At 73.5% G+C, this 55719-nt stretch carries 55 protein-coding genes (1 of these 55 only partly in view); 17 read left to right on the top strand and 38 right to left on the bottom strand.

All coding sequences use genetic code 11. The features are described from left to right. Window positions 1-234: 234 nt before the first annotated feature. Complete coding sequence (gene tyrS / locus SM793_RS22550; protein ID WP_320440134.1) at window positions 235-1497, bottom strand: tyrosine--tRNA ligase; 1263 nt, start codon at window positions 1495-1497, stop codon at window positions 235-237. A gap of 342 nt (window positions 1498-1839) precedes the next feature. Here tyrS and SM793_RS22555 point away from each other — a divergent pair, with 342 nt between their 5' ends. After that, window positions 1840-2376, top strand: coding sequence for an HNH endonuclease (locus tag SM793_RS22555; protein WP_320440074.1), 537 nt, complete (start codon window positions 1840-1842; stop codon window positions 2374-2376). Between the two features lie 90 nt (window positions 2377-2466). On the opposite strand, the gene SM793_RS22560 is transcribed toward SM793_RS22555, so the two are convergent. From SM793_RS22560 to SM793_RS22585, 6 genes are all read right to left on the bottom strand, one after another. After that, the gene (locus SM793_RS22560) at window positions 2467-4434 is read right to left on the bottom strand and encodes a PQQ-binding-like beta-propeller repeat protein (protein ID WP_320440075.1); all 1968 of its coding nucleotides are present in this window, start codon (window positions 4432-4434) and stop codon (window positions 2467-2469) included. 134 nt (window positions 4435-4568) lie between these two features. After that, window positions 4569-4871, bottom strand: a complete 303-nt coding sequence (locus SM793_RS22565; protein WP_320440076.1) for a 4a-hydroxytetrahydrobiopterin dehydratase — start codon at window positions 4869-4871, stop codon at window positions 4569-4571. Between the two features lie 264 nt (window positions 4872-5135). Beyond that, entirely contained in the window at window positions 5136-5894 is a 759-nt protein-coding gene (locus tag SM793_RS22570) for a sulfite exporter TauE/SafE family protein (RefSeq protein ID WP_320440077.1), read from the bottom strand. 168 nt (window positions 5895-6062) lie between these two features. Beyond that, entirely contained in the window at window positions 6063-7118 is a 1056-nt protein-coding gene (locus SM793_RS22575; RefSeq protein WP_320440078.1) for an SPFH domain-containing protein, read from the bottom strand. Between the two features lie 10 nt (window positions 7119-7128). Beyond that, window positions 7129-7551, bottom strand: a complete 423-nt coding sequence (locus tag SM793_RS22580; RefSeq protein WP_030398242.1) for an NfeD family protein — start codon at window positions 7549-7551, stop codon at window positions 7129-7131. A gap of 181 nt (window positions 7552-7732) precedes the next feature. Next, a complete protein-coding gene (locus SM793_RS22585) occupies window positions 7733-8524 on the bottom strand; it encodes an ABC transporter ATP-binding protein (protein ID WP_320440079.1) in 792 nt (263 codons plus the stop codon). Window positions 8525-8672: 148 nt separating this feature from the next. Between SM793_RS22585 and SM793_RS22590 the strand changes: the two genes are divergently transcribed. Next, complete coding sequence (locus SM793_RS22590) at window positions 8673-9473, top strand: hypothetical protein (RefSeq protein WP_320440080.1); 801 nt, start codon at window positions 8673-8675, stop codon at window positions 9471-9473. Window positions 9474-9478: 5 nt separating this feature from the next. On the opposite strand, the gene SM793_RS22595 is transcribed toward SM793_RS22590, so the two are convergent. The 3 genes from SM793_RS22595 to SM793_RS22605 form a co-directional block, all read right to left on the bottom strand. After that, window positions 9479-10129: a response regulator transcription factor gene (locus tag SM793_RS22595; protein WP_320440081.1), complete on the bottom strand. Its 651-nt coding sequence runs from the start codon at window positions 10127-10129 to the stop codon at window positions 9479-9481. Then, complete coding sequence (locus SM793_RS22600; protein WP_320440135.1) at window positions 10122-11219, bottom strand: GAF domain-containing sensor histidine kinase; 1098 nt, start codon at window positions 11217-11219, stop codon at window positions 10122-10124. Before SM793_RS22600 ends, SM793_RS22595 begins: the two co-directional genes overlap by 8 nt. Before the next feature lie 369 nt (window positions 11220-11588). Next, entirely contained in the window at window positions 11589-14153 is a 2565-nt protein-coding gene (locus SM793_RS22605) for an FHA domain-containing protein (RefSeq protein ID WP_320440082.1), read from the bottom strand. 303 nt (window positions 14154-14456) lie between these two features. On the opposite strand from SM793_RS22605, the gene serB reads away from it, so the two are divergent. Then, window positions 14457-15731 (top strand): phosphoserine phosphatase SerB, encoded by a 1275-nt coding sequence (gene serB / locus SM793_RS22610; RefSeq protein WP_320440083.1) that lies wholly within the window; start codon window positions 14457-14459, stop codon window positions 15729-15731. Between the two features lie 131 nt (window positions 15732-15862). Here the strand turns inward: serB and SM793_RS22615 are convergent, their stop codons facing one another. The 3 genes from SM793_RS22615 to SM793_RS22625 all read right to left on the bottom strand — a co-directional run bounded on the left by SM793_RS22615 (window position 15863) and on the right by SM793_RS22625 (window position 17986). Then, window positions 15863-16390: a histidine phosphatase family protein gene (locus SM793_RS22615; protein ID WP_320440084.1), complete on the bottom strand. Its 528-nt coding sequence runs from the start codon at window positions 16388-16390 to the stop codon at window positions 15863-15865. Window positions 16391-16502: 112 nt separating this feature from the next. After that, complete coding sequence (locus SM793_RS22620; RefSeq protein WP_266274030.1) at window positions 16503-16625, bottom strand: SGM_5486 family transporter-associated protein; 123 nt, start codon at window positions 16623-16625, stop codon at window positions 16503-16505. 47 nt (window positions 16626-16672) lie between these two features. Next, entirely contained in the window at window positions 16673-17986 is a 1314-nt protein-coding gene (locus tag SM793_RS22625; RefSeq protein WP_413816017.1) for a CynX/NimT family MFS transporter, read from the bottom strand. 76 nt (window positions 17987-18062) lie between these two features. Between SM793_RS22625 and SM793_RS22630 the strand changes: the two genes are divergently transcribed. From SM793_RS22630 to SM793_RS22645, 4 genes are all read left to right on the top strand, one after another. Further along, entirely contained in the window at window positions 18063-18734 is a 672-nt protein-coding gene (locus tag SM793_RS22630; RefSeq protein WP_320440086.1) for a FadR/GntR family transcriptional regulator, read from the top strand. Window positions 18735-18893: 159 nt separating this feature from the next. Continuing rightward, window positions 18894-19235, top strand: a complete 342-nt coding sequence (locus tag SM793_RS22635) for a hypothetical protein (RefSeq protein WP_320440087.1) — start codon at window positions 18894-18896, stop codon at window positions 19233-19235. 2 nt (window positions 19236-19237) lie between these two features. After that, window positions 19238-21409, top strand: coding sequence for a DUF6571 family protein (locus SM793_RS22640; protein ID WP_320440088.1), 2172 nt, complete (start codon window positions 19238-19240; stop codon window positions 21407-21409). Between the two features lie 20 nt (window positions 21410-21429). Further along, window positions 21430-22464 carry a hypothetical protein gene (locus SM793_RS22645; protein ID WP_320440089.1) on the top strand — a complete coding sequence of 345 codons (1035 nt, stop codon included), beginning with the start codon at window positions 21430-21432 and terminating at the stop codon, window positions 22462-22464. Window positions 22465-22547: 83 nt separating this feature from the next. On the opposite strand, the gene fabI is transcribed toward SM793_RS22645, so the two are convergent. Beyond that, on the bottom strand, window positions 22548-23315 hold the full coding sequence (fabI, locus tag SM793_RS22650; protein WP_320440090.1) for an enoyl-ACP reductase FabI: 768 nt from the start codon (window positions 23313-23315) through the stop codon (window positions 22548-22550). Window positions 23316-23318: 3 nt separating this feature from the next. Beyond that, the gene (gene fabG, locus SM793_RS22655) at window positions 23319-24041 is read right to left on the bottom strand and encodes a 3-oxoacyl-[acyl-carrier-protein] reductase (protein ID WP_320440091.1); all 723 of its coding nucleotides are present in this window, start codon (window positions 24039-24041) and stop codon (window positions 23319-23321) included. 372 nt (window positions 24042-24413) lie between these two features. On the opposite strand from fabG, the gene SM793_RS22660 reads away from it, so the two are divergent. The 6 genes from SM793_RS22660 to SM793_RS22685 all read left to right on the top strand — a co-directional run bounded on the left by SM793_RS22660 (window position 24414) and on the right by SM793_RS22685 (window position 30470). Beyond that, a complete protein-coding gene (locus SM793_RS22660; RefSeq protein WP_320440092.1) occupies window positions 24414-25559 on the top strand; it encodes an MBL fold metallo-hydrolase in 1146 nt (381 codons plus the stop codon). Window positions 25560-25757: 198 nt separating this feature from the next. After that, window positions 25758-27368, top strand: a complete 1611-nt coding sequence (locus tag SM793_RS22665; protein WP_413816018.1) for a TldD/PmbA family protein — start codon at window positions 25758-25760, stop codon at window positions 27366-27368. After that, window positions 27368-28771, top strand: coding sequence for a metallopeptidase TldD-related protein (locus SM793_RS22670; RefSeq protein ID WP_320440093.1), 1404 nt, complete (start codon window positions 27368-27370; stop codon window positions 28769-28771). The genes SM793_RS22665 and SM793_RS22670 overlap by 1 nt, the downstream gene beginning before the upstream one ends. A 38-nt stretch (window positions 28772-28809) precedes the next feature. Then, the gene (locus SM793_RS22675; protein WP_320440094.1) at window positions 28810-29391 is read left to right on the top strand and encodes an RNA 2'-phosphotransferase; all 582 of its coding nucleotides are present in this window, start codon (window positions 28810-28812) and stop codon (window positions 29389-29391) included. A 102-nt stretch (window positions 29392-29493) separates the two neighbouring features. Next, window positions 29494-29883, top strand: coding sequence for a DUF3099 domain-containing protein (locus SM793_RS22680; RefSeq protein WP_320440095.1), 390 nt, complete (start codon window positions 29494-29496; stop codon window positions 29881-29883). A 353-nt stretch (window positions 29884-30236) separates the two neighbouring features. Continuing rightward, complete coding sequence (locus SM793_RS22685; RefSeq protein ID WP_320440096.1) at window positions 30237-30470, top strand: hypothetical protein; 234 nt, start codon at window positions 30237-30239, stop codon at window positions 30468-30470. Between the two features lie 35 nt (window positions 30471-30505). On the opposite strand, the gene moaA is transcribed toward SM793_RS22685, so the two are convergent. The 4 genes from moaA to SM793_RS22705 all read right to left on the bottom strand — a co-directional run bounded on the left by moaA (window position 30506) and on the right by SM793_RS22705 (window position 34874). After that, window positions 30506-31495 (bottom strand): GTP 3',8-cyclase MoaA, encoded by a 990-nt coding sequence (gene moaA, locus SM793_RS22690; RefSeq protein WP_320440097.1) that lies wholly within the window; start codon window positions 31493-31495, stop codon window positions 30506-30508. Window positions 31496-31589: 94 nt separating this feature from the next. Next, a complete protein-coding gene (locus SM793_RS22695; protein WP_320440098.1) occupies window positions 31590-33200 on the bottom strand; it encodes a cation acetate symporter in 1611 nt (536 codons plus the stop codon). Further along, window positions 33197-33553 carry a DUF485 domain-containing protein gene (locus SM793_RS22700; protein WP_320440099.1) on the bottom strand — a complete coding sequence of 119 codons (357 nt, stop codon included), beginning with the start codon at window positions 33551-33553 and terminating at the stop codon, window positions 33197-33199. The genes SM793_RS22695 and SM793_RS22700 overlap by 4 nt, the downstream gene beginning before the upstream one ends. 277 nt (window positions 33554-33830) lie before the next feature. Then, window positions 33831-34874 carry a zinc-dependent alcohol dehydrogenase family protein gene (locus tag SM793_RS22705; protein WP_320440100.1) on the bottom strand — a complete coding sequence of 348 codons (1044 nt, stop codon included), beginning with the start codon at window positions 34872-34874 and terminating at the stop codon, window positions 33831-33833. A 214-nt stretch (window positions 34875-35088) separates the two neighbouring features. On the opposite strand from SM793_RS22705, the gene SM793_RS22710 reads away from it, so the two are divergent. Together SM793_RS22710 and SM793_RS22715 are read left to right on the top strand one after the other, a co-directional pair. Next, the gene (locus tag SM793_RS22710) at window positions 35089-36087 is read left to right on the top strand and encodes a DEDDh family exonuclease (protein WP_320440101.1); all 999 of its coding nucleotides are present in this window, start codon (window positions 35089-35091) and stop codon (window positions 36085-36087) included. Between the two features lie 31 nt (window positions 36088-36118). Beyond that, complete coding sequence (locus SM793_RS22715) at window positions 36119-36916, top strand: SURF1 family protein (RefSeq protein ID WP_320440102.1); 798 nt, start codon at window positions 36119-36121, stop codon at window positions 36914-36916. Between the two features lie 72 nt (window positions 36917-36988). On the opposite strand, the gene trxA is transcribed toward SM793_RS22715, so the two are convergent. Both trxA and SM793_RS22725 read right to left on the bottom strand, forming a co-directional pair. Continuing rightward, on the bottom strand, window positions 36989-37321 hold the full coding sequence (gene trxA / locus SM793_RS22720) for a thioredoxin (RefSeq protein WP_320440103.1): 333 nt from the start codon (window positions 37319-37321) through the stop codon (window positions 36989-36991). Window positions 37322-37324: 3 nt separating this feature from the next. Beyond that, window positions 37325-37768: a MerR family transcriptional regulator gene (locus SM793_RS22725; protein WP_320440104.1), complete on the bottom strand. Its 444-nt coding sequence runs from the start codon at window positions 37766-37768 to the stop codon at window positions 37325-37327. 164 nt (window positions 37769-37932) lie between these two features. Between SM793_RS22725 and SM793_RS22730 the strand changes: the two genes are divergently transcribed. Next, complete coding sequence (locus SM793_RS22730; RefSeq protein WP_320440105.1) at window positions 37933-38706, top strand: SDR family oxidoreductase; 774 nt, start codon at window positions 37933-37935, stop codon at window positions 38704-38706. 60 nt (window positions 38707-38766) lie between these two features. Here SM793_RS22730 and SM793_RS22735 read toward each other — a convergent pair whose 3' ends face one another. From SM793_RS22735 to SM793_RS22780, 10 genes are all read right to left on the bottom strand, one after another. Then, window positions 38767-39408 (bottom strand): alkaline shock response membrane anchor protein AmaP, encoded by a 642-nt coding sequence (locus tag SM793_RS22735; RefSeq protein ID WP_320440106.1) that lies wholly within the window; start codon window positions 39406-39408, stop codon window positions 38767-38769. Further along, the gene (locus SM793_RS22740; protein WP_320440107.1) at window positions 39405-40184 is read right to left on the bottom strand and encodes a DUF6286 domain-containing protein; all 780 of its coding nucleotides are present in this window, start codon (window positions 40182-40184) and stop codon (window positions 39405-39407) included. The genes SM793_RS22735 and SM793_RS22740 overlap by 4 nt, the downstream gene beginning before the upstream one ends. Continuing rightward, window positions 40181-40399, bottom strand: coding sequence for a hypothetical protein (locus tag SM793_RS22745; protein ID WP_320440108.1), 219 nt, complete (start codon window positions 40397-40399; stop codon window positions 40181-40183). Before SM793_RS22745 ends, SM793_RS22740 begins: the two co-directional genes overlap by 4 nt. Further along, on the bottom strand, window positions 40396-40755 hold the full coding sequence (locus tag SM793_RS22750; protein WP_320440109.1) for a hypothetical protein: 360 nt from the start codon (window positions 40753-40755) through the stop codon (window positions 40396-40398). Before SM793_RS22750 ends, SM793_RS22745 begins: the two co-directional genes overlap by 4 nt. Further along, the gene (locus SM793_RS22755) at window positions 40755-40946 is read right to left on the bottom strand and encodes a hypothetical protein (protein ID WP_030398276.1); all 192 of its coding nucleotides are present in this window, start codon (window positions 40944-40946) and stop codon (window positions 40755-40757) included. The genes SM793_RS22750 and SM793_RS22755 overlap by 1 nt, the downstream gene beginning before the upstream one ends. A 27-nt stretch (window positions 40947-40973) precedes the next feature. Then, window positions 40974-41480 carry an Asp23/Gls24 family envelope stress response protein gene (locus SM793_RS22760; protein ID WP_320440110.1) on the bottom strand — a complete coding sequence of 169 codons (507 nt, stop codon included), beginning with the start codon at window positions 41478-41480 and terminating at the stop codon, window positions 40974-40976. A gap of 516 nt (window positions 41481-41996) precedes the next feature. Further along, complete coding sequence (locus SM793_RS22765; protein WP_320440111.1) at window positions 41997-42803, bottom strand: enoyl-CoA hydratase/isomerase family protein; 807 nt, start codon at window positions 42801-42803, stop codon at window positions 41997-41999. A gap of 231 nt (window positions 42804-43034) precedes the next feature. Then, window positions 43035-43268 carry a helix-turn-helix domain-containing protein gene (locus SM793_RS22770; protein WP_320440137.1) on the bottom strand — a complete coding sequence of 78 codons (234 nt, stop codon included), beginning with the start codon at window positions 43266-43268 and terminating at the stop codon, window positions 43035-43037. A gap of 386 nt (window positions 43269-43654) precedes the next feature. After that, complete coding sequence (locus SM793_RS22775) at window positions 43655-45253, bottom strand: ABC-F family ATP-binding cassette domain-containing protein (RefSeq protein WP_320440112.1); 1599 nt, start codon at window positions 45251-45253, stop codon at window positions 43655-43657. Window positions 45254-45497: 244 nt separating this feature from the next. After that, complete coding sequence (locus SM793_RS22780) at window positions 45498-46430, bottom strand: hypothetical protein (RefSeq protein WP_320440113.1); 933 nt, start codon at window positions 46428-46430, stop codon at window positions 45498-45500. Between the two features lie 382 nt (window positions 46431-46812). On the opposite strand from SM793_RS22780, the gene SM793_RS22785 reads away from it, so the two are divergent. Next, the gene (locus SM793_RS22785; protein WP_320440114.1) at window positions 46813-48135 is read left to right on the top strand and encodes a glycoside hydrolase family 26 protein; all 1323 of its coding nucleotides are present in this window, start codon (window positions 46813-46815) and stop codon (window positions 48133-48135) included. A gap of 12 nt (window positions 48136-48147) precedes the next feature. Here the strand turns inward: SM793_RS22785 and SM793_RS22790 are convergent, their stop codons facing one another. From SM793_RS22790 to SM793_RS22820, 7 genes are all read right to left on the bottom strand, one after another. Next, window positions 48148-49314: a GNAT family N-acetyltransferase gene (locus tag SM793_RS22790; protein ID WP_320440115.1), complete on the bottom strand. Its 1167-nt coding sequence runs from the start codon at window positions 49312-49314 to the stop codon at window positions 48148-48150. Continuing rightward, window positions 49311-50228, bottom strand: a complete 918-nt coding sequence (locus SM793_RS22795; protein WP_320440116.1) for a hypothetical protein — start codon at window positions 50226-50228, stop codon at window positions 49311-49313. Before SM793_RS22795 ends, SM793_RS22790 begins: the two co-directional genes overlap by 4 nt. Window positions 50229-50292: 64 nt before the next feature. Next, window positions 50293-51426 carry a glycosyltransferase gene (locus SM793_RS22800; protein WP_320440117.1) on the bottom strand — a complete coding sequence of 378 codons (1134 nt, stop codon included), beginning with the start codon at window positions 51424-51426 and terminating at the stop codon, window positions 50293-50295. Next, complete coding sequence (locus tag SM793_RS22805; RefSeq protein WP_320440118.1) at window positions 51423-52391, bottom strand: polysaccharide deacetylase family protein; 969 nt, start codon at window positions 52389-52391, stop codon at window positions 51423-51425. The genes SM793_RS22800 and SM793_RS22805 overlap by 4 nt, the downstream gene beginning before the upstream one ends. Next, window positions 52381-54111 carry a lipid II flippase MurJ gene (locus SM793_RS22810; RefSeq protein WP_320440119.1) on the bottom strand — a complete coding sequence of 577 codons (1731 nt, stop codon included), beginning with the start codon at window positions 54109-54111 and terminating at the stop codon, window positions 52381-52383. The genes SM793_RS22805 and SM793_RS22810 overlap by 11 nt, the downstream gene beginning before the upstream one ends. Then, complete coding sequence (locus SM793_RS22815) at window positions 54108-55433, bottom strand: O-antigen ligase family protein (protein ID WP_320440120.1); 1326 nt, start codon at window positions 55431-55433, stop codon at window positions 54108-54110. Before SM793_RS22815 ends, SM793_RS22810 begins: the two co-directional genes overlap by 4 nt. 8 nt (window positions 55434-55441) lie before the next feature. Further along, window positions 55442-55719, bottom strand: partial view of an exopolysaccharide biosynthesis polyprenyl glycosylphosphotransferase gene (locus SM793_RS22820; RefSeq protein WP_320440121.1) — the end only. The gene runs 1246 nt beyond the window's last position; the window shows 278 of its 1524 coding nt (coding positions 1247-1524); its start codon lies off the right edge, out of view; its stop codon occupies window positions 55442-55444.

Raw genomic sequence — 55719 nt, forward strand, 5'->3', positions numbered from 1 at the left:
ATCGGATTTCCCGAACTGGTCGGGGTCGCTTTCTTGCGACGTCCTCCACATTAGCGCATTCCGAGAGTTACTCGAAATTCATGCTCCGAGCGACTGGCACTCGATGGGATGGCCGTTTCAGCGACTCGTTCAACACTAGTCCACCTGGAGGACACCGTCAAACATCAGGGGCGGGATCCGGCTGGATCCCGCCCCTGAGAGTCGAAGCCGCAGGTCAGCGGCGTCGGGTTTCGGTCACTCGGCCAGCTCGGCGGCGGCCAGGTTGCGCTTCCCGCGGCGCAGGACCAGCCAGCGGCCGTGCAGCAGATCGGCCTGGGCCGGCACCGCCTCCTCGTCCGTCACCTTGACGTTGTTGAGGTAGGCACCGCCCTCCTTGATCGTCCGGCGCGCGGCCGAACGGCTCGGAGAGAGACCGACGGCGACCAGCAGGTCGACGATCGACTGGAGCTCGGTGACCTCGGCCTTGGGGACCTCGGCCAGCGCCGCCGCCAGGGTCGGGGCCTCCAGGTCGGCGAGGTCACCCTGGCCGAACAGTGCCTTGGAGGCGGCGACCGCGCGCTCGTACTGCTCGGCGCCGTGCACCAGCGTGGTCAGCTCCTCGGCGAGCGCGCGCTGGGCGAGGCGGGCGGCCGGGCGCTCGGTGGTCTCGCGCTCCAGCTCCTCGACCTCCTCCTGCGAGCGGAAGCTGAAGATCCGCAGGAAGTTGGGGACGTCCCGGTCGTCCGCGTTCAGCCAGAACTGGTAGAAGGCGTACGGGGTGGTCAGCTCTGGGTCGAGCCAGACCGTGCCGGACTCCGTCTTGCCGAACTTGGTGCCGTCCGCCTTGACGATCAGCGGCGTGGCCAGCGCGTGCACCGACTTGCCGTCGGCCTTGCGGATCAGGTCCGTACCGGCCGTGAGGTTGCCCCACTGGTCGCTGCCACCGGTCTGCAGGCTGCAGCCGTAGCGGCGGTTCAGCTCCAGGTAGTCCATGCCCTGGAGGATCTGGTAACTGAACTCGGTGTAGCTGATGCCCGCGTCGGAGTTGAGCCGTCGGGAGACGGCCTCCTTGGCGATCATGTTGTTGACGCGGAAGTACTTGCCCACGTCGCGCAGCAGGCTGATCGCGGACATCCCGGAGGTCCAGTCCAGGTTGTTGACCATGCGCGCCGCGTACGGGCCCTCGAAGTCGAGGAACCGCGAGATCTGGCCGCGCAGGCGGTCGACCCAGCCGGCCACCGTCTCGGGATCGTTGAGCACGCGCTCGGCGGTGGGCTTCGGGTCGCCGATCAGACCGGTGGCGCCGCCGACCAGGCCGAGCGGGAGGTTCCCCGCCTGCTGGATGCGGCGCATGGTGAGGATCTGGACCAGGTTGCCGAGGTGCAGGCTGGGGGCCGTCGGGTCGAAGCCGCAATAGAACGTGACCGGGCCGTCCGCGAACGCCTTGCGCAGTGCGTCCTCGTCGGTGGACAGGGCGATCAGCCCACGCCACCGCAGCTCGTCGACGATGTCCGTCACGGTCACGCTTCTCCTTCGATCGGGCGCCCGCCCGGTGCGGGCCCGGTTCGTCCGGGCCGGGTGCGGGACGACTCCAGCTTTGTAGAGCCTACGCGGTCACGGCCAACGAGTTTTCTCCGCACTGGCATGAACGCGCCGGGCTGGTCGGATTCCGGGAGGGCCGGATTCCGGGCCGGTCCCGCTCCCGTCGGTCCCGTCGTGGCCGTGCCCCTCGGCGACACCGGAAATTCCGTTGTTCGACGGCCCTGTGCCCCTTCACAGTGGTCCCACCGCCGCGCGGCGGCAGTGACGTGTGTGGAGACGGTCGTGCCGCCGTGGCACGCCCGCGGAAGGGTGGCCGAGGTGCGCAGCACGCTGGTTCTGAACGCAAGCTACGAGCCGCTGACGACGGTGTCGCTCCAGCGTGCCGTGGTCCTGGTGCTCCAGGACAAGGCCGTGGTCGAGCAGGCTCACCCGCGGCGCACCGTGCGCGGGACGGGGGTGTCCGTACCGGTGCCGCGGGTGATCAGACTCCAGCGGTACGTCCGGGTGCCGTTCCGACAACAGGCTCCGTGGTCCCGCCGCGGGGTGCTCGTCCGGGACCAGCACCTGTGCGCCTACTGCGGGCGGCGGGCCACCACGGTGGACCATCTGCAGCCCAGGTCGCGCGGGGGCACGGACACCTGGATGAACACGGTGGCCGCCTGTTCCGAGGACAACCAGCGCAAGGCCGACCGGACGCCGGAGCAGGCGGGGATGAAGCTGCTCCGCCGGCCGTTCGTGCCGACACCGCAGGCCACCCTGATGATGGCGCTGGGCCTGCGCGGCGCGGACGTCCGGGAGCTGGCGGCCTGGCTGCCGGCCCAGGTGGTCGCGTCGGCCGCGTCGGCCGCCGCCTGAGGCGGCATCCGGACCGGGGGGAGCCGGGGGAAGCTCGGCCGCGCGTCGACGGGGGGAAGTCGGTGCGCGGCCGGGCAGGGCCCGACCGGGCTACTCCTGGGCCCGGTAGCCGGTCGCGGTGCCGAAGTTGGTCGAGTGCTCGGGGACGGCGACGACCCGGCCGCCGCCGATCAGCACCCGTCCGGAGACCAGCAGCGAGCCGGTGCCGGGCGGGAAGTTGCCGCCGACCGTCTGGCGCCCGTCGGCCAGGGCGAAGCGGCTGAGGTGGGCCGGCTGGTCGAGGCGCTCGTCGACCGCGAGCACCAGCGCGCCGCCGTCCACCGCGACGGCCCGGGCCGCGCCCTTCTCCCGCGCGGTGGTCCGCCAGCGCTGCTTGCCGCTGTCGAGGTCGTAGCCGACCACCGCGACGGAGCCCCCGGCGCCGTTCGCCGGGGCGACCGTGGTGATCATCGTGCGGTCCTGGAAGAACGCCCCGGGAGTGGCCGAGAACATCCCGTGCGCGACGTCGAGCCGGCCCCCGGGGCCGGCGACCGGGATCTCGGTGGCGGGGTCGCCGTTGGCGCCCCAGGCGAGGACCCGGTCGTCCTCGGGCTTCTCGCCGGTGGTGAGGACGACCGGCGGCTCGACGGAGAGCACCGTCGCGGTCCTCGGCCGGTTGTTCAGGGCCCGCGACCAGGTGACCTTGCCGTCGACGGCGTTCAGCGCGACGGCCTGGTCCACGGGGGTGGAGTCGGCGCAGGAGCTGGCGACCAGGACGCTACCGCCGGACGCCCCGCCGGAGAGGGTGCAGAACTTCCCCTGCCCGGTGTACTGCCAGAGGTCGCTGCCACCGGTGGCCTCCCAGGCGACGGCGTGGCTGTCGCCGACCGCTATCACCTTGTCGTCGGTGACGCCGACGCTCGCGCCGTAGGCGCCCTTGGTGTCGGAGAGCGCCTTGGTCCAGGCCGTCCGGCCGGTGCCGGTGTCGACGGCCGCGACCAGCGAGCACGGGCTTCTGGGGTCGGCCCGGGGCCGGAACAGCACGGCGCCGAGGCCGGTCAGGTTGACGGTCGGGGAGAGGCCGCAGGGCACGGCGCCGGCGGCGGGCGGCTCCATCGACCAGGTCGGACGGCCGTCCATGAGGTCGTAGGCGCGGACGCCGGTGGCGTCGGCGCGGACCACGGCGCCCGCCAGCAGCCAGCTGCCGACCAGGGTGTCGTCACCGCCGGACTGCGCGGTGGCGGCACCGGCGGCCCAGGTCCGGGTGTGCGCGACGGTGAAGCCCGGCTCGCCGCCGGTGGCGTTGTCGGCGGAGCCGCCGCCCTCCACGCCGACCATGAGCCCGGCCGCGGCCAGGACGCCGAGGGCGGCGACACCCGCGCCGGTGCGTATCAGCAGGGCCCGGCGGCCGGGGGTGTGCTCGGCGGCGACGACGGCGTCCGCGGCGGCCCTGGCCCTGGCGGCGAGGCCGGACCGGCCGGCGGTGCGGTCCGCCCGCCGCGACGAGGGCGAGGGCGAGGGCAGTACGGGCTCGGGCTCGGATTCCGGTGCCGGCGCGGGCTCTGCGACGGGTTCCGGCTCCAGCCGGACGTAGCCGTCGGCGGAGTACTCGGCCCCGGCGGGGGCGTACAGCTCTCCGCCGGTCGGCTGCTGGGGAACGACGACGTAGGGCGCGTACTGCGAGTGCTGGTCCGCTCCGTCGTCGGCCCCGTGGGTCCAGGGCTGCTGCGGGACGTGGCCGTGGCCGTACCCGGCCCCCGAGGTGTGCGGGTCGTAGGTGGCGTAGCCCCGCTCCGCGTAGCCCTGCTGTCCGTACCCCTGCTGTCCGTACCCCTGTTGGCCGGATGCCTGCTGGTTGTATGCCTGCGGTCCGTACTCCCCCGGCCATGCCTGCTGCCCCGGATACCCGGGGTGGGCCTGCGACGTCCCGTCGGGGTACGCGGGGTACTCGGCGTACTGCGGGTGCTGGGGGTGCTCCGGATGCTGGGGGTGCTCCGGATGCTCGGCGGGCCACTCCTGGGGCGCCTGCCCCGGGTGCCACGACTGCGGGCGGCCGTCGCCGAGGGGATCCTGAGCCATCCGTTCCGTCCCTCCCGACCGCCTGCGATGCGGCAGTCAGCATCTCACGCCCCCGGAGCGGGGCGGAGCGGACGGTTCCGGTGCGGTCGGACGGGGCCCGACCGCACCGGTTCAGCGGTCCACGGGTCCGCCGCCTACCGGGCGGACTCGGCGGCGAGGGCGGCGTCGATCCGGCCTGCGAGGTCGAGGTCGAGGGCGGTGAGACCCCCGGCGCTGTGGGTGGAGAGGACGAAGCGCAGGGTGCGCCAGCGGATGTCGATGTCCGGGTGGTGGTCCATCGCCTCGGCGGCCTCGGCCACGGCCGCCACGACCCGGATCGCGGCCGGGAAGTCGGGGGCGTCGGCGGTCCGGACGATGCTGTCGCCCTCGCGCGTCCAGTGCGGCAGGGCTGCCAGCCCGGCGGTGGTCTCGTCCTCGGTCAGCCGTTCGGGGCTCATCGGCTCTCCTGTCCTGTCGCCGGCGGCCGGTCGGTCGTCAGCCCGTCCGTCGGGGACGGGCGACCAGTTCGCCTCCGCGGTTCGGGCAGGCGCCGGCCGTTCCTCGGTGCACGGCCCGCAGGACGTGCACCCGTAGGAACATATAGAGGCCGGGCCGTCCGGGGCCGGCGACACCTCGTGGCGCTCGCGGATCGGGCGCGTTCCCAGGGCCGTGCCGGGGTCGTGCCGTCGTGCCGGGGCCGTGCCGGGGGTCGTCCCCGCGGATCAGGTGGCGAGCAGCTTGACGACGGCCGCCAGGCCGACGACGACGATGACGGCGCGCAGCGCCTGCGGCGGGAGGCGGCGGCCGACCTTGGCGCCGACCATGCCGCCGACCAGCGAACCGGCCGCGATCAGCCCGGCGGCGGTCCAGTTCACGGTCGAGGTGAAGAGGAAGAACAGCGCCGCGACGCCGTTGACGATCATCGCGAGGGCGTTCTTCACGCCGTTGATCCGCTGCAGGTCCTCCTGGAGCAGCATGCCCATCAGGGCCAGCAGCAGGACGCCCTGCGCCGCGCCGAAGTAGCCGCCGTAGATCCCGGTGAGGAAGATGCCGACAAGCAGCAGCGGGCCGCCGTGCTGATCGCCGTCGGGGCGGCGGCGGGCCGCGACGGCCTTGGCGACCCGGGGTTGCAGCACCACGAGGACCAGGGCGAGCAGGATCAGCACCGGGACGATCGCGTCGAAGGCGGCGCTGGGCAGTTCGATCAGCAGGTAGGCGCCGAGGACGCCGCCGAGCAGGGAGGCGGTGCCGAAGCGGGCGAGCCGGGCGCCCTGGCCGGCCAGCTCGCGCCGGTAGCCGAGCACGCCGCTGGCCGAGCCGGGGACCAGGCCGAAGGAGTTGGAGACGTTGGCGGTGATCGGCGGGAGTCCGACGGCGAGCAGTACGGGGAAGGTGATGAGGGTGCCGGAGCCGACGATCACATTGATCATCCCCGCGCCGACGCCCGCCACCAGGACGGCGATCGCCTCCCAGACCGTCATGAGCCACCTCCAGTAGGGGTCCTGCCGCCGTGATCATGCCGGACGGACGGGTGCCGGTACCAGCCTCGGCCCGGATTCGGGACGTAGGACACACCCGGGGAGAACACGCCCGAGGGCCCGCTCCCGTGCGGTACGGGAGACGGGCCCTCGGTGGAGCGGGCGCGCGGGCTACTGCTCGGGGTTGTTCTTGCGGTACTCCCGGAGCGGGTCGATCCGGGGGCGGGCGGCACCCTTGGTGTCGGTGTCCAGCGGGCGCGGCCCGACGGCCGGGTCGAGCGGCACCTGGGTGGCGGGCGGGGCGGCCGGGGCCGCGGTGGGGGCGGCCGCCGCGCCGCCGTTGGCACCGCCGTTGCCGGTCATCCCGGTGAAGGCGCCACCCAGGCCCTTGAGCGCGTCGCCGATCTCGCTCGGGATGATCCAGAGCTTGTTGGCGTCGCCCTTGGCCAGCTCGGGCAGGGTCTGCAGGTACTGGTAGGCCAGCAGCTTCTGGTCCGCGTCGCCCTCGTGGATCGCCTCGAAGACGGTCCGAATGGCGGCGGCCTCACCGTCGGCGCGGAGCACCGCGGCCTGGGCCTCACCCTCGGCCTTGAGGACCTCGGCCTGCTTCTCGCCCTCGGCGCGCAGGATCTGGGACTGCCGGTTGCCCTCGGCGGTGAGGATCGCGGCGCGCTTGTCCCGCTCGGCGCGCATCTGCTTCTCCATCGAGTCCTGGATCGAGGTCGGCGGCTCGATGGCCTTCAACTCGACCCGGTTGACCCGGATGCCCCACTTGCCGGTGGCCTCGTCGAGGACGCCGCGCAGGCCGGCGTTGATGACCTCGCGCGAGGTCAGGGTGGACTCGAGGTCCATCGAGCCGATGATGTTGCGCAGCGTGGTGACGGTGAGCTGCTCGATCGCCTGGATGTAGCTGGCGACCTCGTAGGTGGCCGCCCGCGCGTCGGTGACCTGGTAGTAGATCACCGTGTCGATGTTCACCACCAGGTTGTCCTGGGTGATCACCGGCTGCGGCGGGAAGGGCACGACCTGCTCGCGCAGGTCGATCCGGTTGCGGACCCGGTCGATGAACGGGACCACGATGTTCAGGCCGGCGTTGAGCGTCCGGGTGTAGCGGCCGAAGCGCTCCACGATCGCGGCGCTGGCCTGCGGGATGACCTGAATCGTCTTGATCAGCGCGATGAAGGCCACCACGACCAGGACGACCAGGACGATAAGGACGGGTTCCACGGACTCTCCCCTAGACGACCAGGGCGGTCGCGCCCTGGATTTCGACGACGTCGACCTGCTCTCCCGGCTGGTACACCTGCTCGGGGTGGAGCGCGCGGGCCGACCAGATCTCACCGTTGAGCTTGATCCGCCCGCCCTCCCCGTCGACTTTCTCCGCGACGACCGCGGTGGCGCCCTTGAGCGCCTCGATGCCCATTCTGATCTGCGGGCCCTTCCGCAGTGCCCGGTAGGCGATCGGGCGGACGACGACCAGTTGCGCGACCGAGACCGCGACGAAGGTCAGCACCTGCCACACCACGTCGGCGCCCAGACCGGCGACGCCGGCCGCGAAGAGCGCGCCGACGGCGAACATCGCGAGCTCCGGCATCGTGGTGATCACCAACGGTATACCGAGGCCGACGGCGACCAGGAGCCACCAGATCCAGCTGTCCACGTGTCCATCCTAGGGAGGGAAGGGCCTATGAGGCGGTCAGTTCCCGCAGGTGGAGGGGCGGAAACCGGTCGCACGTGCGACCGGTTCCGGCCCGGCCGGGTCCAGCGGCGTCCGGGGGCGTCCGGGCGGGCCCGGTCGGGCCGCGCAGAGGACCCTCCCGGAGGGTGCGGCCTGGGCCGTTTCAGCCGAGCGGCAGGCCCTGGGCGGACCAGCGGTCGCCGTGGCGCTCCAGGGTCAGCGGGAGGCCGAAGCACTTGGAGAGGTTGCGGGCCGTGAGCTCGGTGTCGATCGGTCCGGCGGTGAGCACCTTGCCCTGGCGGATCATCAGGACGTGGGTGAAGCCGGGGGCGATCTCCTCGACGTGGTGGGTGACCATCGCCATGGCGGGCGCGAACTCGTCCTGGGCCAGGGCGCCGAGGCGGCGGACGAGGTCCTCACGGCCGCCGAGGTCCAGGCCGGCGGCGGGCTCGTCCAGCAGCAGCAGCTCGGGGTCGGTCATCAGGGCGCGGGCGATCAGGGTGCGCTTGCGCTCGCCCTCGGAGAGGGTGCCGAAGCGGCGGTCCGTCATACCGGCCATGCCGAGGCGGTCCAGCAGGGCGAGCGCGCGCGACTCGTCGAACTGCTCGTAGGACTCCTGCCAGGTGACGGTCATGCCGTACGCGGCGGTGAGCACCGTCTGCAGCACGGTCTGATCGGCGGGCAGCTTGTCGAACATGGCCGCGCCGGCCAGGCCGATCCGCGAGCGCAGTTCGAAGACGTCGATCTCGCCGAGCTTCTCGCCGAGGACGCTGACCTTGCCGGAGGTCGGGAACAGGTACGAGGAGGCGATCTGCAGCAGGGTGGTCTTGCCCGCGCCGTTCGGGCCGAGGATGACCCAGCGCTCGCCCTCGGAGATGGACCATGAGACCTGGTCGACCAGCGCGCGGCCCTCCCGGACCACGGAAACGTCCACCAGCTCCAGCACGTCGCTCATGCCTATGCCTTCCCCAAAAAACAGATATACGGCCGTCGGTGCGAGCGGCGTCCCGTCCCGGCGGCCGGTGGGCACGGAGTGGGTGCGCCGCACGCGCATGGGCAAACCTACGCCACCCGGGTGTCCGCCGATTCCGTAGGCTGGCCGGATGCTCGCCACACCTGCCGACAATCCGTACGAAGAGCCCCGTTCGGGGCGGCTGGCCGCCTGGGGCAATGCTCTGCTGGCCGGACTGGTGCCGCCCGACAACGCCGCCGCAGCGGTGCTGGGGGCCGACGAGAGCCACCGGGTGACCGGTCTGCCCGGGGACGGCCCGGACGACCGGCACGGGCTCACCTGGGCGCTGGGACGGCTGCGGGTGCTCGGGGTCGAGGGCCTGCGGCTGGCCCTGCCCTCGGCCGGGCACCCGCTGGGCCTGACCGGCCCGGCGCCGTTCAACACGCGCGCGCTGGCGGCCGGGGAGGCCGTGCTGGCGGTCGGGGCACCGCTGGGGCTGGTGCCCGAGGTGGAGGTGTTCGGCCCGCCCGGGGACCGGTCGGCGACCGTGCTGTGGCGCTGCGCCGAGGTGAACGACGCGCCGCCGGCCGACGTGCCCTCGCTGCACGAGGCCGAGTTCGAGCTGGCCGACGGGCTGCGCCGGGCCACCGTGCTGCTGACCCGGCTGGACGTGGCCGGGGCCGGACCGGAGTCGCTGCGGGCGCTGGAGGCCTACCGGCGGCGCGGGCACGCCGAGCTGCTCGCACCCGGGTACCCGCCGCGCGCGGTGCGGGTGCTGGAGTCGGCCCGGCAGGTGGCGGCGCTGCTGTCGATCGCCTCCGGCGGCCACGGCGCGGCGGTGAGCGCCTCCGAGATGGCGGCCCGGCAGGAGGCGCTGGCGCCGCTGTGGCGCACGGCCCGCCGGGCCCAGGTCGCGGCGTACAACGCGCTGGTGGACGAGCGGGAACCGTAGCCGGGCTAGCGGGTCTCGCCGTGCCGCACGGCCCAGAGCGCGGCCTGGGTGCGGTCGGCGAGGTCCAGCTTCATCAGGATGTTGGAGACGTGGGTCTTCACCGTCTTCTCCGACAGGTGCAGGCTGCGCGCGATCTCCCGGTTGGAGCGGCCGTCGGAGATGTGGCCGAGCACCTCGCGCTCGCGCTCGGTGAGGGTGCCGCCGCGGCCCTGCGGCGGGCGCGGGCCGTCGTCGGCGAGCAGTGCCTCGGCCAGTTCCGGCTGGAGCAGCACGTGGCCGGCGTGGACCGAGCGGATCGCGCCGGCCAGTGCCTCCGGGTCGACGTCCTTGTAGACGTACCCGGCGGCGCCGGCCCGCAGCGCGGGGACCATGGTGCGGTGCTCGGTGAAGCTGGTGACGATCAGGATCCGGGCCCGGCTGCCCTCCTCCTTGAGCGCCCGCAGCGCCTCGATGCCGTCGACGCCGGGCATTTTGAGGTCCATCAGGACCACGTCGGGGTCGAGCGCGCGGGCCCGGGCGACGCCCTCGGCGCCGTCGGCGGCCTCGCCGACCACCTCGATGTCGTCCTGCACCTCCAGGAAGGTGCGCAGGCCGCGACGGACGACCTGGTGGTCGTCGACCAGCAGGACGCGGATCGCGGACAGGGTGTCAGGCACCGGGGACCTCCATCTCGACGATCGTGCCCGCTCCGGGGGCCGAGTCCAGGGTGAGCCGGCCGCCGACGGCGGCGGCGCGGTCGCGCATCGAGGCCAGGCCGAGGTGGCGGCCGGCCCGCCGGACGGCCCCGGGGTCGAAGCCCCGGCCGTTGTCGCTGACCCGCAGCACGGCGCCGCGTCCGGGCGTTCCGGCCAGGGTGACGGTGACGCGGCCGGCGCCGGAGTGGCGCAGCGCGTTGTGCAGGGCCTCCTGGGCGACCCGCAGCAGGGCGGCCTCCTGGGCCTGCGGGAGGGCGCGGACGCGGTCGGCGGCGAAGGCGATGTCGGCGTTGTGGGCGCGGTCGAGGACCTGCACCTGGGAAGCCAGGGTGGCGCTGAGGCCGTCCTCCTCCAGTGCGGCGGGGCGCAGTTCGACGACGACGGCGCGCAGTTCGTCGGCGGCCTCGGCGGCGAGCCGGGCGACCTCGGCGAGTTCGGCGCGGGCGCGGGCCGGGTCGCGGTCGACGAGCTTGGCGGCGGCCTTGGCGGTGAGGCGCAGCGAGAAGAGCTTCTGCGAGACGGCGTCGTGCAGGTCGTGGGCGATCCGGGCGCGCTCGCCGGCCAGGGTGAGTTCCCGGCTGCGCTCGTAGAGGCGGGCGTTGGTCAGGGCCAGCGCGGCGTGCGCGGCGAGTATCCGCAGGAGTTCCTCGTCGTGGTCGGTGAAGCCGCCGCCGCCGCGCTTGTTGGCGAGGTAGATGACTCCGAGGACCTCGTCCTCGTCCTCCTCGTGGTCGGCGTCGACGATGGGCATGCCGAGGAAGGCGCCGAGTTGGGGGTGGGCGTCGGGCCAGCCGCCGAAGGCGGGGGCGCGACGGACGTCGTCGAGCCGGATCGGGCCGGTCTCGTGGAGCATCGCGGCGAGCACGCCGTGCTGCCGGGGCAGCGGTCCGATCGCGCGCCACTGCTCGTCGGTGACGCCGTCGACGACGAACTGGGCGAAGCCACCGTGGTCGTCGGGGACCCCGAGGGCGGCGTACTCGGCGCCGAGCAGCCGGCGGGCGGAGGCGGTGATCCGGCGCAGGACCTCGCGGACCTCCAGGTGGCGGCTCATTCCGAGCAGGGCCTGGCTGACGGCCTCGATGCCGGCCAGGCAGGGTTCGCAGGCGGGCAGGGTGCCGTCCGGCGGCGGGCCGACCGGGATCCGGTCGGCGGGCAGCAGTCCGGCGTGCCGGTGGTCGCTTGGCACGGTGGGCATGACGCCAACCTACCGCCGTCCGCGGGGCCCGCGCGTCGGTCCCCGGCCGGGTGGGGCGCAGGTCCAGCGACCTAGGTCGTGCGCTCCTGACCGGGTAGGACGGGCAGGGAACCGGGCTCGGGAACGAGGGCCGGGAACAGGGCCGGGAACAGGGCCGGGAACGCCGCGGGGGCGGCCCGCCCCGGTCGGGACGGGCCGCCCCCGTGGTGGTGGCGGTGCCGGGCGTCAGCCCTTCTGCATGACCTCGGGCTCGTGCCGGCGCTGGAGGCGGGTGACGATGATGCCGAGGATGACGGACATCAGGATCAGCATCCCGGCGTCGAACCAGAACTGGCCCGAGTTATGGCCCCAGAGCGCGTCGTACTCGGGGTTCTGGAAGTCCTTGTTCCAGGGTCCGAGGAGCTTGGACAGGTCGAGCGTGGTGGCGACCATGCCGGTGCCCCAGCGGGCCGGCATCAGCCAGGCGAACTGCTCCAGGCCGGGCTTGGAGAAGATCTGGAACAGGCAGCCGGTGAACACGACCTGGATGATCGCGAACATGACCAGCAGCGGCATGGTCTTCTCGGCGGTCTTGACCAGCGCCGAGATCGCCAGGCCGAACATCATCGAGGCGAAGCTCAGCAGGATCAGGCCGAAGCTCATCTCCAGGATCGGCAGGTCCTTGATCACCAGGCCGTGCGCGGGCAGCTTGCGCGGCAGGAAGCCGACGGCGGAGATGATCGCGCCCTGGATCACGCTGAAGAAGCCCAGCACGATGATCTTGGACATCATGTACGCCGAGCGGGACAGGCCGGTGGCCCGTTCCCGTTCGTAGATCGCCCGTTCCTTGATCAGCTCGCGGACCGAGTTCGCCGCGCCGGAGAAGCAGGCGCCGATCGCCAGGATCAGCATGATCGTCGCGGCGCCGCTGTTCAGGCCGAGCTGCGACTTGGGGTTCGGTGCCAGCCCCGGTTCGTTGGGGATCAGCACACTGACCGCGCCCAGCACCGCCGGCAGCAGCACCGACAGCGCCAGGAAGCCCCGGTCGGAGGCGAGCACCGAGGCGTAGCGGCGGATCAGCGTCCACAGCTGCGAGCCCCAGCTCTGCGGCTTGGGCGGGCGGACCGCCTCCTGGACGATCTGCGCGGACTGCACGGCGCCGGACTCCACGTCCGCCGAGTACTGCTGGTGGTGCACCGAGCTGCGGTAGCGGCCGGCCCAGTCGTGGTCCGGGTAGTTCTCGAAGGCCTGGAAGACATCGGCCCAGGTCTCGTACCCGAAGAAGTGCAGCGCCTCGTCCGGCGGGCCGAAGTAGGCCACCGCACCGCCCGGCGCCATCACCAGCAGCCGGTCGCAGAGCGCGAGTTCGGCCACCGAGTGGGTGACGACCAGGATCGTGCGGCCGTCGTCGGCGAGGCCGCGCAGCATCTGCATGACCTCGCGGTCCATACCCGGGTCGAGGCCCGAGGTGGGCTCGTCCAGGAAGATCAGCGAGGGCTTGGTGAGCAGCTCCAGGGCGACCGAGACGCGCTTCTGCTGGCCGCCGGAGAGGGCGGTGATCCGGTTGTCCGCGCGCTTGTCGAGGCGCAGCTCGTAGAGCACCTCGTCGATCCGCGCCTCGCGCTCGCGCGGCTCGGTGTCGCCGGGGAAGCGCAGCCGGGCCGCGTACTTGAGGCCGGTGCGGACGGTCAGTTCCTTGTGCAGGATCTCCGACTGCGGCACCAGGCCGATGCGCGAGCGCAGCTCGGCGAACTGCTTGTAGAGGTTGCGGCCGTCGTAGAGGACGTCGCCGCGGTCGGCCGGGCGGTAGCCGGTGAGGGCGCGCAGCAGGGTCGACTTGCCGGAGCCGGACGGGCCGATGACGGCGACCAGGGACTTCTCCGGGACGCCGAAGCTGACGTCGTCGAGCAGGACCTTCTTGCCGCCCTTGAAGTCGACCTCGACGGTCAGGTGGCGGGCGGAGAAGGAGACGGCGCCGGTGTCGACGAACTCCTGCAGCTGGTCGCCGACCAGGACGAAGCTGGAGTGGCCGACCGTCAGCCGGTCCTGCGGGCCGATCAGCTGGCGCTCGACCCGCAGACCGTTGAGGAAGATGCCGTTGTGGCTGCCGAGGTCGACGATCTCGTACCGGCCGTCGGGCAGCTGGCGCAGCTCGGCGTGGTGGCGGGAGACCTGGAGGTCGGAGACGACGATGTCGTTGTCCAGCGCACGACCGATCCGCATGGTGTTCATACCGGCGGTCAGGTTGCGGATGACCGTCGGCTGCGGGCCGCCGTCGTGCGGGGCGGGCGCCTGCTGCGGGAACCCCTGCGGGGCGTGCTGCCCCGGGAAGCCCTGCTGCTGCGGGAAGTGCTGCGGTTGGACCTGCTGCTGCGGCTGGGCCTGCGGCTCCGGCTGCTGCTGCCACTGCTGCTGCGGGTAGGGCGGCTGCGCCGCCGGGGGCTGCCACTGCTGCTGCGGGGCGGCGCTCCGGCTGGTCGCGGCCTCGTGCCAGGCCGGCGGTGCGGCCGGCTGGGCGGCCGGCGCGGAGAACGCGAGCCTGGGGCCGTTCTCGGCGTTGCCGAGGTTGACCACGGCCCCCGGGAACAGCTGGGCCTGCATGGTGCGGGCACCGCCCGTGTAGGTGCCGTTGGTGCTGCCGTGGTCGTCCAGCTGCCAACCCGCTCCGTTGAAGGACATGGTGGCGTGCTGCCAGGACACCCGCGCGTCGTCGAACTGGAAGTCCGACTGCGGGTTGCGACCGATGGTGTAGGACCGCCCGGGTTCCATGACCCGCTGCTGTCCGTTGATCTCGATGACGAGTTGCGGCACTCTCGCCTGCCCCGCTCTCTCGGTTCCCCCGATGGTGCGCCCCGGCCAGGTGGGGCGAAATGATCGTGAATCTGACGGGGGAATCATTCCAGCCCGTCGGCCAGGGGTGAAAGCCGCCCCCGCGGACTGTGACCAGGCGGCAACGATTCACGGACCGCCCTTGTACGACCTGGTGCGGCCGGACGGCCCGGTGCGGCCGGACTGCGGCCGGACTGCGGCCGGGCTGCGGCCGGGCTGCGGGCTCGTCCACGAACCGGACGGGTGCCGTCACGGTGTCGGGCTCCGGGTAGCGTGGGAGGCACCATGAACGCATCGCCCTTGGCCGCCGAGCCGTTCCCCGCCCCGCAGCCCCGGACCGAGGACGGGCGCACCCTGCTCGTCAAGGTGTTCGGCAAGGACCGCCCCGGCATCACCGCCGGGCTCTTCGCCACCCTGGCCGGGTTCGGCGTCGAGGTCGTCGACATCGAGCAGGTGGTCACCCGTGGCCGGATAACGCTGTGCGCCCTGGTCTCCGCCCCCGCCGTCCGCGGCGCCGAGGGCGACCTGCGGGCCGTGGTGCACCGCTGGGCCGAGGAGCAGAAGCTCCAGGCCGAGATCATCTCCGGGATCGGCGACAACCGGCCGCGCCGCGAGGGCCGCTCCCACGTCACCGTGCTGGGCCACCCGCTGACCGCCTCCGCCGTCGCCGCGCTCACGGCGCGGATCACGGCCGCGGACGGCAACATCGACCGGGTGTTCCGGCTCGCCAAGTACCCGGTCACCGCCGTCGAACTGGCGGTCTCGGGTGTGGCCACCGACCGGCTGCGGGCCGAGCTGGCCCAGGAGGCGGCCACCCAGCGGGTGGACGTCGCGGTGGTGGCGGCCGGGCTGGAGCGGCGGGCCAAGCGGCTGATCGTCATGGACGTCGACTCGACGCTGATCCAGGACGAGGTGATCGAGCTGTTCGCCGCCCACGCGGGCTGCGAGGAGGAGGTCGCCGAGCTGACGGCCGCGGCGATGCGGGGCGAGCTGGACTTCGCGGAGTCGCTGCGCGCCCGGGTGGCGCTGCTGGCCGGGCTGGACGCCGCGGTGACCGAGAAGGTGCGGGCGGAGGTCCGGTTCACTCCGGGCGCCCGCACCCTGATCCGCACCCTGCAGCGGCTGGGCTTCCAGGTCGCGGTGGTGTCCGGTGGCTTCACCCAGGTCACCGACCACCTGGTGGAGCAGCTGGGCCTGGACTTCGCGGCGGCGAACACCCTGGAGGTGGTGGACGGGAGGTTCACCGGCCGGGTGGTCGGCGAGATCGTCGACCGGGCGGGCAAGGCGCGCTGGCTGAAGCGGTTCGCCGAGCAGGCCAAGGTGCCGCTGGAGCAGACGGTGGCGATCGGCGACGGCGCCAACGACCTGGACATGCTGAACGCGGCCGGGCTGGGCGTGGCGTTCAACGCCAAGCCGGTGGTGCGGGAGGCGGCGGACACCGCGGTGAACGTGCCGTTCCTGGACACCGTGCTGTACCTGCTCGGGATCACCCGCGAGGAGGTCGAGGCGGCCGACGTGGTGGACGTCCTGGACCACCCGGAGGCGGGCCTGCGGGCCTGACGGCCCCGAGGCGGGCGCGCGGGGCCGACGGCGCGCGGGGCTGACGGCGCGCGGGCTGCCCGGACGCACCGAGGGGCGCGCGGACCATGGCCGCGCGCCCCTCGTCGTCGGTCCGGGCCGCTGCCCGCCGCTCAGTCCTGCGGCGTGAAGTACGAGACCAACTGCGCCACACCCGGTTCGACGTTCTTCCACGAACCGGAGAAGCTGAGCACCGCGACGGCCGCGGTCGGGAAGCCGCCGAGCCGCAGCCGCTCCAGCGCGTCCCGGTCGCCCTCGTCGCCGGCCAGCACCTGGGTCAGGCCCAGCACCCCCGGATTGTGGCCCACCAGGACCACGTCGGCGTACTCCTCCGGGGTGTCCTGGAGGGCGGCGATGATCTCGCCGGGGCTGGCCTCGTAGACCCGCTCCTCGTAGACGGTCCGCCGCACCCGCTTCGGCAGCTCGTGCGCGGCGAGCTTCCAGGTCTCCCGGGCACGCAGGGCGGTCGAGCAGAGCACGTAGTCGGGATTGATACCGGAATCGGCGAGCCAGCGGCCGGATTCCGGGGCCTGGTGGCGGCCCCGGTCGGCCAGCGGCCGCTCGTGGTCGTCGACGCCGTCCGGCCAGTCGGCCTTGGCATGGCGGAGAACGATGATCCTGCGGGGCGTGTCGGCGCTCATACCCAGCAAGCTTGGCAGAAAAGCCGGCCGCGGGCGCGATGCTGCCCGATGGCGCCGCCCCCGGCGTCGGGGAGTGCCATCATGCGGGGTTCACCCGGGCGTCCCCCCGGGGTCAGCCGATGTTCCGGGCGACGATCGCGACGATCACCAGCAGGACGACGATGCCGCCGATGATCGCGGCCAGCTGGCCGAGCTTCTTGTGGCCGTCGGTGGGGTTCGGTTCGAGAACGGGCATGCCCGGATTCTCCCATCCCGGACACGCCCGTCCCCCACCGGGACCCGTCAGGCCGCGACGGCCCCGGAGGCCGTCGCCACCGCCTCGTCCTCGATGTGCCGGGCCCGGGCCGCCCGCAGGCCGAACAGCATCTGCGGCACCAGCAGCACCGCCAGGAAGCCGAGCGGCAGGTACCACTCGCCGGTGGCCTGGTAGAGCCGGCCGATCAGGATCGGGCCGGGGATCGAGATCAGGTAGCCGACGCCCTGGGCGAAGGCCGACAGCTGCGCCACCCCGCCGGCCGTCCTGGCCCGCAGGCCGATCATGGTCAGCACCAGCGGGAAGGCGCAGTTGGACAGGCCCACCAGGACCGCCCACAGCCACGGCGCACCGGCCGGGGCCACCGCCAGCCCGGTGTAGCCGGCGATGCCGAAGGCCGCCAGGACCACCACGAAGAGCCGCTGGTCACCGCGCCGGGCGGCCAGGTTCGGCAGGACGAAGGACACCGGCACGCCGATCACCATGGTCAGCGCCAGCAGCACGCCCGAGGTGCCCGAGGAGACCCCGGCGTCCTGGAAGATCGTCGGCAGCCAGCCCATCACCACGTACGCGCCGGTGGCCTGGAAGCCGAAGAAGATCGCCAGCGCCCAGGCGGTGCGGCTGCGGGTGATCGGCAGCCGCACGGTGTCCGCCGCGCCGGCCGCCGGTCCGCCCGACTCCCGCCGCCGGCCGAGCAGCACCGGGATCCAGAGCAGCAGGGCGACGGCGCCGAGCCCGGCCCAGACCCCGAGGCCGAGCCGCCAGTCGCCGCCGAGCCCCTTGGTCAGCGGCACGGTGACGGCGGCGGCCAGCGCGGTGCCGGCCGAGAGCGCCATCGAGTAGAGGCCGATCATCGGCCCGACCTTCTCCGGGAAGTACCGCTTGATCACCACCGGGATCAGCACGTTGGAGACGGCCACACCGGCCAGCGCGAGCGCGGTGAGCAGCAGGAAGACCGCCGTGCCGCCGGCGAAGGAGCGGGCCAGCACGCCCGCGGTGATCGCGCCCATGCCCGCGGTGACCACCGCGACCGGGCCGAGCCGCCGGGCCAGCCCGGGCGCGGCGAAGCCGAACAGGGCGAAGCAGAGCGAGGGGACGGCGGTGAGCAGGCCGGCGACGGTCGGGCTCATCCCGAGGTCGGTGCGGACCTGGTCCAGCAGCGGCCCGAGGCTGGTGACCACCGGGCGGAGGTTGAACGCGGCGGCGGCGATCGCCAGGGCGAACAGCCAGCCGAGGTGGCGGCCTCTGGGCGGAGCGGGCCGCTCGGTCTGCGGCCGGGCGGCGGCCCGGGGGGAAGCGGTGACGGGATCTGCGGTGTCTGCTGCGGACGACATGCAGGCCATCATAGAATGATGGGATGAATTAGCGCATCCTCGAATTGGGATGATGGCCCGACCCACCCGACCCAAGGAGTCCCCCGTGGCGCTGTCCTCGCCGAAGCGCACCCCGCTGTCCGACCAGGTGATCGCCCAACTGCGCGCGCAGATCACCTCCGGGGAGTGGCCCGTCGGCTCGCGCATCCCCACCGAGGCCGCCCTGGTCGAACAGCTGGGCGTGGCCCGCAACACCGTGCGCGAAGCCGTCCGCGCCCTCGCCCACAACGGGCTGCTCGACATCCGCCAGGGCTCCGGCACCTACGTCCTGGCCGCCAGCGAACTCGCCGGCGTGATGCACCGCCGCTTCGCCGACGCCGACCGGGCCCAGGTCGCCGAGCTGCGCACCACCCTGGAGACCGCCGCCGCCGGCCTCGCCGCCGGCCGCCGCACCGACCGCGACCTCGACCTCATGGACTCCGCCCTCGCCCGCCGCGAGGACGCCTGGCGCTCCGGCAACGCCGAGGACTTCGTCCAGGCCGACGCCGCCTTCCACCACTCCGTCGTCGCCGCCGCCCACAACGACGTGCTCGCCGCCCTCTACGCCGACCTCGGCGAGGTCACCCGGGCCCTGCTGCGCCACGACGTCGGCCCCGAGCTCGTTCCCGAGCGCTACCTCGGCCACGACGACATCGTCGACGCCATCCGCGCCCGCGACGCCCAGCGCGCCTCGCACGAGGCCGGCCGCGCCATCGGGGCCTGCGACCCGGAGGGCTGACCGGGGGCGGGGGGTCGGGGCCGGCCCGGGGCGGGGCTGCTCGTGCCTGCACGCGCCTGCACGCACCTTGCGGGCGGCGGGATTTGGCGTGCTAACGTCCCGTGAAAATTCGCGGACGGCCGGTCTCCGGCCGCAGGTGGACCACAACGGGGAGAACTGATGGCGGATCCGGACCTGAAGCTGGGCCAGGGACCGGGTGGCGGGGGGCCCACCAAGGTGTCGACGGGTGCGCTGGACAAGGCGGCCACCGCACTCGACGGCATCGCCACCGACAGCACCGCGGCCGGGAAGACCGCCGACGAGTCCACCGAGGCCGCGGCAGGAAAGCTGAGTGGCTGGGACACCGCCGCCGCCCTGCGCGGCGCGGTCAAGGAGTGGCACGAGCAGGTGTCGCAGCTCAACGGCCGGCTCAACCAGGAGGCCGGGATGATGCGGCAGACCCACACCAACTACCTGAACGTCGAACACGGCATCGCCACGTCGTTCAGTGGGAAGGCGTGAGCATGAGCCTGCTCGGTTTCGAGGACGTCATGAAGGCGGACCCGTCGGCGATGGCCAAGGCCGTCACCGACTGGACCGAGATGGCCCGCAAGTACCAGGGCGTCCAGCAGCGGCTGGAGAGTGAGGTGCTCTCGGTCACCGGCAGCCAGGGCCTGTGGCTCGGCTCGACCGCCTCCGCGGCCAACCAGCACGTCAGCTACACCCGGCAGCAGGCCATCGACGCGCAGACCGAGGCCAAGGCCGTCGCCTCGATCATCAAGGACGCCCAGGGCGACTTCGAGTCGGCGCAGAAGAAGCTGAAGCAGGCCGTCGCCGACGCCCAGGCCGACGGAATGAAGGTGACCGGCACCGGCTCGGTGATGTTCGACGTGGGCGCCCTCGACCCGGCCAGCCGAAGCGCCTACCACCACGAGCCGGACTACCAGCGCGAGTGCAACGAGGCCGCCGGCCAGTGGGCACAGAAGATCAAGGTCTATGTGGAGGAGGCGACCGCCGCCGACCAGCGGGCCGCCCTCCGACTGCGCCGCGCCGCCAAGGTCGGCGACATGATGAACGAGTTCAACGGCCAGGCCGTCGGCGGCGGCGACGAGGCCGACGGCCGGCGCGCCGCCGAACTCGCGTCCCGGCTCAAGGACGGCAAGACGCTCAGCCCCGAGGAGCTCGCCGAGCTCAACAACCTGATGAAGGCCAACTCCGGCAGCCCCGTCTACGGCCAGACCCTGCTCAACACGCTCGGCGCCGAGGGCACCCTGCTGCTCGCCGACGAGCTGGAGGTCCGGCTCAACGACCGCGGCGGCAAGCTCAAGGGCGAGTACGGCGAACTCCAGACCAACCTCGCCAACACCATCGCCGGCGCCACCAGGGACACCAGCACGAAGTTCTACCAGGACTTCCGCAAGGGTCTGCAGGAGGCCGGCGTCAAGAACATCGACGCCCGCCACTTCGGCGGCAGTACGGCGCCGATCTACGGCTACCAGACGCTCGCCACCCTGCTGCAGCACGGCAACGCCGGGTACGGCGCGCAGTTCCTGAACGATCTCGGGGCCGACGTCATAGCCGCCGATCGCAAGGACAACCACTGGAAGTCGTACCAGTTCAACGGCCCCCGCCCGGACCTGGTGCACGACCCGGTGGACGGCGTGCTCAAGCTGATGGGCCAGAACCCCGAGGCCGCCACCCAGTTCCTCGACCCCGAGGGACCGGGCGCCGAGGACCGCCTCAAGTACCTGCTGCGCGACCGCGAGTGGCCCACCACCTACACCAACACCCTCTTCGGCCCGCCGATGATCGACAAGAGCACCCACCAGGCCGGCCTCGCCGCCGCCCTGGAAGCCGCCGCCACCGGCGACGTCCCGGGCGACAACGCCCACAACGGCGGCCCGCACACCCCGGCCCAGGCGCGGGTGATGCAGGGCGCGATCGACGCGCTGGACGGGGGCGGCAAGGGCGAAACCGTGCACGACGACCTGAAGCTGCCACTCGCCAACGCCCTGTCGGACTACGTCGACGACACACACGCGGTCCTCAGCGAGAACCAGTCCTCCAAGGGGCGCGACGGCACCTGGGAGCAGAACGGCGAGGGCCACATCGGTGGTAGCCCCGACCACCTTATCCGGGTCATGCGCGGCGTCTCCGACGATCCGGAGGCGTACGCCACGCTCTACAACGCCGAACGGGCCAAGGCCGCCGAGGTCCTGGCCGGTATGCCGGCAGACCCGCAGTACAGCTCGGAGGATCGAGACATACCCGCACGGCAGGTCGGGTCGGCCCTCGGTGCATTCGACGCCATCCGCTCCGACGTCATCCTGGACGAGAAGGACGACAGGATGGAGTGGGCCGAGAAGACGGGCGAGTTCGCCTCATCGATGAACGGCACCGTGACCGGATTCATCCCCGAGGTCGGGGACGTCGCCGGCGCCCTCGTGGACGCGGGCATCTCCAAATGGGTGGACAACGTCAAGGAGGACGCCCAATTCGACGGTAACGCCAAGAACTCCGACACCCATTTCGCCGCCAGGACCCAGAGCCACGAGATGGCCCTGGCGTGGGGTCAGGCGAACAACCTGCCCGAGGACTCGAAGACGACCAACGCAGTCTCCACGGAAATGAAAACCGGCCACACGACCGGCAACCTGAACGCGATGATCGCCCTCGGACGAAACGGTCAGCAGTGAAGCTCTCACGACGTGCCTGGGTGATCCTCGCCGGTGTGCTCGTTCTCGCCCTCGGCGCAGGCGGCTACGCGTCCTGGCAGTATACGAACCTGTATCTTCCGGACCGGCTCTGCGACGGCGCCATTGACGCGAAGGACGCCGAACGGGTCCTCGGCAGCGGCAAGATCGTGGTTGCCGACAGCGACGTGTCGACCAACCGCAGCGACCCTGACGCCTATTGCGCGATCAGTCTCAAGCGCGGCGGCAAGTACGTCGCCGAGATCCACCTCCGCACCAAGATGGCCGAGCCCTACGAGCTTTCTTTGCGGGCCGACCCGGCGATGTCCCAGCCGGACCGGGGGCCGGTCGGCGCGTTCGGCAACGCCCGCGGCTGGCTGATGATGGCGCCGGGCTGCAGGCTGGACCCCAAGGACACGAACAACTACCCGAAGCGGGACGCCGACGCGGTCGCCCTGGACGTGGTCCGCGACAAGGAGCCCGACCCCTACCGTTTCGCCCGCGCGGACCGGACCGCGTCGCCCGAGGCCCGACAGGACCTGGCCCGGCTGGCCGCCGACTTCGCGGCAGCGGTAGCCCGCCGCTCCGGCTGCGGATCGGCAGACGTCCCCGACGTCCATCTGACCGGCGGCGAACAGATCGGACAGCCCGTCGACGACGGGCAACTCTGCGGAGTTCCGGGGGCCACTGCCGTCACCAAACTGCCGGACGGGGCCCGTCAGGACATCAGCAGCAGCTCGGCACCGGTCCAGAGCTGCTGGATCTACACCGATATCCGGCAGCGGCTGCTCTACGAGTTCACCGCCACCCTCGACAGCCGCTACCCGGACTTCGCCATCCACATCAGCGACAAGCCGTTGGCATCCTCCCCGGGGGGCTGGCGGGGCAGCAACAACGGCAGCACCGTGGTCGCTTCCTGCGCGAGTGGAACGCTCACCCTGCACGCTTTCGGGTTCGCGCTCCCCGATTCTTCCCAACCCACCGAAACCCCTGTCTTCCGCGTCTGGGCGAACGCCATGGCCGCCAAGTTCGGCTGCGAGCCGGTCGCGCCGAAGTAGCCGCCAACAGAAACGCCGCTGTCCGGCACCCCTCCCACGAGAAGAGGGGTGCCGGGCAGCGGCGTTCGTACCTACCGGAGGCGTCAGGCGCCGATGGCGTGCAGGCCGCCGTCGACGTGGACGATCTCGCCGGTGGTCTTCGGGAACCAGTCCGACAGCAGGGCGACGACGCCGCGGCCGGCCGGCTCCGGGTCGTTCAGGTCCCACTTCAGCGGGGAGCGGTTGTCCCAGGTGGCGGCGAGGTCCGGGAAGCCCGGGATGGACTTGGCGGCCATCGAGCCGATCGGGCCGGCCGAGACCAGGTTGCAGCGGATGTTCCGCTCGCCCAGGTAGCGCGCCAGGTAGCGGTTGGTCGACTCCAGGGCGGCCTTGGCCGGGCCCATCCAGTCGTACTGCGGCCAGGCGTACTGGGCGTCGAAGGTGAGGCCGACGACCGCGCCGCCGTCCTGCATCAGCGGCAGCAGCGCCGTGGTGAGCGACTTCAGCGAGAACGCCGAGACGTGCATGGCGGTGGCCACGGACTCCCACGGCGTGTTCAGGAAGTTGCCGCCCAGGGCGTCCTGCGGGGCGAAGCCGATCGAGTGGACGATGCCGTCCAGGGTCGGCAGGTGCTCGCGCACCCGGTCGGCGATGCCGGCCAGCTGCTCCTCGCTGGAGACGTCCAGCTCCAGCACCTTGACCGGGTTCGGCAGCTTCCTGGCGATGCGCTCGGTCAGGCTCGGCCGCGGGAAGGCGGTGAGGATGACCTCGGCACCCTGCTCCTGGGCCAGCTTGGCGGTGTGGAAGGCGATGGAGGACTCCATCAGCACACCCGTGATCAGAATGCGCTTGCCCTCAAGGATTCCGCTCATGACTCAGTGACCCATGCCCAATCCGCCGTCCACGGGAATGACGGCTCCGGTGATGTACGCGGCCTCGTCCGAACCGAGGAACCGCACGGTGGAAGCGACCTCGGCGGGCGCCGCGTAACGGCCGAGCGGCACGCCGGCGACGATCTCCGCGCGGCGCTCGTCGGTGAGCACCGCGGTCATGTCGGTGTCCACGAAGCCGGGGGCGACCACGTTGACGGTGATGTTGCGCGGGCCCAGCTCGCGCGCCAGCGAACGGGCGAAGCCGACCAGGCCGGCCTTGGACGCGGCGTAGTTGGCCTGGCCCGGCGAGCCGGAGAGGCCGACGACCGAGGAGATCAGCACGATCCGGCCCTTGCGGGCGCGCATCATCAGCTTGGACGCGCGCTTCACCACGCGGAAGGTGCCGGTGAGGTTGGTGTCCAGGACGGAGGTGAAGGCCTCCTCGGACATCCGCAGCAGCAGGGTGTCGCTGGTGATGCCGGCGTTGGCGACCAGCACCTCGATCGCGCCGCCGTGCGCGGCCTCGATCTCGGTCAGCGCGGCGTCCACCTGGGCACTGTCGGTGATGTCGCAGCGCACCGCGAGCACGTCGTACTTGGCCAGCGCCTCGGGGACCTCACCCGAACGGCTGGTGATGGCGACCTTGTCGCCCGCCTCGGCGAAGGCCAGCGCGATCGCGAGGCCGATGCCCCGGTTGCCTCCGGTGACGAGAACCGAGCGGCTCAACGATCCACCTCTCTCCGTTGTGTGCGCACGCCGTGTGTCCGCGTACCACTCCGTGATGTCCGCGCACGTCGAAACGATGTACGCGGTGCGACGCTATCGGTCGGCCCGGCGCGGCGACGAATCGGGCTCCCACAGCGCAGCACCGGTGGAACTGTCGGTATCCGACAATCCGGTCCGGGGCGGATTTCCCGCCGTTCCCCCAAGTGGCGGGGCCGTATTGTCGTGTCCACTGAGTCGCACGTCCGGGAACCCGGCAGCGGGGCACGCCCGTTGTGCCCCCTGGTGCGGCACGAGCCGGGGCCGCCGCACCGGGGCCGACCCGGGCCCCACGGCCGGACACGGGGCCCCGGCGACGACGATGCGGAGCGCGGAATGAGCGAGGCACAGGCCGGGACGACCCACCGGCGCGGACGACTGGCGGCCCTGGTCGCACTGGCGGCCGGCGCGGGAGCGGTCGCCTGGGCGCTGCGCGACCTGCCGGCGGCGTTCGGCCGGCGGCCGGACGGCGAGCGGGAGGAGCGGCTGCGGAACTCCCCGCAGTACCGCGACGGTGTCTTCCACAACGCGCCCTCCGAGCTGGCCCGGCCGACCGCCCAGGCGGGCATCGACGTGGAGACGGTGCGCCGGGCGCTGTTCCAGCGCGACGGCCGCATCCCGAGCCACCCGGTGCCCACCGTCCGCCCGGCCGAGGGCGCCGGGCCGGCCGCCGAGGGCGTGGCGGTCACCTGGTACGGGCACGCCTCGGCGCTGGTCGAGGTCGAGGGCGCGCGGGTGCTGCTCGACCCGATCTGGAGCGAGCGGTGCTCGCCCGCCGCGCAGGTCGGCCCGCGCCGGCTGCACCCGGTGCCGGTGGACCTGGAGGAGCTGCCGCAGGTGGACGCGGTGCTGATCTCGCACGACCACTACGACCACCTCGACATGGCGACCGTCCGGCGGCTGGTGCGCAGCCAGTCCGCGCCGTTCGCGGTGCCGCTCGGCATCGGCGCCCACCTGCGCCGCTGGGGCGTGCCCGAGCACCGCATCATCGAACTGGACTGGAACGAGACCTGCACGCTGGGCGAGCTCACCGTCACCCTGACCGCGGCCCACCACTTCTCCGGCCGGGGCCTGACCCGCAACACCACGCTGTGGGGCTCCTGGGTGATCGCCGGTCCGAACCGCCGGGTCTTCTACACCGGCGACTCCGGCTACTTCGAGGGATACGCGCGGATCGGCGCCCAGCACGGCCCGTTCGACGCCGCGCTGGTGCAGGTCGGCGCGTACGACCCGGCGTGGGCCGACATCCACATGACGCCGGAGGACGCCGTCCTCGCCCACCGGGAGCTGGACGCCGGGCTGCTGGTCCCGGTGCACTGGTGCACCTTCAACCTGGGCCTGCACCCGTGGGCCGAGCCGATCGAGCGGCTGCTGGTGGCGGCCAAGGAGCAGGGCGTGCCGATAGCGGTGCCCCGCCCGGGCGAGCGGGTCGACGTCGACAACCCGCCGGAGCTGGACAGCTGGTGGGAGGGCGTCGCCTGAGCCTGACGGCACAGCACGACACAGCACGGCACGGCACAGCACGGCACGGCACCGGCCTGCCCGGGCCGGGCCGGGCCGACGGGGCCACGCCGGAAGGAATGCGCTGGCCGAAACCCCGGTGACGGGCCATGATGCCGTGCGGGCACCCCCGTTCACCCGGGGGTCCTGCACCACCGTCCCCCCGACCAGGGAGCCCGATTGCCTCCGCTGCCCCCGACCAGCACTCCCCCGGCCCCCGGCGGCGCCGCCCCGCGCACCGTCGACCCGCTCTTCCTCGGCCTGCCACTGCGCGCCCTGGCCGACGCCGCCCTCACCCGGGCCCGTGAATTCGGCGCCGACCACGCCGACTTCCGCCTGGAGCGGGTGCGCAGCGCCTCCTGGCGGCTGCGCGACGCCCGGCCGGCCGGCACCTCCGACAGCGTCCAGCTCGGCTTCGCCGTCCGGGTGCTGCTGGACGGCGCCTGGGGCTTCGCCGCCGGGGTGGACCTCACCCCGGACGCGGCGGCGCGAGTGGCCGAGCAGGCCGTCGCGGTGGCCCGGCTGTCCGGCGGGATCAGCCGCGCGGCGGGGTCGAAGGAACGGGTGGAACTGGCCGCGGAGCCGGTGCACCCGGACGTCACCTGGGTGTCCGCGTACGACGTGAACCCCTTCGAGGTGCCGGACGCCGAGAAGACGGCGCTGCTCGCCGGGTGGAGCTCCCGGCTGCTGGCCGCCGAGGGCGTCTCGCACGTCCAGGCGACCCTGCTGACCGTGCAGGAGAACAAGTTCTACGCGGACACCGCCGGCACCGTCACCACCCAGCAGCGGATCCGGCTGCACCCGGTGCTGGAGGCCACCTCGGTGGACGGGCGCACCGGCGCCTTCGAGTCGATGCGCACCCTCGCCCCGCCGGTGGGGCGGGGCTGGGAGTACCTGGCGGGAGTACGGGGGCCGTCCCCCGACGGGCAGGGCCTGGCCGGCCCCGGCTGGGACTGGGACGCCGAACTCGCCGAGCTGCCCGTCCTGCTGGCCGAGAAGATGCGGGCACCGAGCGTCGAGCCGGGCCGCTACGACCTGGTGATCGACCCGTCCAACCTGTGGCTGACCATCCACGAGTCGATCGGCCACGCCACCGAACTGGACCGCGCGCTCGGCTACGAGGCCGCCTACGCCGGCACCTCCTTCGCCACCTACGACAAGCTCGGCTCGCTGAAGTACGGCTCCGAGCTGATGAACGTCACCGGCGACCGCACGGCCGAGCACGGCCTGTCCACCATCGGCTACGACGACGAGGGGGTGGCCGCGCAGTCCTGGGACCTGGTCAAGGACGGGGTGCTGGTCGGCTACCAGCTGGATCGGGCGATGGCCGGGCTCAAGGGCCTCGGACGGTCCAACGGCTGCGCCTTCGCCGACTCCCCCGCGCACGTCCCGGTACAGCGGATGGCCAATGTCTCGCTGCGGCCCGCCGCCGACGGCCCGTCCACCGAGGGCCTGTTCGCGGGCGTCGAGAACGGCCTGTACATCGTCGGCGACCGTTCCTGGTCGATCGACATGCAGCGGTACAACTTCCAGTTCACCGGGCAGCGCGCGTACGCGATCCGCAACGGCGAACTCGCGGGCCAGGTCAAGGACTTCGCCTACCAGGCGACGACCACCGACTTCTGGGGCTCGATGACGGCCGTCGGCGGTCCGCAGACCTACGTACTGGGCGGCGCCTTCAACTGCGGCAAGGCACAGCCCGGCCAGGTCGCCGCGGTCAGCCACGGCTGCCCCTCCGCGCTGTTCCGGAACGTCAACGTGCTCAACACCCAGCAGGAGGCGGGTCACTGATGGCCGCGACGCAGCCCCACGAACTCGTCGAGCTGGCGCTCGGCCTCTCCCGCGCCGACGGCTGCGTGGTGATCGCCGACGAGGAGTCGACCGCCAACCTGCGCTGGGCCGGCAACGCCCTCACCACCAACGGCGTCACCCGGGGCCGGCGGCTCACCGTGATCGCCACGGTGGACGGCGCCGAGGGCACCGCCTCCGGCGCGGTCTCCCGTGAGGCCGTCGGCCCGGACGAGGTGGCCGCGCTGGTCCTGGCCGCCGAGGAGGCCGCCCGTGCGGCCGGGCCGGCCGAGGACGCCCGGCCGCTGGTCACCACCGCCGAGCAGACTGCCTCGCCGGACTTCACCACGCCGCCGGCGGAGACCTCGATCGAGGTGTTCGCGCGGTTCGCGCCCGCCCTCGGCCGGGCCTTCGCCGACGCCGCCGGGCGGGGCGAGCTGCTGTACGGCTTCGCCCGGCACGAGGTGGTCAGCAGCTACCTGGGCACCTCCACCGGTCTGCGGCTGCGGCACGACCAGCCGACCGGCATGGTCGAGCTGAACGCCAAGACCGCCGACCTGTCCGACTCGGCCTGGGTCGGCGCCGCCACCCGGGACTTCGCCGACGTGGACGTCACGGCGCTGCACGCCGAGGCGACCCGGCGGCTCGGCTGGGGCGCCCGGCGGATCGACCTGCCGGCCGGCCGGTACGAGACGCTGCTGCCCCCGTCGGCCGTCGCCGACCTCATGGTCCACCTGAACTGGTCGTCCGGCGGCCGGGACGCCGTCGAGGGCCGGACGGTGTTCTCCCGGCCGGGCGGCGGCACCCGGATCGGCGACAAGCTGGCCCCACTGCCGCTGACCCTGCGCTCCGACCCGGCCGAACCGGGCCTGGAGTGCGCGCCGTTCGTGCTGGCGCACGCCGGCGAGGACGAGTCCTCGGTGTTCGACAACGGCCTGCCGCTGACCGCCACCGACTGGATCCGGGACGGCGAACTGGCCTCGCTGGTCACCAGCCGCCACTCGGCCGCGCTGGGCGGCCTGCCGGTGCGCCCCGCGGTCGACAACCTCGTGCTGGAGGCGGCCGGCCAGGAGTCCGCGCCGACCCTGGAGGAGATGATCGCCGGCACCGAGCGCGGGCTGCTGCTCACCTGCCTCTGGTACATCCGCGAGGTGGATCCGGCGACGCTGCTGCTGACCGGCCTGACCAGGGACGGCGTCTACCTGGTGGAGAACGGCGAGGTGGTCGGGGCGGTCAACAACTTCCGCTTCAACGAGTCGCCGGTGGACCTGCTCGGCCGGATCACCGAGGTGGGCCGGACCGAGCGCTGCCTGCCGCGCGAGTGGAGCGACTGGTTCACCCGGACGGCGATGCCGCCGGTCCGGGTCGCGGGATTCAACATGAGTTCGGTCAGCCAGGCCTCGTAGCCGGGCGGTCGCGAGGGGACCGAGGGGGACGGCGGGAGATGGACGAGAAGCGCACGGTCAGGACGAGCAGGATGCTGTCGCGGATCCTGCGGCACGAGCCGGAGCGGGTCGGGATCGCCCTGGACCCGGCCGGCTGGGTGCGGGTGGACGTCCTGCTCGGCGCGCTGGCGGCCCGGGGCACCCGGCTGACCAGGGCGGAGCTGGACCATGTGGTGGCGACGATCCCTCCTTGCCCGCCATCGGGCAGGAGGGGCCCATCCAAGCGCCGCTTCGCCTACTCGCCGGACGGCCTCTCGATCCGGGCCAGCCAGGGGCACACGGTGGCGGTCGACCTCGGTCTGGCCGCCACCGAGCCCCCGCCGGTGCTGTTCCACGGCACGGCGACCCGGAGCCTGGAGGCGATCCTCCGGGAGGGGCTGCGCCCGATGGCCCGGCAGGACGTCCACCTGTCCGCGGACTCCGACACCGCGACCCGGGTGGGCTCCCGGCACGGCCGCCCGGTGGTACTGCTGGTGGACGCGGCCGCGATGGCCGCCGCGGGCCACGAGTTCCGGGTGAGCGCCAACGGGGTCTGGCTGACGGACGCGGTGCCGCCGGAGTACCTCTCCCGGCGTCTTTGAGGCGTGTCCGGCGCCCCGGCCTCGTCGCCGGACCTCTCCGGGCGTACCGTGAGGTGGTCGTGCGGCGAGGCGCGCGGGTGCGTGGACGAGGGCGGTAGGGACATGGGCAAGAGCACCGGGGCAGGACAGGTCCACCGGATCACGGGGGCCCGCAGCAGCCTCACCGAGGACGTCCGGGGCCGCCAGCGCCGCTATGTGGTGTCGATGCTGCTGCGGACGGTCTGCGTCCTGCTCGCGGTGGTGCTGTGGGACGTGCAGCGGTGGCTGGCGCTCGCGGCGCTGGCGGGCGGGGTGCTGCTGCCGTACTTCGCGGTGCTGGTCGCCAACGCGGGCCGGGAGCGCGCGCCGGGGCTGCCGTCCACCTTCGACGTACCGCCGGAGACGCCGCTGATGCTGGGCCCCGGGGGCACCGGTGGCCGAGGGGCGAATGTGACTCACGGTGCCGATGGGGCGGGCCGTGTGCCCACCGATCCTTCACAGAGTCAGAACTGAGCGCCCGTTTTGCCCGGCTTTCCCACCCTTGCCTGAGCGGAAAGCTCAAAAGAAGCTCAGATTAATCATGCAAGACCTCCCCATACCCCTCCCCTACCGTGACATACTGCGTACGCGCTCCGCATCCCCCGTCGGAGCGACGGACCGACGCCGGGCGGCTCCCCCCGTGGCTGCCCGGCGTCGCCCATGCGTTCTCCGGATCCGGCCCCGGCGCTCCTCCGAGCACTCCTCCCGGGAGCAGGGCTCCGGAGCGTGACAGACTGGCGGTGACGATCACCCGCCGATCACCCCGATCCGCCGCCGATCACCCCCGATCACCCCGATCCGCCGCCGACCATCCGAGGACGACTCCGATGCTGCTCCCCGACGCCCCTCAGCCGCAGACCCCGATCTGCTCCGCCAAGGGCTGCCGCGCGGACGCCGTCTGGGTCCTGGTCTGGAACAACCCCAAGCTGCACACCCCGGACCGCCGCAAGACCTGGCTCGCCTGCGACGAGCACCGCGAGCACCTCTCCCAGTTCCTGGGTGTCCGCGGCTTCCTCAAGGAGGTCCTCCCCTTCGCCGGGTGGACCCCCGAGACGGGCTGAGCCGCCCGAGAGACCCTTTCTGGCCGAGACCCTTCCTAGCCGCCGATCGCCGACATCGGGCGGTCCGGCTGGTGGAACTCCGGGCTGTCGATCCCGGCGCCGGCCTTCTTGCCCCACATCGCCGCACGCCAGCGGGCGGCCACTTCCGCGTCGTCGGCGCCGGAGCGCAGGGCGGTGCGCAGATCGGTCTCGCCGGTGGCGAAGAGGCAGTCGCGGATCTGGCCGTCGGCGGTGAGCCGGGTGCGGTCGCAGGCGCGGCAGAACGGGCGGGTCACCGAGGCGATCACCCCGACCCGGCCCGGTCCGCCGTCCACCAGCCAGCGTTCGGCGGGGGCCGCGCCCCGGGTCGTGGAGGGCTCGGGGGTGAGGTCGAAGCGGGCGGACAGCCGCTCCAGGATCTCCTCGGCGGTGATCATCGAGGAGCGGTCCCAGCCGTGCTGGGCGTCCAGCGGCATCTGCTCGATGAAGCGCAGCTCGTAGCCGCGCTCCAGGCACCAGGCGAGCAGCGCGGGCGCCTCGTCCTCGTTGACCCCGCGCATCAGCACCGCGTTGAGCTTGACCGGGGCGAGCCCGGCGGCCTCGGCGGCGGCCAGGCCGTCCAGGACGTCCTGGTGGCGGTTGCGCCGGGTGAGGGTGTGGAAGGTCTCCGGGTCGAGGGTGTCGAGCGAGACGTTGACGCGGTCCAGACCGGCCGCGCGCAGCGCCGTCGCGGTCCGGGCGAGGCCGATGCCGTTGGTGGTGAGGGAGAGCTCGGGGCGCGGGTCGAGGGCGGCGCAGGCCTGGACGATGCCGACCAGTCCGGGGCGCAGCAGCGGCTCGCCGCCGGTGAAGCGGACCTCCTGGACGCCGAGGTCGCGCACCGCGATCGTCACCAGCCGGACGATCTCCTCGTCGGTGAGCAGTTCGGGTTTGGGCAGCCATTGGAGGCCCTGCTCCGGCATGCAGTAGGTGCAGCGCAGGTTGCACCTGTCGGTGAGGGAGACCCGAAGGTCGACGGCGCGGCGGCCGAAAGTGTCGAGCAGCACGGCGGTCCCTTCCCGAGTGAGGTGCCGCCTGGTGAGCGGCCGGCCCGGCCACCGTCACGGCGGGGGCCGGGCCAGCTTAGTCATCAGCCGTTCGTCAGTGGGCGCCCAGCCCGGTCAGTGAGCGGACCTCCAGTTCAGCGTACTTCGCCGGGTCGGCCTGTTCGCGGGAGAGCACGGTGCCGAGCCAGCCCGCGAGGAAGCCGACCGGGATCGAGACCAGGCCGGGGTTCTCCAGCGGGAACCAGTGGAAGTCGGAGTGCGGGAAGAGCGAGTTCTTGCCGCCCGAGACCACCGGTGAGAAGAGCACCAGGACCACCGAGCTGACCAGTCCGGCGTAGACGGAGCTGACCGCGCCGACCGTGTTGAACCGTTTCCAGAAGAGCGAGAACAGCAGGGTGGGCAGGTTCGCCGAGGCGGCGACCGCGAAGGCCAGGGCGACCAGGGCGGCGGTGTTGAGCTTGTCGGCGAACAGGCTGAGCGCGATCGCCACCGCGCCGATCCCGGCGGCGGCCCACTTGGCCACGTACACCTCCTGGCGCTCGGAGACCTTGCCGCGCCGGATCACGTTGGCATAGAGGTCGTGGGCGAAGGAGGCCGAGGAGGCGAGGGTGAGCCCGGCGACCACGGCGAGGATGGTGGCGAAGGCGACCGCGGAGATCACCGCGAGCAGCACGGCGCCGCCGGTGGTGCCCGCGCCGCCGCCCAGGTGCTCGGCGAGCAGCGGGGCGGCGGTGTTGCCGGCCGCGTTGGAGGCCTTGATGGTCTTCGGGCCGACCAGCGCGGCGGCGCCGAAGCCGAGCGCGAGGGTCATCAGGTAGAAGCCGCCGATGATCCCGATCGCCCAGAGCACGGACTTCCGGGCGGCCTTGGCGGTGGGCACGGTGTAGAAGCGGACCAGGATGTGCGGCAGGCCGGCGGTGCCCAGCACCAGGGCGAGGCCGAGGCTGAGGAAGTCGAGCTTGCTGGTGCCGGTGGCCCCGTACTTCAGTCCCGGTTCCAGGAAGGCGTTGGCCTTGCCACTGGCGTCGGCGGCAGCGCCGAGCAGGCTGGAGATGTTGAAGTGGTACTTGGCCAGCACCAGGAACGTCATCAGCGCGGTGCCGGCGATCAGCAGCACGGCCTTGACGATCTGCACCCAGGTGGTGCCCTTCATGCCCCCTATGGCGACGTAGAGGACCATCAGCGCGCCCACCGCGACGATGGTCCAGCGCTTGGCGCCGTCACCGCTGACCCCGAGGAGCAGGGCGACCAGGCTGCCGGCGCCGACCATCTGGGCGAGCAGGTAGAAGATCGACACCACGATGGTGGAGATGCCGGCGGCGGTGCGCACCGGGCGCTGGCGCATCCGGAAGGCCAGCACGTCGGCCATGGTGTAGCGGCCGGAGTTGCGCAGCGGCTCGGCGACCAGCAGCAGGGCGACCAGCCAGGCGACCAGGAAGCCGATCGAGTACAGGAAGCCGTCGTAGCCGAACAGGGCGATGGCGCCGGCGATGCCGAGGAACGAGGCCGCGGACATGTAGTCGCCGGAGATGGCGAGGCCGTTCTGGAAGCCGGAGAAGCCCCGGCCGCCGGCGTAGAAGTCGGCGGCGTCCTTGGTCTGGCGGCCGGCCCAGACGGTGATGCCGAGGGTGGCGAGCACGAAGATCCCGAACAGGGTCATCGTGAGGCCGCGGTGGTCGGTGGCGGATGTGGCGAGCAGGTTCATTCGGCGGCCTCCCGGGGGGCGTGGACGACGGCGCCGCGCGACTCGCGGATGGCGGCCGCGGGCGGATCCAGCCTCCGGGCGGCGTAGCGCGCGTACCAGGCCGCGATGGTGAAGGTGGTGGCGAACTGGAGCAGTCCGAGGACGAGGGCGACGTTGATGTGCCCGACGACCCGGGTGCCCATCAGGCCGGGGGCGTAGCTGGAGAGCAGGACGTAGAGCAGGTACCAGAGCACGAAACCGATGGTGACCGGAAACGCGAAGCTCCGGAACGAGGACCGGAGGCCGCGGAACTCGGCGCTCTCCTCGATGAGTTGGGTTTCGGTGACGGTGGTGTCGATCGGCGGCGATTCCACTCTGACTCCTCACTCGTTCGGCGTAGTGGTCGCACCAGTGGAACGATCGGACGTGAGCGGCGTCACAGTCCGGATGCGCGCCGCGCAATGCTAGGAGGGTGGCGCGTAAGCCGAAAGGGTTTGACCGTGACCAGCCAGACGTTCACCCCTCTGCACTAACCGATTGGCCGAAAACCACCTATCCGGGCAAACGAAAGGGGCGGCACCGGCCATTCGGCGCCGCCCCGATCACCCGTCAGGACCTCTTCGCGTCAGGCCCTCTGCGGAGGGCCCGGGATCAGAACTCGATCCGCACCTTCAACGCGGAGCGGTCGGCCATCGCCCGGTAGCCGTCCGGAACGCCGTCCAGGTCGACCGTGCGGTCGAAGACCAGTCCCGGCTCGATCGCACCGGACAGGACGTCGGGGAGCAGCTCGGGGATGTAGGCGCGGGCCGGCGCGACGCCGCCGTTGAGCGAAACGTTTCGGCCGAACATCTGACCGATGTCCACGCCCGCGCTGCCGCCGTGCGGCACACCCACGTAACCGACCGCGCCGCCGTCCCGGGCGATCGACACGGCGGTGCGCATCGACTCCTCGGTGCCGACCGCCTCCAGCACGGCGTGCGCGCCCTGCCCGCCGGTCAGCTCGCGCACCGCCTCGATCGCCGCCTCGCCGCGCTCGGCGACCACGTCGGTCGCGCCGAACCGGCGGGCCAGGTCGGTCCGGGCGGTGTGCCGGCCCAGCGCGATGATCCGCCCGGCGCCCAGCCGGTGCGCGGCCAGCACCCCGCACAGGCCGACCGCGCCGTCCCCGACCACCGCGACCGTGGAGCCCTCCCGGACCCGCGCCGAGACCGCCGCGTGGTGACCCGTCGCCATCACGTCCGACAGCGCCAGCAGGCCCGGCAGCAGCTTCTCGTCGCCCAGCGCCTCCTTGGGCAGCTTCACCAGGGTGCCGTCCGCGAACGGGACCCGCACCGCCTCGCCCTGCCCGCCGTCCGAACCGACCTCGCCCCAGAAGCCGCCGTGCGGGCAGGAGGTCTGCAGTCCCTCGCGACAGAAGTCACACGTACCGTCCGACCAGACGAACGGCGCCACCACCAGGTCGCCCGGGCGGAAGCCGCGGACCTCGGCCCCGGCCTCCTCCACCACGCCGAGGAACTCGTGCCCGATCCGCTGCCCGGCCACCCGCGAGGCGACACCGCGGTACGCCCACAGGTCACTGCCGCAGATGCAGGCGTTCACCACCCGCACCACGACGTCGGTCGGCTGCTGGACGACCGGGTCCGGCACCTGCTCGATCCGGATGTCATTGGGACCGTGGATGACGGTGGCGCGCATGAGGGTTCGTCCTTCGCAGAGGTGTCCGCAGGGGGTGACACGGACGACCGGAAAACAATCGACCAGATGTACGACGACTGCACCGCCCACTCTATTCCGGCCGGTCCCCGACAACATTCCGGACAGCGGCGGACCGGGTCGGACCCGGCCGGACCGGGGCGGACCTGGCCGGACCGCCCTTCGCGACCGCCGACGGGCCGTATTCTGTTGCACCATGTACGCGATCCAGCCCGAGACCCCCGGCGCAGCTCCGCGGACCGCCCCCCTCCCGGCCCAGCGGTCCGCCGCGCCCGCCGCCGGCTTCGCGGTGGTGGACGTCGAGACCACCGGCCTCGGTCGGACGGACCGCGTCATCTCGGCGGGCGTCTACCAGCTGGACGAGGAGGGCGAGGTCACCGACCACTGGTACACCCTCGTCAACCCCGAGCGGGACCCCGGCCCGATCTGGATCCACGGCCTCACCGGCGACCAGCTGGCCGGCGCCCCCACCTTCCCGGAGATCGCCGGCGAGTTCGCCGAGCGACTGCGCGGCCGGGTACTGGTCGCCCACAACGCGCTCTTCGACTGGAACATGATCTCCCGCGAGTTCTCCCGGGCCGGTCTGCACGCCCCGGTCGACCAGCGGCTGTGCACCATGGTGCTCGCCCGCGACCTGCGGCTGCCGCTGCCCAACGGCAAGCTCTCCTCGCTCGCCGAGTACTTCGGCGTCCAGCAGCGCCAGGCGCACAACGCGCTCGACGACGCCCGGGTCCTCGCCGAAGCCTTCCGCCCCAGCCTGCACCTGGCCCGCTCGGGCGGCGTCCCGCTGCCGCTCCAGTCCTGCGTGGCCGTCACCGACCTCGGCGAGGACGCGCCCGCCTCCCCCTCCCGGGCCTCCTGGACCGGCGCGGCCTACCGCCAGGCCAAGAAGCGCCCGCCGTGCCCCTACCCCAACCCGGGGCGCTGGCAGGACGGCAGCCCGCTGCTCCAGGGCATGCGGGTGGCCTTCACCGGCGACACCGCCACCGACCGGGAACTGCTGGAGGACCGCGCCGTCGAGGCCGGCCTGCACATCGCCACCTCGGTGAGCCGCCTCACCAGCCTGCTGGTGACCAACGAACCGAGCAGCTGGAGCGGCAAGGCCCGCCGGGCCCGCGAGCTCGGCACCCCGGTCGTCGGCGAGGACGCCTTCCTCCAACTGCTGCGTGAGGTCGCCCCGCACCCCGGTGCGTGAGCCGGTTGTGAACAGGGCGTACCGTGCCCATGTGTACCGTTTTCTGCTCTCCCGGCGCTGGCTGGCCACCCTGCTGGTCGCCCTGCTGCTGATCCCCACGACCGTCCGGCTGGGGTTCTGGCAGCTGCACCGCCACGAGGCGCGGGTGGACCGCAACGAGCTGATCGCCCGGTCCCTCACCGACCCGCCCGTCCCGTTCGACACCCTGTCGGCGGCGCCCGGCTTCGCCGTCCCCAAGGACCTCACCTGGCGGACCGTGACGGCCACCGGGCAGTACGACCCGGCACACGAGTTCGTGGTCCGCAAGCGGACCGACTCCAGCCGGGACAAGATCGGCTACTTCGTGATCACCCCGCTGGTGCTCGCCGACGGCGCGGGCACCGTCCTGGTCAACCGGGGCTGGGTGGCCTCCGGCACCTCCGCCGTCGACTACCCAGCCGTCCCCGCCGCCCCGGCCGGCCAGGTCGCCCTGACCGGCCGGCTGCGCGCCGACGAGGCCGCCACCGGCAGCCTCAAGGACCGGGCCGGACTGCCGGACCGGCAGTTCAACCTGATCAGCTCCACCCAGCAGGCCAGGGACACCGGCGCCGGCCTGCTCGGCGGCTACCTCGAGCTCACCGCCACCGAGCCGGCCCCGGCCGACCAGCCCGAGCTGCTGCCCGAGCCCAACCACTCCGACATCGGGCCGCACATGGCGTACGCGATCCAGTGGTGGCTGTTCACCGCGCTGATCCCGGTCGGGTTCGTCGTGATGGCCCGGCGCGAGGCCAAGGACCGCCGCAAGGAGGCCGCCGAGCGCGAGTGCCTGCCGGTCGCCGTCCCGGCCTGAGCCCCCGGCCGGCGGAGCACGTCCGCCGGTGTCGGAACACCTCCGCCGGCGTCGGAGCACGTCCCTCCGGTGTCAGAGCACGTCCTCCAGGTCGCGCAGCAGCCGGGCCTTGGCCCGCGCGCCCACCACCGCCTTCACCGGCTCACCGCCGCGGAACACCATCAGCGTCGGCATCGACAGCACCCCGTAGGCCGCCTGGGTCTCCGGATTGTGGTCCACGTCCAGACTCACCACGGTCAGCCGGTGCGCCTCCTCCCGGGCGATGTCCGCCAGAACGGGCGCCATCTGACGGCACGGCGGGCACCAGTCCGCCGTGAAGTCCACCAGCACCGGCCCCTCGGCGGCCAGCACCTCGGCGGCGAAGGTCTCGTCCGTCACCGCTGCCACTCCCGCGATCCGCATCATGCGCTACCTCTCCCCTGTGTTCCCGTCGGGGGCCGCGGACGCGGCCCACTCGCACTGCGGCGGCTCCGCGGCGGCTCCCGCCGCCAGCGCGTCGCGCTCCCGCTCCGCCCGGGCGAACTGCTCGGACACCTGGGAGCGGACCTCCTGCAGCCGGACGATGCACTCGTCCAGCTCGGACAGCTTCTTCCGGTAGACCTCCAGCGAGGCCGGGCAGGAGTCGCCGTGCGGATGCCCCGCCTGCAGGCACTCGACGAACGGCCTGGTCTCCTCCAGCCCGAAGCCGAAGTCCTGGAGGGTGCGGATCTGCCGGAGCAGCCGCACGTCCTCCTCCCCGTACGCGCGGTACCCGTTGCCGGCCCGACGGGCCGGGAGCAGCCCGAGCTGCTCGTAGTACCGCAGTGCCCGGGTGGTCGTCCCCGCCCGCTTCGCCAGTTCACCGATCCGCATGTCCGGACCCTGCCCTTCCGGCAGCCGTCCGAACGCCGCCAGGACCGACGGTAGACCTTGACGCCGACGTCAACGCCAGCGGCGGCAGTGGCGGCGGTGCCAGTGGCGGCCGGCCCCGCCGCGCCCCCTACCTCCGGCCCCGGCCCACCCGGCAGGATGTCCCCATGGATCTTGGACTGCAGCACAAGGTGTACGTGGTCACCGGGGCGACCCGGGGCCTGGGCCTGGCGACCGCCCGCGAACTCGCCGCCGACGGCGCCCGGGTACTGGTCACCGGCCGCTCCGCCGCCGCCGTCGACACCGCCGTGGCCGAGCTGGCCGCCCTCGGCGACGGGCCGGACGCGGTGCACGGCCTGGTGGCCGACAACGCCGACCCGGGCACCGCCGAACGGCTGGTCGCCGCGGCCGTCGAACGCTTCGGCCGCCTCGACGGCATCCTGATCAGCGTCGGCGGACCGCAGGCCGGACCGGTCGCCACCGCCCCCGAGGAAGCCTGGCGGGACGCCTTCGAGTCGGTCTTCCTCGGCGCCCTGCGGATCGCCCGCGCCGCCGCCGCGACCCTGGGCGAGGGCGGAGTGATCGGCTTCGTGCTCTCCGGATCGGTCCGCCAGCCCATCCCCGGCCTCGGCATCTCCAACGGCCTGCGCCCGGGCCTGGCGATGGCCGCCAAGTCACTGGCCGACGAGCTCGGGCCGCGCGGCATCCGGGTGGTGGGCCTGCTCCCGGCCCGGATCGACACCGACCGGGTCCGTGAGCTCGACGCGCTCGGCGGCGACGCGGAGGCCTCCCGCGCCCACCACAGCGCCGCGATCCCGCTCGGCCGCTACGGCACCCCGGAGGAGTTCGGAAAGGTCGCCGCGTTCCTGCTCTCCCCCGCCGCCTCCTACCTCACCGGTGTGATGGTCCCGGTCGACGGCGGCGCCCTGCGCGGCCTCTGAGCCGCCTCCGGGCGGGCGCCGGGCAGCCTACGGACCGGGGCCCCGGCCGACGGTCCCCGGTCAGGCCACCCGCGGCCGCTTGCGCCGCCGGTGCTGGCGCCCGGTGACCTCCGGCCGGGCCGCGACCACCCGGATCCGCAGCTCCGCCGGCAGCTCCGGCAGCCCCAGACTGGCCCGCGCCCCGGTGCGCGGGCCGGTCTCGAAGTGCTCGGCGAGCGCGGCCGGATCCCCGCCCGGCGTCATCCGGACGGCCGCCCGCAGCCGGGGGTGCCGACGCCCGCGCACCAGCCGGACGCCCACCCGCTCGACCTCCGGCAGGGTGACCGCGCCGCTCTCCACCGCCTCCTCCAGGGCCTTGGTGCGCAGCCGCAGCCGCAGCCCGGACACGCCCGGCGTCGGCAGCAGGACGGTCGTCGGGCCGCTGCGGCGCAGCTGCGCCAGCAGCCACCAGCCGGTACTCAGGACCACCACCGAGAGACCCCCGATCACCACCGGCCACCACCAGGACCGGTCCTCCCAGCGAGTACGCGCGCGGGCTCCGAACACCGGCCGGTCGGGCGAGGCGAGCGGCCACCGGGACGGCGGGTCCAGGCCGAGGCGCCGGTACAGGTCGAGCCCGCCGACCAGCGCCAGCAGCCCGGCCGCCAGCAGCACCGCCCCGACCATCCCCAACAGCAGCCGGTTGACCACGGTCCGGCTCACTCGCCACCACCGCCGCGCACCGGACCCTGCGGCGGGCCGCCCTCCGCCGCACTTCCCTCCGCAGCGCCGGCCTCCGCCGCACTGGCCTCCGTCGCACTTCTCTCCACCGCGCCGGCCTCCACCGCACTTCCCTCCGTCGCACTGCCCTCCCGCACCGGCTCCTCCTCCAGCACCGGACCGGCCCCGGCCCGCCGCCGGCCCGCCGTCCGCACGTCCAGTCGCAGCGGCCCGGCCAGGGTGACCGCCGCCAGCTCGGCGCGCAGCTGCCGCTGTACCGAGGCCGGATCGGCCGGTCCGACCAGCGCGATCCGCACCCGACGCCGGTTGATCCGCACCTTGAGGTGCTCGACGCCCGGCAGCCCGGCCGCCCGGTCGGCCAGCAGGGCGGCCACACCGGACCGGTCGATGGCCGCGGCGGTGTCCCCGTGCGGGCGCAACGGCAGCCAGCGGCCCAGGCCGGGGGCGAGCGCGAGCCACAGCAGCCAGCCGCCGAGCAGGGTGGTCGCCCCCGCGCCGAGAAGCACCGCGAGATCGTCCAGGTGCCGGGTGGCCAGCTCGTCGGCGAGGTCCGTACGCCACTGCCGGGCCGGCTGCCCGGTCCGGACGGCCACCACGTCGTACAGCAGCGCCAAGGCCAGGATCAGCAGCACGGTGGCCACCACGACGGCTGCCGTGGTGCGCGGCGCCCTCAGCCGCCGCACCTTCGGCGCCGGTCCGGCGGCCTCGCCCTCCGGGGCGTGCCCGACCGGCGGCGGCGCCCCGGCCCCGCCGCTCACGCACGCCCCACGGGGCCCGGACGGCCGGTCCGGCGCACGACGAGGTCGGCCCGCCGCACGGCGGGTCCGGTCATCCAGCAGCCGCCGTGGCAGGCCGGTCCGCCGCCCGGCCCCGGCCGGATCCGGCCCCAGCCCGGTCCGGTGCCGCCGCAGCGGCCACCGCCGGTGGCCCAGACCGCCCGTCGGCCCACCCCGGCGCTCCGCCAGGTGCTCATCCCGCCACCTCCGGCACCAGGTGCTCGACCACCACGACGACCTCGGCCACCCGGGTTGCGGTCAGCGCGCGGACGTCGGCGCTGATCCGGTCACGGACGGCGCGGGCCAGGGCGGTGAGATCGGCGGGGAAGGGCAGGTCGACGGCGACCCGCACGGTGACCGGGGCGCTCGGCGCGGACGGGCCGGTCACCGAGACCGTGGGCGGTCCGCCGCGCGCGGTCCGGCCCCGCCAGGCGTCGGCGAGCGCCTCCCGGGCGGCCCTGGCGGCGATCCGGGCGTAGACCCGGTCGGCGATCCGCAACCGACCGCGCGTGCCGGGCTCCCCGTGCGCGGGCGCGGGGACGAGGGCCGCCATCAACGGCGCCGGTCGCGACTGCGCAACAGGTCGCCGAGCTCGCCGAGTTCGATGTCGCCCTCCAGCAGACGGCCGACCACGAATCCGACCACCCCCAGCGCGGCCACCAGCAGGAAGGCCGCGAACCCGCCGAAATATCCGGCGAAGCCCAGGGCCATTCCCACCACCAGGCCGACGATGGCCAGGTTCATGCGTTCCACCTCGTCTTCTGCTGCGTGCTACTTCAGCTTGGGGCGCTGGCCGGAGGAGGGGGGCTCCTCTTCCTCCTCCACCACGTCGGGCTCGTCGGGCAGGTGGACGTCGTTGACGGCGATGTTCACCTCGACGACCTCGAGACCGGTCATCCGCTCGACCGCGTCGACGATGTTCTCCCGCACCTGGCGGGCGAGTTCGGGGATGACGACGCCGTACTCGACGACCAGCGCGATGTCGATGGCGGTCTGCTTCTCCCCCACCTCGGCCTTGATGCCGCGCCCGATGCTGCTGCGCCCGCCGGGGACCCGGTCCCGCATCGCCCCGAAGGTGCGGGCGAGGCCGGAGCCCAGGGCGTGGATGCCGCTGACCTCGCGCGCGGCCATCCCGGCGATCTTCTCGACCACGCCGACGGCCAGCGCGGTGCGGCCGCGCTCGGCGACCTCCGTCGCGCCGTCGGCGCTCGTCGAGGACGCGGCGGCACCGGCCGAGGGGTTCTTGTGCAGGGTGGCGGGCGTCGGAGTGTCAGACATGGCTCATCTCCCGTTGTGCGGCTCCAGCTATATCGCAAACCGCTCCAACTCTGGCATTTCGCCACGATTCCCGCTCCCCGGAGCAGCCGGACGGACGGACCGGCCCGCGGGCGGGCGGGCGGACGGGCGGACAGCCGGGCTGGCGAACGGACCGGCGAGCGGACGGCCCCCGCCGGCTCCGGGGGCGACTTTGCAAAGTCGCACTTTGCAAAGTCCCCGCACGGTCGGTCTGCCGTGCGGGCGAATGCGCGAAAAGGCCCGGGCCCGTGGGAGATCCCACCGGCCCGGGCCCCTCAAGTAGCTGTTTGCAAAGACCTGCCCGGTCCTAGGTGACTTTGCAAAGTGTCACTTTGCAAAGTCATCCGGTCACCGGGTCATCCGGTCATCCGCCCGGGCACTCGGGCGGCCGGGCACTCGGGCGGGCGGGCATTCGGCCGCCCGCCCGGATCCACCCACCCGGGCATTCACCCGCCCGGGCGGTCACCCGGGCGGCCATCCGGTCACCCGCCCGGGCGGTCAGTCGCCGAGGCCGGCCAGGTCGCGCAGCCGGCGGGCCTGCGCCGCCCGTTCGGCCGAGCGCTGCTCGTCGTAGGAGCGGCCGGCGGCGCCCTGGAGCAGGGCCTTGGTCTCGATGACCGCGTTGCGCGGCGCGGCGAGCAGGGCGGCGGCGAGGTCGCGGGCGGCGGCATCCAGTTCGGCGGCCGGGACGGCGAGGTTCGCCAGGCCGATCGCGGTGGCCTCGGCCGCGCCGACCCAGCGGCCGGTGGCGCAGATCTCCAGCGCCCGGGCGTAACCGACCAGGTCGGTCAACGGCTTGGTGCCGCCGAGGTCGGGGACGAGGCCGAGCGAGGTCTCCTTCATGGAGAACTGGACGTCCTCGGCGACCACCCGCAGGTCGCAGCCGAGGGCGAGCTGGAAGCCCGCGCCGACGGCATGGCCCTGGACGGCGGCCAGGGTCACCAGATCGGGGCGGCGCCACCAGGTGAAGGCCTCCTGGTACCCGGCGATGGTCGCGTCGAGTTCCTTGTCCTCGGCGGCGGCCAGTTGGAGGAAACTGGGCTCGCCGGGGATGCCCTCGGGGCTGAACATCGCGCGGTCCAGGCCGGCCGAGAAGGAGACGCCCTCGGCGCGGAGCAGCGCCACCCGGACGTTCCCGGGCAGTTCGCGGCCGATGGCGGCGAGGGCGCGCCACATCGCGGGGGACTGCGCGTTGCGCCGCGCGGGCTGACAGAGGGTGACGACGGCGAGATTGCCGTCGAGCTCCAGGCGAACGCCGTCCTGCTCCCGGCTCGGGGTCTGCGGATCGGTGGCGGGAGCGGTCATGCGGGGACCTCCGGTGGCGAGGGTGCTGGCTACCGGAGAGTAACAAAACTGACGGCGCAGCGGCAGGGGCCTGCCGACGATCGTCGTGCGGCGGTCCGCGACCGGATCACGGCCGGGCCGCGACATGACGATCGGCGACCGGTTCGCTCTGGCCGGGGGCGGGCGATCGACGGTCGCCCTCCCGGTCGGCGCCCTGCCGCCGAGTCATCCGTCCGATGAAGTGACGGGGCGTCAGGAACCGGCCCCGACAGGAGCTTTGTTCTTGCCGCGCGTGGCACCGCCGCGGCCCCGGAGGATCACCCCGGATTCGCTCAGCATTCGGTGCACGAAGCCGTACGAGCGACCGGTCTCCTCCGCGAGGGCACGAATGCTGGCCCCGGAGTCGTACTTCTTCTTGAGATCGGCCGCGAGCTTCTCACGCGCGGCACCGGTTACCCGGCTGCCCTTTTTCAGAGTCTCGGCCACCCGTGCCTCCTCGTAGCGTTGCTCGGTCATTCCCATGATCACCCATCCACCGCGTCCTGGCCACCCATTCGACAAGGTCCATGTCTGGAATGGGCGGTCCTGCGGTGGTGATCCGAGCGCACAAGGGCGCTCACGCTGAGTGCACGCCCCCGGAGGTCTACCGCCGTTCGGTGCGAATGGGCTGATCAGCAGCGTGGGCCCGATCACGATCGAGTGGCGGGCTGACGGAAGCTCCTCAAACGGAATGCGCGACCCCTTCATTCCCGGACACGCCGGAAGGAGTAGTTTTTCTGGCTCGAAGAACGGAGGGAGCGTCTACCGCCGGCCGGGCGGGAACACGAAGGCCCGGTCGTCCGTACGGACGACCGGGCCCTGACGTGCCGGAATCAGGCCAGCGTGACCAGGTCGGCGTAGGCCGGGCTCCAGAGGTCCTCGACGCCGTCGGGGAGCAGGATGATCCGCTCCGGCTGGAGCGCGTCGACCGCGCCCTCGTCGTGGGTGACCAGCACGACCGCGCCGCTGAACTCGCGCAGCGCACCGAGGATCTCCTCGCGGCTGGCCGGGTCCAGGTTGTTGGTCGGCTCGTCGAGGAGCAGCACGTTGGCGCTGGAGACCACCAGCGAGGCCAGCGCGAGCCGGGTCTTCTCGCCGCCGGAGAGCACGCCGGCCGGCTTGTCGACGTCGTCGCCGGAGAACAGGAACGAGCCGAGGATCTTGCGGATCTGCACCAGGTCGGTGTCGGGGGCCGCGGAGCGCATGTTCTCCAGGACCGTGCGCTCCGGGTCCAGGGTCTCGTGCTCCTGGGCGTAGTAGCCGATCTTCAGGCCGTGGCCCGGGATCACCTCGCCGGTGTCCGGCTTCTCCACTCCGGCGAGCATCCGCAGCAGGGTGGTCTTGCCGGCGCCGTTGAAGCCCAGTACGACGACCCGGGAGCCCCGGTCGATGGCCAGGTCGACGTCGGTGAAGATCTCCAGCGATCCGTAGGACTTGGACAGCCCGCTGGCGGTCAGCGGGGTCTTGCCGCACGGGGCCGGGTCCGGGAAGCGCAGCTTGGCGACCTTGTCGTTCATCCGGACCTGCTCCAGGCCGGAGAGCAGCTTGTCGGCGCGGCGGGCCATGTTCTGCGCGGCGACGGTCTTGGTGGCCTTGGCGCGCATCTTGTCGGCCTGCGCGTTGAGGGTGGCGGCCTTCTTCTCGGCGTTGGCCCGCTCGCGCTTGCGGCGCTTCTCGTCGTCCTCGCGCTGCTGCTGGTACTGCTTCCAGCCCATGTTGTAGACGTCGATCGCGGAGCGGTTGGCGTCCAGGTAGAAGACCTTGTTGACGACCGTCTCGACCAGGTCGACATCGTGCGAGATGACGATGAAGCCGCCCTTGTAGGTCTTCAGGAAGTCCCGCAGCCAGACGACCGAGTCGGCGTCGAGGTGGTTGGTGGGCTCGTCGAGGAGCAGCACGTCCGAGTCGGAGAACAGGATCCGGGCCAGCTCGACGCGGCGGCGCTGGCCGCCGGAGAGGGTGTGCAGCGGCTGGTTCAGGATGCGGTCCGGCAGGCCCAGCGCGGCCGCGATGGTCGCGGCCTCGGCCTCGGCGGCGTAGCCGCCCTTGGTGAGGAACTCGGTCTCCAGGCGCGCGTACTTCTTCATCGCGTTCTCCTGGGTGGCGCCCTTGCCGTTCGCCATCCGGTCCTCGTTCTCGCGCATCTTCCTCAGCACGGTGTCGAGGCCGCGGGCGGAGAGGATGCGGTCCTTGGCCAGGACGTCGAGGTCGCCGGTGCGGGGGTCCTGCGGCAGGTAGCCGACCTCGCCGGAGCGGGTCACCGTGCCGGAGGCGGGGATGCCCTCGCCGGCCAGCACCTTGGTCAGCGTGGTCTTGCCGGCGCCGTTGCGCCCGACCAGGCCGATCCGGTCGCCGGAGGCGACCTTGAAGTTCGCGGACTCGATCAGGATCCGGGCGCCGGCGCGCAGTTCGAGGCCGTTGACGGAAATCATGGCTGGGCACTACTCCTGGGACGTGGGCGGGCGACCGGACGGGCTCGGGCCGGGGCGGCGGGAAGGGGCGTCGTCGACGGGGTTCGGCGGACCGCTCGGGGCGGTACCGCGCACCCGCTAGTGCCCGGAGAGAACAGCCATGACGGCAAGTCTACCGGGCCGCGCGCGCGGCCCGGGAGGAGCTACCCGCCCGGGGTACCGGACAGGCCGCAGCCGGGCGGTCCGGGGGTGGTAGCGGCGGCGGCTACCGGGCCTGCGGACGGTCCGCGTCCGGGGCCGCGCAGCCGCCCGCCGGGGGGACGGCGGCGAACGGCTCGGCCGCGCTGCCGCAGGCGGCCTCGGGGGCGGCGGCCCAGGTGTCGAAGACCCGCGGCGTGACGATCGGCCCGTCGGAGATCAGCACCCGGCGCCCGTCCAGCGCCTTCATCGAGACGCCGGGGCCGGAGTTCAGCTGCCAGCCGGTGCTGTCCAGCCGGTAGCCGGAGATTCCGCCGGAGACCGGCTGCCCGGTGCTGTTGGCGCAGCTGCGCGGGACGAGTACCGCGTAGTCGGTGGCCACCGTGCGCTCCGGGTCGTAGACGCAGTTGCCGGCGGGCTTGGAGTTGTAGCGCAGGTCGCCGTCGGCGTCGCGGAAGCCCATGGTCAGCTGGGGCGTGACCACCGCCACCCAGGGCGTGGACTGCTGGACGGTGCGCAGTGCGGCCGAGGCCCGTTCGGTCGCCTGCTGCTTGCGCTGCTCCTCGGTCCGCTTGTCGGCGCCCGGCTCGCCCGCGCCGCGCAGCCAGTCGGCGAGGCCGGGTACCGCGCGGTGCCAGCGGACCTGCTGGTCGCCGGGGCGTACCGAGGTGACCAGGCCGTCGTCCCAGATCACCACGGCGTTCTCGCCGGCCGTCGCGAGGTAGAGCGCGGTGGCGCCCTCCCGCTGGTAGGACCAGGCGTGCTCGCCGGTGGCCCGGTGGTAGGCCTCCAGGCCGGGGCCGACCCGGAGGTCGAGGTCGGCGGCGTCGAGGGTCGCGGTGGCGTCCGCGCTCGGGTCCGTGGTGCTCCGCGCGGCGACCCGGTCGCCGAACGGCACGGGCTTGTTGGCGTGCGCGGCGGCGCCCGCGACAAGGACCAGCAGGACCGCCAGGGCAGGCAGGATCGATCGGGGGCTGAGGGCGCGCGACTTCCAGGACACGGGCGGAGCGTACCTTTCGGCACCCGCGCGAGTCAGCCGCGATTCACCGTGCCGCCGCACGGCGCGGGCCTTCGCGGCGGCCGGGCGCGGTCCTCGCGCACCCGCCCGGCGACCTGCGCCGTCGGGCCTGTCGGGGCCCCGGGCGGGGCCGTGCGGTAGGGCCTCCGGGGCCGTCAGGACTGTTACGGAGGTGATACACGGCACACGGCCGGACGGCGTTCGAATATCGCCCACTTTAGGGTGACATTCGGCTTTTCCCCGGCCGGGCGGGCCTACTGTCGGCAATCGGGACGCCACTGTGCGTTCCGCTGCCTGCCTCCCCCAGCCTGCTCCGCTCCGCCCCGCCCGTGGCACCGGCCGGGGAACCGCCCGAGGAGAGACCATGCGATTCGGCCGCCTGGCGCTGGCCGCCGCCACCCTGCTGCTGCTCACCACGGCCGGCGTTCCCGCCGGGACACCGCTGAGCCAGACGAAGCGGCACGCCCTCTCCTCCGACGGGATCTCGCCGCGCGGCGCCGCGCCCCGTCCGGTGGTGCAGCGGCCGCCGCACGAGCCGCCGTTCGGGGCCTTCGTCGGCTCCTGGGACAAGTACATCCCGCAGATCGGCCGTTACTCGCAGTGGCTGGGCGACGCGAACCTCCAGGTCGGGCACACCTATCTGGCGGGCAACGGCTGGGCGGACGTCGAGGGCGAGCCGGCGGTGCTCGGCATGTGGTCGCAGTGGCGGCTGGCCGACCCGTCCCGGATGCTGATCCTCGGTGTGCCGATGCTGGTGCCGAACGAGGCCGAGGTGCCGGACGGCGAGGTGGCCCGGCTGCTGGCCCAGGGCGCGCGCGGCGACTTCGACCGGCACTTCCTGAGACTGGCCCGGCGTCTGGTCGCGCTCGGTGGGGCGGACACCGTGCTCACCCTCGGCTGGGAGATGAACGGCGTCACCTACACGCACCGCTGCAAGCCCGATCCGGCCGCCTGGAAGACCTACTGGCGGCGGATCGTCACGGTGATGCGCTCGGTGCCGGGGCAGCGCTTCCGCTTCGACTTCACGCCGAACCGGGGGCTGGACGCGATCCCGTGGACCAAGTGCTATCCCGGGGACGACGTGGTCGACATCCTGGGCATGGACAGCTACGACCAGCCGGCCGGCGGCACCTTCGACGACTACGTGCGCGAGCCGTACGGGCTGCAGGACCAGGTGGAGTTCGCGGCCAAGCGCGGCAAGCAGGTCTCGTACCCGGAGTGGGGGCTGTTCCGGAACGGGGACAACCCGGAGTTCGTGCAGCGGATGGTCGAGTGGATCCGCACCCACGACACCGCGTACCAGACCGTCACCGACTACTGCCCGCACGGGTTCTGGCAGTGCGACCGGAACCCTCGGGCCGGTGCCCGGTTCAAGCAGCTGATGACGGGCTCCAAGGGGGCCCCGGCCGCGCCGACGGCGCCGCCGGCACCGGTCGCACCGGTGGCGCCGAGCGTCCCGGCGCAGCCGACGCCTCCCGGTGCGCCGACCGCGCCGGCCTCGCCGGCCGCCACTCCGACGGCGCCGCCGAGCCTCGGGGGCCCGGGCGAGCCGTCGCCGTCGGCGGCCCCGACGGCCCCGGCGAGCCCGAGCGCCCCGGTGGCGCCGACGGCTCCGGTGTCGCCGTCCGCGGCGCCCTCCCCCGCCCCGACCGCCCGGCCGGGGTGGCACTGGTGGCCCTGGTGGTAGCGGGTCGGCCGGTCAGCTGCGGCGGCGGGCGGCCAGCGCCTCCTTGAGCCGCGGCATCCGGGTGGTGAGCAGGTGCACCGCCGCCCGGCGGGCGCGGACCGCGCCGCTCCGGGCCGTGGCCGCCGGGGCCGGTCCTCGCGGGCCGAACAGCAGCCGCTGGTTCGGCAGTCCGTCCGGGCGCCAGCGCTGCTTGTACGGCTCCTGGCCGCGCAGCAGGCTTATCACCGGGATCCCCGCCGCCAGCGTCTCGTCCAGCGCGGCGCCGAACAGCAGGCCGGCGATGTCCAGCCGCTCCCGCAGCCGGGGGTGCGCGCCGTACAGGTAGAGGCCGCTGTAGGAGGGGCAGAGCAGCACCAGGTTGACGGCCAGCAGTTCGCCGTCCAGCCAGAACTGGTGGACGGCCGCGCCGCCGGCGGCGACCAGCGCCGCGGTGGATTCGGCGAGGTGGCGGGAGAACCGCTCGGTGCGGTGCTCCGGCGTCACCCCGCGCTCCTCCCACTGGACGAAGTGCAGCCGCAGCAGTGCCTCCAGCGCCTCCGGCACCTCCTCCGGGCTCGTCGACCGGACCTCGACGCCGGATTCGGCGATCTTGCGCAGCTTGACCCGGCTGCGCTGGGCGGTCTTCCCGGGCAGCCGCTTGAGCAGTTGGTCCATCGGGACGGCGGGCAGGTACTGGCAGAGCGAGTCGGCGAACCGGTGGCGCCGGCCGCGCCACTGCTCGAAGACCCGCTGGACGGCCGCCTCCGGGTGGACCTCGCGCAGCTCCAGGCTGTGCCAGGGGCGGGTGAGCGGGAGGGCCGCGGCGAACTCGGCGGCGGCCCGGTCGGCGCAGGCGTCGTCGAGCAGGATGTCGGTGAAGTCGATCAGGCCGGCGCCGAGGCCGGTCAGTCCGCCGAGCGGGCCGCCGCGCCGGCGGAACGCGCCCGCGCCGACCAGCAGGCCCTCGCGGCGCACCAGCAGTACCACCAGGGCGCCGGGGCGGCCGTAGTGGCGCCACCAGGAGCGCTGCCAGATCGAGGTCTGGAAGGCGGTGGCCGTGCGGCAGCGGGCGGCCAGGTCGTCCCACTCCTCGGCGAGGGTGTCGAGGGTGTCGTCCTCGTGGCGCAGCTCGGTGGTCCAGCGGGGCGAGCGGGTCTGGGCGGGGAGGCCCGCGGTGGGGGTGACGGCCTCGGTGCTCATCGGCCGCCCCCTGCCGTCGCCTCGGCCCGCGCGTCGGCCCGTGCCCCGTTCTTGGGGCCGGTCTTCGGTCCGGCGGGCTCGGCCTTCGCCGTTCCGGCCTTCGCGGTGTGGGGCTTCGCGGTGTCGGGCTTGACGGTGTCGGCCTTCGCGGTGTCGGCCTTCGCGGTGTCCGGCTTGACGGTGTCCGGCTTCGCGGCCCCGGCCTTCGCGGTGTCGGGCTTCACCACCTCGGCCTCCGCGGCCCCGGTCCTCGCCGGGCCGACCGGATCGACGGGGTCGGGGTCCGGCTCGGCGGCGCGCGGGCGCGGGGTGGTCGCCGGCCCGGCCGCGGCGGGCGCCTCCTCGGCGGGGGTCCCGGAGCCCCGGCGGCGGGTCATCATGACCAGCGCGCCGATCAGCACCCCGGCCGCGCCGCCCACCGCGACGTCCAGCTTGCCGGAGGGCGTGGTCGGCCGGTCGGGCTCGGCGGCGCCCGCCAGCGGGACCAGCCGGACGCCGGTCTCCTTGCTGCTGCCGTTGGCGAACGCCACCAGCGAGCGGGCCACCGCGTCGGCCGCCAGGACGGCCTCCCCGGGCTGGGCGCCGGTGCCGGTGATCTCGATCATCGGGGCGTCCGGCGAGGTGGTGCCGTGCACCAGGGCCTCCAGTTCGCCGCGGCTGTGCCCGGTCTCGGCGGCGGCCGCCGCGAGCACCTGCGGCTGACCGGCCAGCCGTCCGTACGCCTGGGCGAAGTTGACCGCGGTGGCGGCCTGGCCCTGGGCGTCGGGGACCACGATCACATAGGAGTTGGCGGCGTACGAGGGGTGGGCGACGACGGCGTACCCGGCGCCGGCGGCGGCGCCCAGCGGCACCGCGAGGGCCAGCGGCCACCATCGGCCGGCGAGCCGACGGGCGCTACGGCGCGATTCGCTCATGGGGACTCCTTGGCTATGAGGGCCGCCCGGCCGGCGGCCCGGTGTGTGCGGGGGTGCTGCCGGCTCAAGCCCGGACCAGCCGGTCGTAGAGCGCACCGAGGTCGGCGGCCACCCGGACGATGTCGTAGTGGCCGACCGCCGCCGGCCTGGGCAGCGGGTCGGCGCCGAGGCCGTCGGGGCGGCACAGGTGACGCAGGTCGCGCAGGTCGCGCAGCGCGGCCGTGTAGGCGGCCGCCTCGGAGGGGATCCGGCGGGCCTGCGGGGCGGCGCCGGGCGGCAGTTCGTCGAGGGCCGGGCAGGCGCTGTGGCGCACCGGCAGGCCGGCCGCGAGTCCCTCCAGCACGCCGAGGCCGAAGGTCTCCTCGGTGGAGGGGGCGGCGAGCACGTCCAGGGCGGTGAGCAGGTCGGGGACGTCGTCGCGTTCGCCGGTGAGCACCAGGCGGTCGCGGACGCCGAGTTCGTCGGCCCGGCGCTCCAGGGCGGCGCGTTCGGGGCCCTCGCCGATCAGTACCAGGCGGGCCGCGCCGTCCAGTCCGGCGAGCGCCTCCAGCAGGACGGCGAAGCGCTTGCCGGGGACGAGCCGGCCGATCCCGCCGATCACCCAGCCGTCCTGCGGCAGGCCGAGTTCGGCGCGCAGGCGGGCGCGGGTGCCGGCCCGGTCGGCGGGCGGGTGGTGGTAGCGGGCGGCGTCGATGCCGTTCGGGATCAGTTCGACCCTGGCCTGCGGCACGCCCCAGGCGTGCAGGGTCTGGGCGACCTGCCGGGACACCGCGACGGTGGTGGTGCCGAGGCGTTCGGCGGCCAGGTACAGGCCCTTGACGCCGCGGGTGACCGGGCGGCCCTCGATCACTCCGGCGTGCAGCGAGTGCTCGGTGGCGACCACCGCCCGGACCCCGGCCAGCCGGGCGGCCAGCCGTCCGTACAGCCCGGCCCGGTAGAGGTGGGTGTGCACGATGTCGTAGCGGCCGGCCCGGACCAGGCGGGCCAGCCGGGGCAGTGCGCCGAGGTCCCGGTTGCCGCGCATGCCGAGGTGGTGGACGGTGATGCCGTCGGCGCGCAGCGCGGCGGCCACGGTGCCGGGGTTGGTCAGGGCGAGCACCTCGCACTGCTGGTGGGCCGGCAGGTGGCGGAGCAGCAGGTGGAGCTGGCGCTCGGCGCCGCCGGAGGCGAGGCCGGTGACGATGTGGAGGATCCTCACGGCGCCCTCCGGAGGCGTCCGACGCGGGTGGCGAGGCGGTGGCGGCGGAGTTCGGTGACGGTGTCGCGCAGGCGGTGGCGGCCGCGTTTGGCCCGCAGCCGCCAGGCGCCGTCGCGGTCGCCGACGTAGCAGCGGGGCAGCGCGTACGGGCCGGTGAGCGGGGAGTGCGCGATGGCGCAGGCGTAGTCGTAGCCGGCGTCGCGGACGGCCAGGGTGGCGGCCAGGTCGACGGCTCCGTAGGGGTAGCAGAAGCCGGTGACGGGGCCGCCGACGACCTCCTCCAGGAGCCGTCGGCTCTCCCGGGTCTGGGCGGTCAGTACTTCGGCGGGCAGTCCGGGCAGTGCCTGGTGGCCGAGGCCGTGCGAGCCGATCTCCCAGCCGGCGGCGGCGAGGTCGGTGACCTCCTGCACGGTGAGCAGGGTCTTCCGGGGGCCTTCGGTGTCCCAGTCGTTGGCGCGGCCGAGCAGGTCGGCGACCACGTAGGCGGTGGCGGTGAAGCCGTACGCCTGAAGGATCGGTACGGCGTGGCGGGCGAAGTCCGCGTAGCCGTCGTCGAAGGTCAGCCCGACCAGCCGGTCGGCGCGCCCGGCCGCCCTGGCCCGCATCAGCTCGCGCACCGAGACGCCGCGCCGGCCGCGCCGGTGCAGCCAGGCGATCTGTTCGGCGAACCGTTCGGGGCTGACGGTGAGCCGGTACGGGTCCTCCTTCTCGACGGCCACCGAGTGGTACATCAGGATCCACGGCGAGCTGGTCCCGGCGGTGGGGGGGTCGGCGAGCGGGCTCCGGCTCCTGGGCAGCCGGGCCGGCGGCCGGCGGCGGCCGGGGGGCGGCGGGTCGGTGTGCGGGGCTTCGGTGCGCGGAGCGTCGGTGTGCGGCGCGTCGGTGCGCCGGCCGCCGGCCGTCGGCGCGGCCGGGCGGCGTTCGCCCGGCGGGGCCGACCGGACGGTTCCCCGTTCAGCGTCCATGAGGAGGGTTCCCTTCATCGGCGACAGGTGACGGGTCGGGGACCGGTCCCAGGACCCGGACGGCGGCGCGGACCGGGCCGCGGACCTCGTGGGCGCCGAGACCGGTGCCCAGGGCGGCGAAGGCCAGCGCGACGGTGAGGCCGCCGAGGACGGTGGAGAGCAGCGGGTCGGCGGTGAGGCCGGCCGCCGGCATGCCGAGGGCGGCGGCGCCCGCCGCGGCGGCGAGCAGCCGGGCCTGGCCGCCGAGGACCCGCCGCAGGCGCAGCGGGATGCCGCGCAGGACCAGGCCGTGCAGCAGCAGTGCGGCGGCGGCGGTGATGCCGGCCGCGTTGCCGGCGGCCAGGCCGAGGGCGCCGAAGCGGGGGGTGGCGAGCAGTCCGACGGTGACGGTGACGACGAGGCCGAGGGCCATCGCGGCGGCCGGGTACCAGTCGAGCAGTCGGCGTCCGCCGTCCTCGGGGCTCGGGTCGCCGGCCCGGCGGACCGCCGGGCGCAGCGAGAAGTAGGGGCGGATCATCACGCCGATCAGGGCCTGGGCGAGCAGTCCGAAGCTGTAGACCCGGATCACGGCGGCGGTGGCGGCGGTGTCCCGGGGCCCGAAGGCGCCGCGTTCGAAGAGCAGCGCGACCACCGAGGGGGCGCAGGCCATCAGGAAGGCGGTGCCGAGCAGGACGACGGCCGCCGCCTGGCCGAGGTCCTTCTCGACCCGGTCGCGGGCGGCGGTGAGGTCTCCGGCGGCGAGGGCCCGGGCGACCAGGGGGAAGGTGACGGTGCAGATCAGGATCCCGGCGGTCATGGCGAGCTGGGAGACCTTGGCGGCGTAGTTGAGGTGGGAGATGGTGCCGGGCGGCAGTCCCGAGCCGAGGTAGCGCTCGATGAAGACCTGGGCCTGGCGGGTGAGGGTGAAGGCGCCGACGGGGAGCAGGGCGAGCGGGATGAGGACCAGGGCGTTGCGGGAGCCCCGGCCGCGGGCGGCGCGGCCGGGGCCGGTGCGCAGGGCGCGCAGGAACGGGCCGATCAGCAGGCCGGCCATGAGGAGGCTGCCGAGGGCGACGCCGATCGCGGCGGAGCGCACGCCCCACAGGGCGTGGCAGCTGAGCAGGACGACGAGGATGCCGAGGTTGTAGGCGACGTAGATGCCGGCCGGGGCGGTGAAGCGGTGGTGGGCGCGCAGGGCGGCGGCGAGGTAGCCGGCGACGCCGAACGGGAGCACGGTGATCGCGGTGATCCGGGTGCAGGTGACGGCGAGTCGGGGGTCGGCGAGGCCGGGGGCGAGCAGGTCGACGAGTCGGGGGGCGCCGAGGGCGGCGCCGAGGGAGAGGGTGGTGAGGGCGAGCAGCAGCCAGGGCAGGGTGGCGCGGACGACCTGGCGGACCGGGTCGGGGCCGTCGGGGCGTTCCTCGCGGAGCACCAGGGCGAGGGCGAAGGCGGGCACCATGAGGAAGGACATGGCGTCCTCGATCAGCAGTGGTGCGGCGGTCTCGGGGACGGTCCAGGCGACCAGGAAGGCGTCGGTGCCCTGGTTGGCGCCGAAGTAGCGGGCGAGCAGGAGGTCGCGCAGCAGTCCGAGGGCGGAGCCGGCGGCGCTGAGGACGGCGGTGACGCCGAAGGCCCTGGCGAGGAAGCGGCCGCGGGGGGCGGCGGCCGGTCCTGGTCCGGGCGGGGCGGGGCGGGGGGCCGGCAGGGTGGTGGGCACGACCGTCGGTCGGTCCGTGGTCATGGCGTGCCCGCCGGGGGTCGGGCCGCGCGGGCGGCGAGGCCGAGGACGATCGAGGTCAGCACCGTGGTGGTGCCGCCGATGTCGGCGTAGAGGAAGTCGATCAGGACCCAGGTGAGCAGGGCGAGGGCGGCCAGGGCCGGGCCGCGGCCGCGGGCGTGGCGCAGGCAGCCGAGCAGGAGGCCGAGGAAGAGCAGGCCGTAGGCGACGATGCCGATCAGGCCCTGTTCGCTGAGGACCAGGAAGTACATGTTGTGCGGGGAGAGCAGCGGTTCGCGCTGGAAGCCGATGGTGGCGTCGGCGGCGTCGCTGCCGGAGGAGAGCCGGAGCGGGGCGTGGCTGTCGCGCAGTTGCTGGAAGGCTTTGGGGCCGGCGCCGGAGAGGGGGTGGTCCTGCCAGATCCGGCCGGCGGTGGCCCACAGGTCGTAGCGGTCGGAGACCGACTGGTCGGGGGCGGCGGAGACGGAGCCGATGGAGCTGATGCGGTCGGTGACGCCGGAGCCGCCGAGGCCGAGTCCGCCGACCAGGACGACGGCGGCGGCGGCGCCGAGCAGGGCGCCGCGGACGGCGAGCCTGGCGTCGGCGCGCAGCAGCAGGACGGTGGCGGCGGCGGCGGTGGCGATCCAACTGCCGCGGCTGAAGGAGACGGCGAGCGGGAGGGCGAGGAAGGCGGCGGCGGCGAACATGGCGCGCCGCAGCGCGGGGTTGCCGTGGGGTCCGCGTTCGCCGAGGGCGAGGGCCAGTGCGGCGAGCAGGCCGTAGGCGACGACGGTGGACATCGCCATGATGTCGAGTGCGCCGAAGGTGCCGACGGCGCGGATCGGGCGGCCGGTGTAGGAGGCGCCGGTGCCGGTGAGGAACTGGTGGACGCCGACGACGCCCTGGACGAGCGCGGCGGCCACGAAGGAGCCGAGCACCAGCCGCTGGTCGGTGCGGTCGCGCAGGGAGCACAGCACGGCGGCGGGGACGAGTACGAACACCTGGGTGAGTCGGACGAAGCCGGTGAGGCTGGTGGCCGGGTCGATGGAGCCGACGGTGGCGACGGCGGCGGCGGTCACGATCGCGCCGAAGCGGACGGCGTCGGCGCGGCCGAGGGCGGGGGTGCGCCCGCGCAGCAGGTTGACGGCGGTGAGGGCGACCAGGGCGAGTGAGGCGAGGTCGGCGGCGGTGATGTGGACGGCGGCGGCGACGTCCTTCTCCCCGGTGGGGACGCAGACCAGCAGGACGGTGGCGGCGGCCAGCAGGCCGGGGCGTTCCTGGAGGACGCCGCCCGCACGCCGTAACAGCCGGGCGGGGTGCGGTGGTGCGGCGAGGGTCAGGGCCACGGCGTCGGTCAGCTCCCGTCCGGGTGGAGCATGAGGGCCGCGGTGCGGCACAGGATCTTGACGTCCTGCCAGAGGCTCCAGCTCTCGATGTAGCGGTTGTCGAAGCGGGCCCGGTCCTCGATCGAGGTGTCCCCGCGCAGGCCGTTGACCTGGGCGAGGCCGGTGAGGCCGACGGGGACGCGGTGGCGGTCCGCGTACTCGGGGTAGGCCTGGCTGAACCGCATGACGAAGTAGGGGCGTTCGGGGCGCGGGCCGACGAGGCTCATGTCGCCGCGCAGGACGTTCC

The organism is Kitasatospora purpeofusca (genome assembly GCF_034043715.1).
In the GTDB taxonomy this organism is placed as follows: Bacteria; Actinomycetota; Actinomycetes; order Streptomycetales; family Streptomycetaceae; genus Kitasatospora; species Kitasatospora purpeofusca_A.

Bases quoted from the DNA above. Each gene is read 5' to 3' on its own strand.
- SM793_RS22560 (WP_320440075.1), bottom strand. From the start codon at position 4,434: ATGGCTCAGGATCCCCTCGGCGACGGCCGCCCGCAGTCGTGGCACCCG.
- SM793_RS22565 (WP_320440076.1), bottom strand. From the start codon at position 4,871: ATGAGCCCCGAACGGCTGACCGAGGACGAGACCACCGCCGGGCTGGCA.
- SM793_RS22570 (WP_320440077.1), bottom strand. From the start codon at position 5,894: ATGACGGTCTGGGAGGCGATCGCCGTCCTGGTGGCGGGCGTCGGCGCG.
- SM793_RS22585 (WP_320440079.1), bottom strand. From the start codon at position 8,524: ATGAGCGACGTGCTGGAGCTGGTGGACGTTTCCGTGGTCCGGGAGGGC.
- SM793_RS22590 (WP_320440080.1), top strand. From the start codon at position 8,673: ATGCTCGCCACACCTGCCGACAATCCGTACGAAGAGCCCCGTTCGGGG.
- SM793_RS22600 (WP_320440135.1), bottom strand. From the start codon at position 11,219: ATGAGCCGCCACCTGGAGGTCCGCGAGGTCCTGCGCCGGATCACCGCC.
- serB (WP_320440083.1), top strand. From the start codon at position 14,457: ATGAACGCATCGCCCTTGGCCGCCGAGCCGTTCCCCGCCCCGCAGCCC.
- SM793_RS22615 (WP_320440084.1), bottom strand. From the start codon at position 16,390: ATGAGCGCCGACACGCCCCGCAGGATCATCGTTCTCCGCCATGCCAAG.
- SM793_RS22620 (WP_266274030.1), bottom strand. From the start codon at position 16,625: ATGCCCGTTCTCGAACCGAACCCCACCGACGGCCACAAGAAGCTCGGC.
- SM793_RS22625 (WP_413816017.1), bottom strand. From the start codon at position 17,986: ATGGCCTGCATGTCGTCCGCAGCAGACACCGCAGATCCCGTCACCGCT.
- SM793_RS22635 (WP_320440087.1), top strand. From the start codon at position 18,894: ATGGCGGATCCGGACCTGAAGCTGGGCCAGGGACCGGGTGGCGGGGGG.
- SM793_RS22640 (WP_320440088.1), top strand. From the start codon at position 19,238: ATGAGCCTGCTCGGTTTCGAGGACGTCATGAAGGCGGACCCGTCGGCG.
- fabI (WP_320440090.1), bottom strand. From the start codon at position 23,315: ATGAGCGGAATCCTTGAGGGCAAGCGCATTCTGATCACGGGTGTGCTG.
- SM793_RS22660 (WP_320440092.1), top strand. From the start codon at position 24,414: ATGAGCGAGGCACAGGCCGGGACGACCCACCGGCGCGGACGACTGGCG.
- SM793_RS22670 (WP_320440093.1), top strand. From the start codon at position 27,368: ATGGCCGCGACGCAGCCCCACGAACTCGTCGAGCTGGCGCTCGGCCTC.
- SM793_RS22675 (WP_320440094.1), top strand. From the start codon at position 28,810: ATGGACGAGAAGCGCACGGTCAGGACGAGCAGGATGCTGTCGCGGATC.
- SM793_RS22680 (WP_320440095.1), top strand. From the start codon at position 29,494: ATGGGCAAGAGCACCGGGGCAGGACAGGTCCACCGGATCACGGGGGCC.
- SM793_RS22685 (WP_320440096.1), top strand. From the start codon at position 30,237: ATGCTGCTCCCCGACGCCCCTCAGCCGCAGACCCCGATCTGCTCCGCC.
- SM793_RS22695 (WP_320440098.1), bottom strand. From the start codon at position 33,200: ATGAACCTGCTCGCCACATCCGCCACCGACCACCGCGGCCTCACGATG.
- SM793_RS22705 (WP_320440100.1), bottom strand. From the start codon at position 34,874: ATGCGCGCCACCGTCATCCACGGTCCCAATGACATCCGGATCGAGCAG.
- SM793_RS22710 (WP_320440101.1), top strand. From the start codon at position 35,089: ATGTACGCGATCCAGCCCGAGACCCCCGGCGCAGCTCCGCGGACCGCC.
- trxA (WP_320440103.1), bottom strand. From the start codon at position 37,321: ATGATGCGGATCGCGGGAGTGGCAGCGGTGACGGACGAGACCTTCGCC.
- SM793_RS22725 (WP_320440104.1), bottom strand. From the start codon at position 37,768: ATGCGGATCGGTGAACTGGCGAAGCGGGCGGGGACGACCACCCGGGCA.
- SM793_RS22730 (WP_320440105.1), top strand. From the start codon at position 37,933: ATGGATCTTGGACTGCAGCACAAGGTGTACGTGGTCACCGGGGCGACC.
- SM793_RS22745 (WP_320440108.1), bottom strand. From the start codon at position 40,399: ATGAGCACCTGGCGGAGCGCCGGGGTGGGCCGACGGGCGGTCTGGGCC.
- SM793_RS22750 (WP_320440109.1), bottom strand. From the start codon at position 40,755: ATGGCGGCCCTCGTCCCCGCGCCCGCGCACGGGGAGCCCGGCACGCGC.
- SM793_RS22755 (WP_030398276.1), bottom strand. From the start codon at position 40,946: ATGAACCTGGCCATCGTCGGCCTGGTGGTGGGAATGGCCCTGGGCTTC.
- SM793_RS22760 (WP_320440110.1), bottom strand. From the start codon at position 41,480: ATGTCTGACACTCCGACGCCCGCCACCCTGCACAAGAACCCCTCGGCC.
- SM793_RS22765 (WP_320440111.1), bottom strand. From the start codon at position 42,803: ATGACCGCTCCCGCCACCGATCCGCAGACCCCGAGCCGGGAGCAGGAC.
- SM793_RS22775 (WP_320440112.1), bottom strand. From the start codon at position 45,253: ATGATTTCCGTCAACGGCCTCGAACTGCGCGCCGGCGCCCGGATCCTG.
- SM793_RS22785 (WP_320440114.1), top strand. From the start codon at position 46,813: ATGCGATTCGGCCGCCTGGCGCTGGCCGCCGCCACCCTGCTGCTGCTC.
- SM793_RS22790 (WP_320440115.1), bottom strand. From the start codon at position 49,314: ATGAGCACCGAGGCCGTCACCCCCACCGCGGGCCTCCCCGCCCAGACC.
- SM793_RS22795 (WP_320440116.1), bottom strand. From the start codon at position 50,228: ATGAGCGAATCGCGCCGTAGCGCCCGTCGGCTCGCCGGCCGATGGTGG.
- SM793_RS22805 (WP_320440118.1), bottom strand. From the start codon at position 52,391: ATGGACGCTGAACGGGGAACCGTCCGGTCGGCCCCGCCGGGCGAACGC.
- SM793_RS22810 (WP_320440119.1), bottom strand. From the start codon at position 54,111: ATGACCACGGACCGACCGACGGTCGTGCCCACCACCCTGCCGGCCCCC.